This window comes from Nocardia sp. NPDC052316 (genome assembly GCF_044547795.1).
Lineage (GTDB): Bacteria > Actinomycetota > Actinomycetes > Mycobacteriales > Mycobacteriaceae > Nocardia.
Window position 1 is genome coordinate 797,665 of record NZ_JBIUBB010000003.1, and the last position, 53,116, is coordinate 850,780.

Here is a 53,116-nt window from a genome sequence, read left to right on the forward strand (position 1 = left end):
CGACCTCCTCGTCGGGGGAGTGCAGGAGGCGGTGATAGACCTCGACCAGGTCTTGATCACGCTCGGCCTCGGGCACCGGCGCGAGGAACTTCTCCCACTCGGCGGGGTACACGTACCCGGCGGCGCCGTTGTAGTACCAGTCGATTTCCTTGCGGCGCAACAGGAAGATGCCGCGCAGCACCAGCTCGGTCACCCGGTCGGGGTGCGTCTCGGCGTAGGCGAGCGCGAGGGTCGAGCCCCAGGAGCCGCCGAACACCTGCCAGCGCTCGATGCCGAGATGGGTACGCAGTGCCTCGATATCGGCGATCAGGTGCTGAGTGGTGTTGGTCGCCAGGCTCGCCCCGTCGGCGACGTGCGGGGTGGAGCGTCCGCAGCCGCGCTGATCGAGCAGCACGATCCGGTATGCGGCCGGATCGAAGAACCGCCGGTGCACCGGCGAGACAGCGCCGCCGGGACCGCCGTGCAGCAGAACCACCGGCTTGCCCTCGGGGTTGCCGCTGACCTCCCAGTACATCGACTGCCCGTCGCCGACGTCGAGCTTGCCGGAGTCGTGGCAGTCGATCTCGGGGTAGAGCGTCCGCAACTGTGCGCCGCTCATCAGAACGCGAGGCCCGCGGCCAGATCGGGGACGCCGAGCGCCTCGATCGCCTGCTTGTGCACGTCCGGGCAGCTCTTGGTGGTGAGCCGGTCGATGACCGGCTTGTCGGCGAGCACCGCGCCGTTGATGCCGCCGTTGCGCAGCGCCCACTCGTGCACCATCGCGTTGAGGCCGATCTTGCCCAGCGTCGGGCCCTGCACCCGCCAGTTCGACAGCTCGGGCCGGATCATGTCGCAGAGCTGCGCGGCAGCGGCGTCGGAGATCTCCGGGGTGCCCGGCTTGTTCGTGCCCGCGGTGCCGCTCGGCGTGGTGGTCGCCGATGCCGTCGTCGAGCCCGAGCTTCCGGTCGGAGCCGGGTTCGACTCGCTTCCACATGCGGTCAGTGCTGCGGCGGCGAAAACTCCCGCCAGCAGCAGGGTGCTGCGTGAAATCCAACGGCTGTGCGGCATCGGTTCCTCTGCTTCTCATCGCGAATGTCCGCATCGAGTCTGCCATTGTTTCGCCGCTACGGCCCGGACAGCGGTGGCGCGGGCTGCCGAGGAATGGATCGGACTGCGGCCGATGTGGCCGGGCGCGGAGGGACTCCGGCGGGCAGGCGGGTCGGCGGGATGGGTGGCTTCGTCGCGTCGCGGGTCCTGTTGGGTGCTACCGGAACTTCGTGCGCAGCTCGTCGAGCAAGGCTTCGACGAGACGGGCGAAGCGCGGCGTCGAGGTGTCGATCGTGCGCCACGGGTTCAGGGCGATCAACGGCGCGAGCCGCTCGGCCGCGGCGATCTCCGCCTCGGTGATCGGCTCGAACCGGCGCCAGTGCGCGAAGTACTCGGCGCGATGCGGGCTGTGCAGGATGCGATGGGCGAGGAACGGGTGGGTGATCACGGCGTCGCCCCAGTCGAAGAACCGCCCGGCGCCCGGGGTGGTGCCTGCGAACACGTTGTCGGGGTGGACGTCGTTGTGTTCGAGGCTGAGCCTGCCGTAGCCGGCCAGTTCGGCGGCGGCCTCCTCGATGCGGTGGCCGAGGCCGGGGACGCGCGGCTCGAAGTGCCGGTAGATGGTGCCGAGCCGGCTGGGCGGTAGATAGGGGGTGCCGGTGGTGAGCAGCTCGTCGACGTGCGGGGCGAGGGAGTGCTGCAGCTCGACATAGGAGCCGATCAGGCCGGACCATTCCGCGTCGGTGTCGGGGGCGGTGTCGCCGCCGTGCGGGCTCAGCAACCAGCCGTGCTCGGGTTGCACCGCAAGAGGTTCCAGCACGCTGCCGGGGCGCAGCCGGGCGAGCAGTTGGAGCAGTGGGCCCTCATGGGCGAAGGCGCGCGCGTTGGCTTTCGCCCACATCGGGCCCGCCGCGGTAGGAATGCGGACGATCAACGACCAAGCGCGCCGCCGGGTTTCCGTCGGCGCGCCGGTGATGTCGATGTCCCGAGCCTTCAGGACGCCGACGGCCCAATCGATCAGCGCGTCGGCCGGTTGACCGAGCAGCGCGGCTGGCGCGTGCACTGCTCGGCCGGTCATCGTCACTCCATAGAACTAAAAACTGTGCTCGGGGCCCGGGTAGGTGCCCAGGCGTACCTCCTCAGCGTAGGCCGTCGCGGCGGCACGCAGCTCGTCGCCGATATTGCCGAAGCGCTTGACGAACTTGGCGGTCTTGCCGCTGGTGTAGCCCGCCATGTCCTGCCAGACCAGCACCTGCGCGTCGGTCTCCACGCCGGCGCCGATGCCGACGGTGGGAATGGTCAGCTTGCGGCTGGCCTGGGCCGCCAGTTCGGCCGGGACCATCTCCATGACCACGGCGAACGCACCCGCCTCCTGCACCGCGATGGCGTCGGCGATGAGCTGCTCGGCGCCGTCGCCGCGACCCTGCACGCGGAATCCGCCGAGGGTGTTCACGCTCTGCGGGGTGAACCCGATGTGCGCCATCACGGGAATGCCCGCCGAGGTGATCAGCGCGATCTGTTCGGCGACCCGCTCACCGCCCTCGAACTTCACCGCCTGCGCCTGGCCCTCCTTCATGAACCGGGTCGCGGTGGCCAGCGCCTGCTGCGGGGAGGACTCGTAGGTGCCGAAGGGCAGGTCGGCCACCACGAGGGCGTGCGGCGCGCCCCGCACCACGCCACGGACCAGCGGGAGCAGCTCGTCCACGGTGATCGGGACCGTCGTGTCGTAGCCGTAGACCACGTTGGCCGCGGAGTCGCCGACCAAGAGCACGGGGATGCCCGCTTCTTCGAACAGCCTGGCGGTCGAGTAGTCGTATGCGGTGAGCATGGACCAGCGCTCGCCGTTGGCCTTCATCTGCTGCAGGTGGTGCACCCGGGTCTTGCGCATAGCCTTCTTGGGCTCGGTGGGTGCCGCACCGTAGGCAGGGGTTTCCGAATCGGATACGGACATCTTCGTCCCTTTCGTCTGTGTCGCCTCGGGGCCCATCCGGGTCCCCGGGTTGTCTGACGAAATCCAGTGTGCCAGCTGTCACCGGGCCGTATTAAGGTTCTCGACCGATGCGATTGGTCACAGCTGTCGCGCCCCGAGCGGTCAGCGATCCGCGCCCGGCTGCGCGGAACTCCAGGTCAGCGGCGCGATCGAGACACCGTCGCTGTTGATGCCCGCCGAACTGGCCCAGTAACCATCGCCGTCCTGGACGATCTCGGCGGCGTGCGCGGCAATGCGACCCGCGTTATCGGTCGGTGCGAAGTGGAACGGGTCGGGGCTGAAGAACACTTCGGTACTCGTGTAGTGCGGACGAGGGCCGATGAACAGGTACCAGTAGCTACCGTGCCGCATGACGAACGGTGACTCGGTATTGCCCGCCCCCGTCCCGGTGGTCGGATCGGTGTAGGCGATTCCGCTGCGCGTCTGACTCCAGGTCCGCAGGTCGCTGCTGGTGCGGTAGGCGACAACGTGGTTGCCGCCCGTGGGTTCGCTGGTTGCCGTGTAGTACATCACCCACTGATCGCCGACGCGGGTCACCATCGGATCACGCGCTTCATAGCCGTCGGTGAACAGCGGTTCGTCCGCGCGCTGCCAGGTGTAGAGGTCTTGCGAGGTAGCGAGATTTATCGCCGCGCCAGCGCGATCCGCGCCGCCGGTCGCGAAGTACATGTAATACGTGCCCTCGTCGAAGACGATGTGCGGCGCCCACAGGTGCTGGTCCTCACCTGGCTGGGCGCGCAGAACCGATGGTTGCTTCACCCATGGACCGTGCAGGGTCGGCGCGGTCGCGTGCGCGAAAACAACTTCGTTGTCCGGGTCGGCGGGCTTGGTATGGGTGATCCCGAACAGATGCCAGGTGCCGTCGCGGTGGACGAAGGTGTGATCGTTGATGTACCACTGCGCCAGCAGGCCGGTGGGCACCTCGTAAACCTGCACGAACGCCCCTGCGGTGACTCGCTCGGGAGCGGGCGTCGGCTGCGCACCGGACTCGCCGCTCGGCGCCGCCGCCGCGGTGGGCGCGAGCACACTCAACACGAAGACTGCGGTTGCCGCGCGCGCAGCTCGACTACTCGACCATCGATGACCGAACAAGAGCAGACCTTCCGATAGCGCCGAAACGACCCCCGCTGCTATTCGTCACTGGCGGCCCAGCGGATGGAATGGGCCTCGCTCTCGCGGCCGCACGTGCTCTTCCCCACCTCTGACCGGTGCGTTGCGCGCGCCGAGCACGCGAGCTGCCACTATCAGTGAATGGGTTTGGTTCGCAGTGGGCGCGGTGCGTTGGTGGTGGCGGTGCTGGCGTTGGTGGCGGGGTGCACGATCGACGGCCATCCGACCGGGCCGATGCCGACGCCGCCCGCCGCGTTGGCGAAGTTCTACACCCAGAATGTGCAGTGGGGTGGCTGCGCCGGGTTCGGGTCGCCGGATGATCGTTTCGCGCCCAATACGCAGTGCGCCCGGATCAGTGTGCCGATCGATTACGCCGCACCGGACGGACCGACCGCGCAGATCGCGGTCTCGCGGATCAAGGCCACCGGCAAACGCATCGGCTCGCTGCTGATGAACCCCGGCGGTCCGGGGGAGTCCGGCCTGACCATGTCGGCGCTTGGCCACAAGACCCCGCTGGCCGAGCGCTTCGACCGGGTCGGCTTCGATCCGCGCGGGGTCGGCTCGTCGACGCCTGCCATCGTCTGCGAGACCGCGCAAGAGCAGGACGCCGAGCGCGCCGAGCCGCCGAAGGACAACACCCCCGAGGGCATCGCGGCGGCGGAGAACGAGAACCGCGAGTACGCGGACCGCTGCACCGAACGCACCGGCAAGGAGTTCCTCGCCCACGTCGGCACCCGCGAGGTGGTGCAGGATCTGGACGTGCTGCGCGCCGCGCTCGGCGATCCGAAACTCAGCTACCTGGGTTACTCCTACGGCACCAAGATCGGTTCGGCGTACGCCGAGAAGTTCCCGGACCACGTGCGTGCCCTGGTGCTGGACGGCGCCATCGACTCCTCGCAGGACCCGGTGCAGGAGTCGCTGCGGCAGGCGGCGGGCTTCCAGAAGGTGTTCGACGCCTACGCCGCGAACTGCGCGACCAAGGCGGACTGCCCGCTCGGCACCGACAAGGCGCAGGCGGTGCAGCGGTTCCGCGCGCTGGTGAATCCGTTGTGGGACAAGCCGGTATCGACCACCGATCCGCGTGGGCTGAACTACGGTGACGCGCTCACCGGCGTGCGCCAGGCGCTCTACTCCAACGAGCTGTGGCCGGTGCTCACCCTCGGCCTCTCGGAGCTGCGCGACGGCCGCGGCGACACCCTGCTGCAACTGGCCGACATGTACGACGGCCGCCGCGACGACGGCAGCTACAGCAACACCACCGACGCGTTCACCGCGATTCGCTGCGTGGACGATCCGCGCGTCAGCGACCGCGCGATCACCGGCAAGCAGGACACCGAATACCGCAGGGCGGCGCCGTTCCTGGACGACGGGCACGGCACCGGCGCGGCCCCGCTGGACCAGTGCACGGCCTGGCCGGTGCCGAACACCAGTGAGCCGCATCGGATCTCGGTGACCGGGCTGCCGAAGACGGTGGTCGTGTCGACCACCGACGACCCGGCGACGCCGTACCAGGCTGGCGTGGACCTGGCCGACCAGCTCGGCGCCGCCCTGGTTACCTACAAAGGCAGCAGGCACACCATCGCGCTCTCGGGTGGCTCGTCGTGCGTGGACGACGCGGTGATCGACTACCTGATCGACCTCACCGAGCCGGAGGCGGGTCTCACCTGCTGATCGTTCGGGCTGGAGGTCTTTTTCCCGCAACAAGCACAGCACACTCAGCGTGTATGTAACACGGATTTAACGCCGGGTGCTTACTCTCGCGGACATGGATCGCCAGAAGGAATTCGTGCTGCGGACGCTCGAAGAGCGGGATATCCGCTTCGTACGTCTCTGGTTCACCGACGTCTTGGGTTACCTGAAGTCCGTCGCGATTGCTCCCGCCGAGCTCGAGGGCGCGTTCGAGGAGGGTATCGGCTTCGACGGCTCGGCCATCGAAGGCTTCGCCAGGGTGTCGGAGGCCGACATGGTCGCCCGGCCCGATCCGTCCACCTTCCAGGTGCTGCCGTGGGCAACGAGCAAGGGCCACCAGCACTCCGCGCGCATGTTCTGCGACATCACCATGCCCGACGGCTCGCCGTCCTGGGCCGACCCGCGCCACGTGCTGCGCCGCCAGCTGAACAAGGCCGCCGATGTCGGGTTCAGCTGCTACGTGCATCCGGAGATCGAGTTCTTCCTGCTGGAGAACGGCCCGGTGGACGGCTCGCAGCCGATCCCGGCCGACTCCGGCGGGTTCTTCGACCAGGCCGTGCACGATTCGGCGCCGAACTTCCGCCGCCACGCGATCGACGCGCTGGAGTCGATGGGCATCTCGGTGGAGTTCAGCCACCACGAGGGCGCGCCGGGCCAGCAGGAGATCGACCTGCGCTACGCCGACGCGCTGTCCATGGCCGACAACGTGATGACCTTCCGCTACCTGATCAAGGAAGTGGGCATCGACGAGGGCGTGCGCGCGACCTTCATGCCCAAGCCGTTCGCCCAGTACCCGGGCTCGGCGATGCACACGCACATGAGCCTGTTCGAGGGCGAGGCGAACGCCTTCCACGATCCGGACGACCCGATCAACCTGTCGAGCACCGCGCGCGCCTTCATCGCGGGCATCCTGGAGCACGCGCCGGAGATCAGCGCGATCACCAACCAGTGGGTGAACTCCTACAAGCGGCTCATCCACGGCGGCGAAGCGCCGACCGCGGCCTCGTGGGGCCGGTCGAACCGGTCCGCGCTGGTGCGGGTGCCGATGTACACGCCGAACAAGTCCTCCTCGCGCCGGGTCGAGATCCGCAGCCCTGATTCGGCCTGCAATCCCTACCTGACCTTCGCCGTGCTGCTCGCGGCCGGTCTGCGTGGCATCGAGAAGGGCTACACGCTGCCGCCGGAGGCCGAGGACGACGTCTGGTCGCTGACCGTCGCCGAGCGGCGCGCGATGGGCTTCCGTGAGTTGCCCGGCACGCTGGACGAGGCGCTGCAGGCGATGGAGCGCTCCGAGCTGGTCGCCGAGACGCTCGGCGAGCACGTGTTCGACTTCTTCCTGCGCAACAAGCGCCGGGAGTGGGCGGACTACCGCAGCCAGGTGACGCCGTACGAACTCAAGGAATACCTCGGTCTGTAGCTGGGGGCCGCGTTTCCGCAACGTATGCCCGGCGGCGGGCGAGTCGTCGGTCCTGAGCATGTAATTTGAGAGCTATGGTCCGGCCCCCGACTGCCCGCTCCGCTGTCCCCGGCGTCGGTCGGCTCGGGTTGCTCGAGCCCACCGCCGCCGCCTCGCTGCGCGAATTGGGCTGGGACAACGTCGAAGCTATTCCCGTGCTCTGGGCGTTGTCGCGGGCGCCCGACGCCGACTTGGCGCTGAACACCCTGATCAAACTCCGCGAGCGGCTCGAAACCGACTGGGCCGAACTGGATTCGGCGATCCGCACGGACACCGCCCTGCGCGGCAGGCTGTTCGCGCTGCTCGGCTCGTCCAGTGCGTTCGCCGATCATCTGGTGGTCGACCCCGCGGCCTGGCAGGTCTTGCGGCGCAAGGCGCTACCGACGCGCGAGGAGTTGATCGCCGATCTGCTCGACGCGGTGCGCGCGGTGCCGGAGCAGGGGCCGGAGGACGGCCTAGGGACGGAGGCGCTGCTGTTCCGGGCAGGCGAGTCCGGTCCCGAGGTGGTCGCGCTGCTGCGTAAGCGGTATCGCGATCAGCTGATGCTGCTCGCGGCACTCGATCTGGCGGCGACCGTCGAGAACGAACCGGTACTGCCGTACCAGGTGGTCGGCCGTCATCTGACCGCGCTGGCCGACGCCGCGCTCACCGCGGCACTATCGGTGGCGGTGGCGCGGGTCTGCAAGGACGGCCCGGTGCCGGTGCGGCTCGCGGTGATCGCCATGGGCAAGAGCGGCGCGTGCGAGCTGAACTACGTCAGCGATGTCGACGTGGTGTTCGTCGCGGAACCCGCCGACGCCACCGCGACCCGGCTGGCGGCCGAGATGATGAGCGTCGCCAGCGCCGCCTTCTTCGAGGTGGACGCGGCGCTGCGGCCCGAGGGCAAGGCGGGCGCGCTGGTGCGCACGCTGGAGTCGCACATCGCCTACTACAAGCGGTGGGCCCGGACCTGGGAATTCCAGGCGCTGTTGAAGAACCGGCCGATGACCGGTGACCTCGAGCTCGGCGAGCAGTATCGGGCCGCGCTGATGCCGATGGTGTGGACCGCCTCCGAGCGCCCCGACTTCGTCGCCGACGTGCAGGCGATGCGCCGCAGGGTGGAAGACCTGGTGCCCGCCGACATGCGCGAGCGTGAGCTGAAATTGGGCCACGGCAGCCTGCGCGACGTCGAATTCGCCGTCCAGCTCCTGCAATTGGTGCACGGCCGGGTGGACGAGTCCCTGCACGTGCAGGGCACCGTCGAGGCGCTCACCGCGCTGGCCGCGGGCGGTTACGTCGGGCGCGACGATGCCGCGAATCTCACTGCCTCCTACGAGTTCTTGCGTCTGCTCGAACACCGCCTGCAACTGCAGCGGTTGCGGCGCACGCACACCCTGCCCGCCGCCGACGACGAGGAGGGCATGCGCTGGCTGGCCCGCGCCGCGCACATCCGGCCGGACGGCAGGCAGGACGCGGTCGGTGTGCTCGCCAGTGAGATCCGGCGAAACTCCGTGCGGGTGCGGCGATTACACGCCAAGCTGTTCTACCGGCCGCTGCTGGAATCGGTGGTCAAGCTGGAGCCCGACGCGCTGCGGCTCAGCCCCGACGCGGCGATCCGGCAGCTGGCCGCGCTGGGCTACCAGGCGCCCGAGCATGCCCTCGGCCACCTCAAGGCGCTCACCGGCGGGGTCTCGCGCAAGGGCCGGATCCAGGCGTTGCTGCTGCCGACCCTGCTCGAATGGCTCGGTGACACACCGAATCCCGACGCGGGCCTGCTCGCCTACCGGCGGGTGTCCGAGGGGCTCGACGATCAGATCTGGTTCCTGCGCGAGCTGCGCGACGAGGGCGCCATCGCGCAGCGGTTGATGATCGTGCTCGGCTCCTCGGAGTACCTGCCCGATCTGCTGATCAACGCGCCGGACACCATCCGCATGTACGCCGACGGGCCCGGCGGTCCGTTGCTGCTCAGCCCGCAGGCCGAAGACGTCGCGCGCGGCATCATGACCGCCGCCGCCCGCTACGACGACCCGAAACGCGCTGTCGCCGCGGCCCGTTCGTTGCGCAGGCACGAGCTGGCCAGGGTGGCCTCGGCGGATCTGCTCGGGATGCTCGACGTCAAACAGGTGTGCCGGGCGCTGTCCTCGGTGTGGGTCGCGGTGCTGGAAGCCTCACTCAAAGCGGTGATTCGGGCGAGCGAGGCCGAGCGGGGCGGCCCGGCGCCCGCCGATATCGCGGTGATCGGCATGGGCAGGCTCGGCGGCATGGAACTCGGTTACGGGTCCGACGCCGACGTCCTGTTCGTCTGTGATCCCCGGCCGGGTGAGGACGAAGCCAAGGCCGTGAAGTGGGCGATCAACGTCGCCGACAAGGTGCAGCAGCTGCTCGGTGCGCCGAGTACCGACCCGCCGTTGCAGGTGGACGCCGGGCTGCGCCCGGAGGGGCGCAACGGCCCCCTGGTCCGCACGCTGGCCGCCTACGCCGCCTACTACCAGCAATGGGCGCAGCCGTGGGAGGTGCAGGCGCTGCTGCGGGCCCATCAGGTCGCCGGTGATCAGCAGCTCGGCCTGCGCTTCCTGCACGTCATCGACAAGGTGCGCTACCCCAAGGGCGGGGTGTCGACCGAGGCAGTGCGCGAGATCCGCCGGATCAAGGCCAGGATCGACGCCGAACGCCTACCCCGCAACGCCAACCCGGCCACCCACACCAAGCTCGGCCGCGGTGGCCTCGCCGACATCGAGTGGACGGTCCAGCTGATGCAGCTGCGCCACGCCCACGAGGTCATCGGCCTGCACAACACCTCGACGCTGGAGTCGCTCAACGTCATCGAGCAGACCGAACTGCTCGACGCCGCAGATGTCGCGCTGCTGCGAGACGCCTGGCTCACCGCGACCAAGGCGCGCAACGCGCTGGTGCTGGTGCGCGGCAAGCCAGCGGATCAGTTGCCCGGCCCAGGGCGACTGCTGTCCGCGGTCGCCAAGGTGGCGGGGTGGCCGAACGACGACGGCAGCGAGTTCCTCGATCACTACATGCGGGTGACACGGCGGGCGAAAGCGGTGGTGGAGCGCGTCTTCGGCGAGTGAGGGGTGCGGGCTTCCGAGCAGTGGCGGCATCGACCCTGTGGCCGCGCTGTGCCCGAAACGCGCGCTGGGATCGCAGCTCGGCAACTAGACCGCGACGCCGCACTCACTCTCGGGATCCGCACTCGCTCTAGCGGCCCGAAGTCGGTGCGGATCCCGAGAGCCGGTGCGGATCCGAGAGCTAGTGCTTTCGGGGATGGAGCTAGTTCGATTCCTAAGGTGCGGGCTCGATGCGGAGACCCGTTCGCTCGGCTCGGTTTTCGCCCCACTCGTAGAGCGCGGTCAGGGCGGGGACGAGGCTCCAGCCTTCGTCGGTCAGGTCGTATTCGACCTGCGGGGGCACCGTGTCGAAGACGGTGCGGCGGACCAGGCCGTCGGCTTCCAGTTCGCGTAGCTGCTGCACGAGCATCTTCTCGCTGGTGGTCGGCATCGCGCGGCGCAGCGCCCCGTACCGGCGCACGCCCTCCTTGAGATGGGCGAGGATCACCGGCTTCCATTTGCCGCCGATGAGGTCGACCGTCACCTCCACCGCGCAGTGGTAGCGCTTGTCCGGCATCTGCTCGCCTCCGGGTACTCACCAAAAAGTGCGTTCTTGTAACACTGTAATCATCGCGCTTCCATGGACGCGTACGCACTCGCTACCGCAGACATGGAGCTCGAATTCCTATGAAGGTCATCGTTTTCGACCGTTTCAAGCCAGGCGTGACCTTGGCGACCATCAACCCGTACCTGCCCGAGGAGGTCGCCAATGTGTGGCGGCTGTGGAAGGCCGGTATCGTGCGGGAGAATTACGCGCGCGCAGACGAACCCGGCGTGGTGATCGTGTTCGAGGTGGACAGTGTCGAGGAGGCGCAGCGGTATGTCGCCGACTTCCCGCTCACCAAGGCGGGTTACCTGGAGTGGACCTACGTTCCGGTGCAGGCGCCGCTGCCGCTGGAGGCGCTGATGGATCCGAAAGTCGACGTCGCCGAGCCCTACGACCGAACAAAGTAAGGACGCTGCCGTGCGCAATGCCTTCGGCCTCAGCATTCCGCAGACCGTCGCCGACGCCTGCGATCCCCGGCGGATGGCGGTACTGATCTACGACATGCAGGTGGGTATCGTCGGCCAGATTCCCGACGGTGACAAGATCGTGCACGCCTGTGTGCAACTCCGAGATGCCGCGCGCGCCGGTGGTTTTCGTGTGTTCTATACCAGGCACATGTCGCTGCCGATCGCCGCTTCCGGCGTCGCGCAACTGCGGACCGCCATGCAATGGCAGCGGGTGGACGACCCGAACGAGTTGCGCTCCAGCTTCCCGCAGGGTTCGCCGCAGTATCAGCTCATTCCGGAGCTGACACCCGACGCCGACGAGATGGTCTTCGACAAGATCACCATGTCGGCGTTCGCGGCGACACCGCTCGATATCGCGTTGCGCGACTGCGGGATCGACAGCTACGCCGTCGCGGGTATCGCCATGGAGGTCGGGATCGAACCCACGGTTCGGCACAGTCTGGACCTCGGATATCTGCCGATCATGGTCACCGACGCGTGCGGTGCCGGGCATCAGGAGGCGGCCGAAAGGGCTTACGCGACATTGGAGTTCGCGGGCGGCTCGCTTACTACGGACACCGCTGCCCTGATCGAGCTGATGACCCCGCGCTGACTGTCGGCCTGCACCTCGGTGGAGTCGCTCAGTGATCTCGAACGGCGCTCGTAGACCCGGCAATGCGCGAACGGCTTCGGTGGTACCGGCGGCACGATCAGCAGCCGTATCTCCCGAGCAGGTACGGACCGAGGGAATTACGCACTGGTGACCTCTCGGAAGCGGTCGACGAAGGCGCGGATCGCCTGCCGGTCTTCGTCGATCTCAGGGCGGTGGCCGTGCTCAGCTGTCACCCTCACCGTGCTGCCCGCGCGCAAACGCAGCACGTCCAAGCACCAGGGTAGTAAGGGTGCATGCACGCTGCGTCCATTGCAGCTGACGGTGATACGCGAGGTGTAGCCGATCATCGCGACGAGGAGCTCTTCGGCGCTCTCGGTCGTGAGTGGACCTGCGACGCGGAACTCTTCGACGTACATCGGGCCCTCCAGCGTGTCCTTCGCACCCAGTTTATGCGGTCGATCATGAACCGCACGACAACTGCACGGTCGGCACACAGCACCTCCACACGCCCCGCATAGGGTCGGGGCATGCCGAAGTGGTTGGAGCGGATGGTGCTCGGGGTGGGTTGGTGCGCGCTGACGGCGGGAGCCGTCGGGGTCGTGCTGCATTTCGGGGCCTGGCAGCAGCGGTTACTGGTCTTGGTCGCGTCGGGGGCGTCGTACCTGATGGTCGGCGCGCTCGTCGCGCTGGTGTTCTTCCTGATCGCCAGGGGCTGGCGTAGTGCCGGAATAGCCGGGGTGGTGGTGGGAGCGGTGCTGTGGACGCTGGCGCCCGCGTTCCTGCCTGCGGGGCGGGCGGCGAGCGGACCCGAGGTCACGGTGCTGCAATCCAATCTGCTGTTCGGGAAGGCGGACGTCGACGCGGTGGTACGCGCGGTGCGGGACAACCGCGTCGACGTGCTCACCGTGAACGAGCTGACGAACGCCGCCGTCGACCGGCTGGCCGCGGCGGAACTCGGTGCGCTGCTGCCGTATTCGTATCTGCAGCCGACGGCCGACGGTGGCGGCGGCACCGGCATCTACAGTCGATACCCGTTGCGCGACACCAAGAAATACGACGGCTTCATCCTGAACCAGGTGTCGGCGACGATGGACCATCCCGAGCGCGGGCCCATCGCCGTGTTCGCCTTTCACCCGATTCCACCGCCGTTGAACTTCGCGGACTGGCTCGGGGAGATGCGCCGGATCCGCGAAATCCTCGACGCCCAACAGGGACCCGCGATCGTCGGCGCGGACCTCAACGCGACCCGCGATCATGCGGCGTATCGCGAACTGCTGCGCGGCCGCTTCGCCGCCGCGGCCGATCAGGTGGGCGCCGGGCTGCTGCTGACGTTCCCGGACGACCGGCGGTGGGGCCCGATCATCGGCATCGATCACGTCCTGCTCGCCGACGCGACCGCCCAAGAAGTGCGGACGTTCAGCATCCCCGGCTCCGATCACCGCGCCTTGCTGGTGCGCGCTCGGTTGAATTGAGCTCGCGGGCAGCGGCACTGCTGGTCGGGTAACTCTGGGCCGTTCGTTGCCAGGCGCGCGGGGTATTCGCCGATTATCGTGAGAATGCTCGGTGTACCGACAGCTGTACTGCGCCGAGCCCTCGCACGCGTCGGGCGTGCACGGTACTCGGGGAGGCCCGTGAATGATGAGTACACAACGACTGCGGTGCCGTGCGGTCGCCGTGCTCGCGCTGTTCGGCGCGGTACTGGCCGGCTGCGGACAGGGTGTGCAGCTCCCGCCGACCCCGACCACCGCGGCGCCGTCCACCGAAACGGACTGGGAGGTAGCCGGTTCGATGACGGCCACCGGCCCGAACGGCCCACGCAAGGGTGTGCCGGACGCGCCGCTCACCGCGATCAACGGTGACGGCGGCACCTACGACAAGCTCGCGCTCAACTCCCTCGCCGACCTGCGGGAGTTCTGGACCGCGGCGTATCCGGCGAACTTTCCCGGCACCTTCACCCCGGTGTCGGAGTTCTACTCCTGGGACGCGAAGGCCCCTCGGCAGCGGGCGATCCAGTTCTGCGGCGAGAGTACGTATCACGTGGTGAACGCCGCCTATTGCAGCGCCGACCACACCATCGGCTGGGACCGCGGCGTGCTGATGCCCGCGGTGGCGGAGAAGTTCGGCGAGATGGCGGTGGTGATGGTGCTCGCGCACGAATACGGCCACGCCATTCAGCGGCAGGCCAGGCTCGCCGGTCTGCGGACACCGACGCTGGTGCTGGAGCAGCAGGCCGACTGCCTCGCCGGAGTGTTCTTACGCCATGTGGCCGAGGGAGATTCGGCGCACTTCACGTTGAACACCACCGACGGACTCAATGCCGTCCTCGGTGCCACGGTGGCCATCCGAGACCAGGATCCGAGCGATCCCAGCAATGCGCACGGGTCGGCGTTCGAGCGGGTGACGGCCGTGCAGATCGGCTATTCCGATGGCGCGCAGGGATGTAAGACGCTCACCACGCAGCAGATCGCGCAGCGCCGCGGCAAGTTGCCCGTGACGTTCGAGCCGGGCGAGCAGTTCCTGCCGCAGCTTCCGGTGACCGTGCCCTCGTTGCAGAGCGTGAGCCAGGTCCTGGCCAGGATCTTCCCGCTCAGCACGCCGCCGAGGTTCGACTATTCGGGGATTGTGCGCGACTGCTCGAACGCCACTCCTACCGAACCGGTTTCGTACTGTCCGAGCACCAACACGATCGGCACCGCGGTGCCTGCCCTGGCCGGCCACGGTGCGCCGACCAAGGACGGCCTGGATCCGCTCTCGGCGGCGGTGAACGGCGACTACAACGCCTTCGTCATCTTCGTGTCGCGGTATGTCCTTGCGGTGCAACACGATCGCAAGCTCGGCTTGACCGGCCCGGAGACCGCGGGGCTGCGCACCGCCTGCCTGTCCGGTGTGGTGACCACCGCGCTGAGCGAGCCGGGCAGCGACCCGCGGCTGTCCGCCGGTGACCTCGACGAGGCCGTCTCCGAGCTGCTCAGCGAGGGGCGCACCGCCAGCGACGTGAACGGCAAGGTGGTGCCGAGCGGTTATCAACGCGTGGAGGCGTTCCGCACGGGGGTGCTGGAAGGGGAGAAGGCCTGCTTGTCGCGCTACAAGTAAGCGCCACACCGGCAGCGATCGCGGCGCGGCGAGGTGGTCGCCGCCGCGAACTTGCCCGAGCGCGCGAATCTTATTCGCCGGTGACGTGCGCTTTCAGCCAGTCCACCACGTCGCCGAGCACCTTGTCCTTCTCGGGTTCGTTGAAGATCTCGTGGTAGAGGCCGTCGTAGCGGATCACGGTGAGATCCGTCGAGCCCGCGCCCTGCTCGATCAGATCGGTGCTGGACGGGGCGGCGAGCGCGTCCGCGGTGCCGTGCAGCGCCAGTACCGGCACGGTGAGCTTCGGCAGCCGCTCTTTGACGAGGAAGGTGGTGTTCAAGATTTCGGCGGCGGTGCGGGCGGGCAGCTTGCCGCGATACACCAGCGGGTCGTTGTCGTAGGCGCGGACAACCTCGGGGTCGCGGCTGATCTGCGACGAATCCAGGGTGAGCACACCGAGATTCGGGGTCAATCGGGTCAATACCGGGGCGAGGGCGCGTTGGGCGGCGTTGCCCGCCGAGATGTCCAGCGGCGGTGCGGAAACCACGATGCCCGCGACATCGATCGGCCTGCGGGTGGCCAGGTGCAGCACGATGAGGCTGCCCATCGAGTGGCCGATCAGGAAGCGGGGGACGCCGGGGTGTTCGCGGGTCGCGATGTCCAGCATGGCGGCCACGTTGTCGGCGGCGCCGTCCAGCGAGCCGATATTGGCCTTGCCGCCCGCTGACTTGCCGTGGCCGATGTGGTCGAGCGCGTAGACGGCGAACTCGGCGGCGGCGAGGCGCTGACCGACGTGGGTATAGCGGCCGGAGTGCTCGGCGACACCGTGCACGAGGACGATCACGCCGCGTGCGGGGGTGTCGGGGAGCCAGGCGCGCCAGGCGACGCCGCTGCCGGTGCCGTCGAATCGGCCGGTCCGGGTGTGCGGCTGCGGGTCGCCGGGAGTCGTCGGCTGCGCGGTGTTGTCAGCCGTCTGCGGGTCGGTGCCGGCCTGCGGTTCGGCGTCGCCACTGGCCTTCGGCTCGGTCGTCATGCATCGGCTCCTTGGGTCTACGGCGCGGTGGCCGACGGCTGCGCGAACTGCGCGATCAGCCGCCGGTTGAACTCGATGAGTCGAGCGTAGTTGACCAGGGAGAGGCGCTCGTCGGTTCCGTGGATCGATGCGATATCGCGCTCGCCGAGCACGATCGGGGCGAAGTTGCAGCGGGTGCCCGCGAGGTCGTGGTAGTGCCGCGAGTCGGTGGCGCCGGGCACGATGCCGGTGGTGACGACGACGCCGGGGACGATGGCCCGCGCGATGTCGGCGATCATCTCGAACGCAGGACCCGGCGCGGCGTGCACCGTCGGCTCGGACGCCATGCCCTCCGCCTCGATCCGAACACCTTTGTCGCGCACCACCTTCCGGCAATGCGCCAGCACCGACTCGACCGAATCGCCGGGCAGGATGCGGAAATTGACGAAGGCCTCGGCATGCTGGGGCAGCACGTTCGCCTTCACGCCGCCCCGGATCACCGTGGGGGCGGTGGTGGTGCGCACCATCGCCTCGGTCTGCGGCCGCATCGCCATCACCCGGGTGATCAGCGGTGCGGCGATACCGGCCAGGCCGAGCAGCCTGCTGCGTGACGCGGGCATCGCCTGCCGCAGCCTGGCCAGCATGTCGGCGGTCACCGGCGTCATCCGCAACGGCATCGGGTGATCCTGAATGCGGCTCACCGCGCGCGCGATCCGGCCGACCGCGGTCTGCTTGCCCGGCATGGACGAATGCCCGCCGACCTCGCTGACCGACAATTGCACTGTCGCATAACCCTTCTCGCCGAGCATGATGCTGGCGACCGGACGCTCCACTCCCTCGGCGACGCCCTCGGTGATCATGCCGCCTTCGTCGAGCAGCAGGTCGGCCCGCACGCCGGCCCGGCGAAGGTGCTCCGCCATGTGCATCGCGCCGGTGTCGCCGAACACCTCCTCGTCGTGGCCGAAAGCCAGGAATACGGTGTGCCGCGGGCGAACTCCCGCCGCCAGCGCCGACTCGACCGCCTCCAGGATCGCCAGCAGCCTGCTCTTGTCGTCGATCGCGCCACGGCCCCAGATGAATTCGTCATCGACCACGCCCGCGAACGGGGGATGGGTCCAGCGCTGCGGGTCGTCCACCGGCACCACATCCTGGTGCGCGAGCAGGATCGCGCAGACCCGCTCCGGCTCGACGCCGGGCCACCGGTAGAGCCTGCTGTGGCCGAATCGCCGCAGCTCGAGCTCGGCGTGGACCCGCGGAAAAGATTGCTCGAGGTGTGCGGAGAGTTGCGCGAAAGCCGCATCGTCGACGTGGTTCGGATCGTCGGTGGACACGGTGGCGCACCGTATTGCGGCGGCAAGGCGCTCTGCGGTGCGGTGGTCGACGGGGTCCGTCATCGGGCACCGGTGCGGTTCGGCAAATTCATGGACACCGTCGCATTGTTCAGCATGGCGGGGGCGAGCGGGATGGTCTTCTCGTTTCGCCACTTCACGATGCCCTCGGTCACGCCGCCGACGAGGTCCGGCGTGCGGGTCCCGGTCAGCAAGGGGAGCTCGATGCGCGCCTCGGTGACGGTGACCGGGGCGAACGCGGGCGTGTGCGACCAGACGTCGTCGACGACATCGGTGACGCGCACGCCGATCCGGTGGCCCGCCGGGATCGGCCAATCCTGGGCCAGCAGAAGGACTTCGGCGGTGCCGTCGCCGACGGGCGCGATGCCGCGGGTGATGACGGTGGCCTGGTTGTCGGGGGCGATGTCGTAGAGCTCAACGGCGACGGTGGCATCGGCCGGTCCGTCTACCCGCAGGGACGCCGACGGCAGGCCGGACAGGTGCTGGGCCTGGGCCAAAGGTTCGGACACGGACCAGAATTCGCGATCAGGGCCGGGCAGCAGGCCGCGGTCGGTGTAGCCGCCGGGGCGCAGCTCGACCGGTACCCGGGCGGCATCGGCGGGCGGCCACGCGGTTTCGGCGCGCCAGTTACCGTCGAACTGGCCCACCGTGATCCGGGGGCCGGGCACCGGCACCTCGCGGCCCGCGACGTGCTTGTCGAAGAAGGCGAGCAGCTCGGTATCGAAATGCGGTGTGCCGCACTTGTCGTGGCAGGTGCGGTGGCCCCACTGGCCGAACCACGCCTTGTGCGCACCGGGGCCGAGGCCGTTCCACAGGTCGAACACGCGGTACGCGCGGGTGTTGTAGTCGACGAAGCCCTGGCCGAGGAACAGCGGAATCGTATTGCCGCGCAACGGGCCGACCAGATCGCGGTCGCGCCAGAAGGGGGAGTTGCCGTCGTGGTTGGTCATCTCGGCCAGGTACTGCTGGTAGCACTGCACCGGCAGTTGCGCCGCGGCGGCCTGGTATTCGGGTAGATCCTCCGGGCGGGCCGGGGTCGACGCGATCAGCAGGTGCTCCAGCCCCGCGAGATCGGCTGGGCGCACGCCGTTCTCGGTGATCGGCTTGCCCGAGAACTTCCACGAGATGCCCTGCATGTACAGGTACGAGTACGGGTCGACGACCGGCTCGAACGACGCGACCGCCGCCAGGCCCTTCGGCTTCGTCGCCAACCCCATCAACCCGGTCCACCCCTCGTAGGAGACGCCGAACATGCCCACCTTGCCGGTGGACCACGGTTGGTTCGCGGCCCACTCCACCGCGGTCGCGACGTCGGATCGCTCGCCGGGGCCGCCGAAGTCCGGACAGCCGGACGAGCCGCCGAAACCACGCAGATCGACGACGACATAGGTGTAGCCGGCGCGCAGGAACATGTCCGCCTGCAGGTTGTCGGTGGACGGGCCGCCGCGCAGCCGGGGTTCACTCAGATACGCCAGGTGAGCGCGGTACGGGCTGACCGTGAGGACAACCGGGGTGCGCACGTCGTCGGCGATACCCGCCGGACGCAGAATGTCCGCGTGCAACCGAGTGCCGTCCGGCGCATCGATGAACGCCTGCCGCCACTGGAACGGCTCCGAAAGCGGCTCGGCCGCCGCCGTCACCGGCGTGGTCACAGCCAACAGCAGTAACAGCCCACACAGGGCCCGCACCAGGACCGTTCGTTCGCTCACCATAGGACTATCGAGTGTGCCCGGACGACCGTCCAGCCCCTGGAACCGGGGTGGTCTGTCGGTAGGTGTTGCCAGCCCGCCGGGCGGGCGCCATGCCGTGTTCACTCCGGGCCGCCAGCATGGGCGGTATGCCGGAGGCCGCGGATATGCAGGGCAGTGAGCCTGTGGATGTGGCTGCGGTGGGAACTATCTCACTCGCACTGTTCGCGGCGTTGCTGTTCGCGGTGTCGGCGGCGTTGCAGCAGGGGGCGGCACGGCAGGCAGCCACCGAAGCCGGGCACGGCCGGTTTCTGGTGCTCGTGGGGATTGCTCGTCGGTTGGTCACCGATCGGCGGTGGCTGGCGGGGCAGGGTGCGAATGTGGCGGGGTTCGTGGTGCACGCGGTGGCGCTGCGGGTCGGGGCGATCGCGGTGGTGCAGGCGCTGCTGGTGGTGCAACTGCTGTTCGCGTTGCCGTTCGCCGCGGCGCGGCGCAGGCGGGCGCTGCTCGGGCGGGATTGGGCGGGGACCGCTTTCGTGTGTGCGGGGTTGATCCTGCTGGTGGGGCAGAGCGCGCCGGGGCATGCGGCGGTGCGGCCCGAGTTGCTGCCCGGGGTCGGTGCGGGTGTGTTCGCGGGGATCATCGGGTTGGTCGCCGTGTCGCGGCTGACGAACTCGACGCAGTTGCGGTCGGCGTTGGTCGCGGTGGCGGCGGGTTGCTGCTTCTCGACGACGGCGGTGCTGGTGGTGATCGCGACCACGGTGCTGCCTGATCCGAGTTGGGCGCTGCTGGGGATTCCGGTGTCCACCGTCCTCGGCGGGTTGCTCACGCAGGAGGCATATGCCCGAGGATCGCTGCCCACCGCGCTCACCGCTATGACGATCACTGATCCGGTGCTCAGTTACGCGGCAGGTCTGACTCTGTTCGCGGTGACTGTTCAACCGCGGCCGGTGTTATTGGTTCTCGCGGCCGTGCTGGTGATCACCGGGATCGCGTTGCTCGCGAACTCACCCACGTTGCATGACGAACTGGACCCGTCGCTGTCGGATCAGCCGGTGTACGAGCGGGTTCCATAACTTGAAGTTCGGTGTGGCGGTCGGGATCCGGCTCACAACCCTGCTGCGATTCGAGAAGGACGAGCCCGGAACCACGGGACATGGTCGCGGGTCTACTCGGGCTTTGCCGCCGTTGTGTTCCCTCGATCACGGTTTGTGGTCAGGCTGAGCGGGCGGGCGATTCGTAGTCTGCGTACAGGGCGAGCATGCTTGTGACCGTGGCCGACCAAGGGAAGCGTTCGGCCGCCAGGCGGGCGGCGTGTCGGCGCTGCGGGGCGGGGACCGTCAGGAGTTGCCGGACGCCATCGGCCAAGCCTTGCGGCGTGCCGTCGGAGACGATGCCGGAACCGGGGGCGTCGACGAGTTCGCGTGCCGCGCCTGCGTCGGGGACTACGACGGGGGTGCCGCAGGCGAGCGATTCCAGCACCGCGAGCCCGAAAGTCTCAGCGGGGGAGGGGAATACCGCGATGTCGGCGTTGGCGACCATGGTCGCCATGGTGGCGCGGTCGGTGAGGTGGCCGTGGAAGACCACCGGTAGTCCGAGGGCCAGGCGCTCGAGGCGGGGCCGTAGCGGGCCGTCGCCGATGACCGCGAGTTCACAGTGCAGACCGGACTCGACCAGTACCCGCACCGCCTCGATCGCGCGTTCGGCCCGCTTCTCCTTGGACAGCCTGCTCACCAACACCAGGCGTACCGGATCGCCTGCGGCCCAGGGTTTTTCGGTAGGGCGGAAGGTGGTCAGGTCGACGCCGAGCGGGACGCGACGCACATTGGTTGCCCCGATCCGGGCGAACTCCGCCGTCGCGAAACTCGACGTGACCACCACTTTTTCCGCCCGCACACACAGGCGGCGATTGGCCAGGTCGGCGGCCGTGGCCAACGGGAAACCGGGTGGCACACGCGTGCGCAGGATGGCGTCGATACGTTCGTGCGAGAACAGCACCAACGGCACGCCGACACCGCGCGCCCACGGAGCAAGCCAACGCACACTCAGTTTGTCGCTGCACTCCAGCACATCCGGCCGCAACCCATCGAGGATCGCCCGCGTCCGCCGCGCGGTCAGCACGTGATAGCCGCCCGCCCCGAACTTGGGACTGTGCACGGTGATTCGCCGCCCCGACGCCGTCGACTCGTCACCGTCCGCCGGCCCCGGAACCACCAGCACGCGGTCGTGCCCCGCCGCGAGATAACCCCGGCCGATCTCATCGAGGCAGGTGCGCAGTCCTCCGGAGGCGGGGGTGTAGAAGTTGGCGATCTGCACGATGCGCATCAGCTGTCTGCCGCTCTGACCAAGTCGGCGTAGGTGGTTGCGCGAGTGCCCGCGTGCAGGGCGGCGTCGATGGCACGCAACGTGGCGTCACGCAGGCCGGGGCGGTGCAGGTCGTCCGGGTGCAGGGCAAGGCGCACCAGTCCGCCGTTGGCCGCGTTGCGGCGGGCCATGGCGACCAGCATGGTGGCGCCGAAGCGTTCGGACCAGCCGCCGCCGGGGCGGTGTGAGAGGGCGAAACCGCGGTGGCGGCGACCGGTTCGCAGGTCCTTCGCGCCGAAGTGGTCCGTGGTGTGCGAGAAGCCCGCCGCGCGTAGCGCTTGCTCCGCCGCGGGTGCGGCGAGCCAGCCGGGCGGGGTGAAACCCGTTGTCGAAAGCCCGGATTCGGCCATTACCGCCTTGGCCTTCCGCAGCTTGGCTGCCGCCTCATCCGCGGAGAGCGCGGCGAATTCGGCCGCACCGCGCGCCACCGCACGGCCCAGCGCCCGCCGCGGCCACCCACCCTCTGGCCCGGCCCGATGCGACCACCCGTGCACCATGATCTCGTCCCCACCCGCCCGCCGTTCCCGCAGAAAACCCGCGTAATCCGGCCGCTCGGCCAACGCCGCACCCCGCCACGGCCCAGGAATAACCAACAGCGACACCGGAATCCCGAACCCATCGGCATCGGCACACCACCGCGCCGTCTCCGCCGCACTAGCAGGCGCGACGTCATGAACGCTCACCACCAACCGCGCACACACGCACCGCAAACTAACACCGCCCGGTAGCCACCAGCTGAACAGCAAACCGCCGAAACTAGACGGATCAGCACCCCGTCCAACGAGCCACCGCGAAGCACTCACCCGCGATGCACCGCCACCATGCTTTGCTCGGAGAACACCTCGGTCTAGCTGCGCGTCGAGCGGGACACCATGGCGGGGACTTCGCGTTGTGATCTCCGATGCCTGCGCCGCGGCGCGAGCGGATCGGCTCGCGGTGAGTCGTGCGTGGTCTACCGGTGCGGGTGTGTGGTGACCGGCGGTCTCGCTCTGTCCGCCGATCCTCGCGCACTTCCGAGGTTCACCCCTGGCGGTTATATTCCCTATTGGCTATATTGCCCATGTGGCATCAACGTTCGAGGCACTGGCCGAACCGCACCGCCGACAGATCCTGGATCTGCTGCGGGAGCGGGAGCGGCTGGTAGGCGACCTGGTCGCGGAACTGCGGCTGGCGCAGCCGACAGTCTCCAAACATCTGAAGGTGTTGCGCGGCGCGGGACTGGTCGCGGTGCGCCAGGACGCCCAGCGGCGGTGGTACCGGCTGCGGCCCGAGTCCCTGGCCGAGGTCGAGGCATGGCTCGCGCCGTATCGGCGGATGTGGGAAGCCAGTTTCGATGTCCTCGAGCGCCACCTCGACGCGATGCCCGACGATCCCGCCCTGCGGAAAGGATGATGATGACCGGCCCCCGCGCTCAACTGCACACCATCGATGGCGCCCCCACCCTGCGGATGGAACGCAGGTTCGCGCACCCACCCGAGAAGGTGTGGCGCGCGGTGAGTGATCCACGTGAGATGGCAGCGTGGTTCCCGGCGAGCGTCACCGCCGAGGTCCGGCCCGGCGCGGCGATGCGGTTCACCTTCGCCGACGCGCCGGAGACCATCGACAGCACGTCCGAAGGTGAAGTGCTGGAAGTGGATCCGCCGAAGGTTTTCATGTTCCGCTGGAACCGGGACGTGCTGCGCTTCGAACTCCTGCCTGACGGCGAGGGTACGTTGCTGGTCTTCACCCACGTGCTCGGCGGCGGCGCCGAGGGCAGGCGCGGCGCCGCGCGGTCCGCGGTCGGTTGGGACCAGTGCCTGGCCGCCCTCGCCGCCGCCCTGGACGGCACCGCGCCCGACGTGGACGAGGGTCGCCGGCTCGCCGACCTCGAGGACTACATCGCTGCTTTCGGTCTCGACTCAGGCTCCTGCGAGACCACCGCCGACGGGTACGTACTGCGTTTCGTCCGCGACATGATGTGGCAGCCGGTGGAGAAGCTGTGGTCGTTGCTGGTCGAGGACGGCGCGCCCGTCGTTGGCGGGCCCGCGCCGCTGCGCGCGAGCAATCAGCACGTCGAGGCGGGCCCGCGCACTGTGGTCGAGTCGCCCACCGCCATGGCTTACCAGTGGCACCACGGCGGTCGCGCTGTGGGCACGGTCCGTTTCCAGTTCCACGCCGATCCCGACCTCGGCGTCCACGTCGAGCTGACCCAGACCGTCCCGCGGCAACTCGCCTCGGCCCGTGCGGAACTGCTCGCCGCCTGGCACGTTCACCTCGAACTCTTCTTCGCCGCGTCGCAGGGTGAGGTGCGCTGCCCCTGGCCGGTGGGCCGGGTGGCCGAGCTGACCGCCCGCTACGCCGCGGAACTCGACTCGGCGTAAGCGAAATCCTTTCCGTCAGCGGCACGGACGCGGACCGGAGTCGGGCCCGCCGTCCGAACTCGCTGCCGCAGCGAAATGGCTCGTACCAGCGAACAATGGGCCATTCGCTTCGGCTATGAACGTCGCGAAGTATCAGGGGGTACAACAAGATTCACGTGGTGTCTCAGGCGGGGCGGCGTATGATCGGGCCAGTGCGAGCGCCCGGGGGAAGAATGAACGAGCCGGTGACCGCGGACTGGGAGCAGTTCGTGCAAGCACTGGCGCTGTGTCTGTCTGAGCTACCTTCGCGGGCAACGTTGATCATCGCGGCGCCCGGAAATCGGTACGTCCAATTCATGCAGTACGACATCAAATTGTCCGCCGAGCTGGCGGGTGATCATTATCTGGCACAGCCCATTCCGGACGCCGCCGCACAGGAATTACGCGAGCTCGGCTGGAACGAACCGATGCTGCGCCGCGAGGTCGACAACTGGACAAGGACCATGTTCTGGCCGATCTCCCCGCGCAGCCTGGTCGAGTTCGCCCGCTCCGTGGCCATCGGCTTCCGCGATGCGCTCGGTGTGGCGACGCCGGTCGAATTGCGGGCGATGGGGTGGACCGAGGCGTCCGGTGATCTGGATCTCACCGTGCTCGGATCGATGGCCAGGCGCGGTTGGAATTGACGCCGACGCGACGGTAATGGACGCCGCCGAGGCGGGCGTGGCAGAACCCGCACGACGTGGGCACTATCCTGAGTGGCATGGCAGCAGGTAAGCCCACCAAAGAAGCGAAGGCCGCGGCGAAAGCGGCCCGCAAGCAGCAGTCGAAAGAGCGCAGGCAGCAGCTCTGGCAGGCGTTCCAGATGCAGCGCAAGGACGACAAGCTGCTGCTGCCGCTGATGATCGGCGCGCTGCTCGGCATCACCGCTGTCTTCCTGGTCATCGGCCTGATTTTCGGTCTGACCTGGTTCCTCGTCCCGCTCGGCGTGGTACTCGGCGCGCTGGCCGCGTTCATCATCTTCGGCCGGCGGGTGCAGAAGAGCGTCTACGGCAAAGCCGAGGGCCAAGCGGGTGCCGCGGCCTGGGTGCTGGACAACCTGCAGGGCAAGTGGCGGGTGTCCAACGGCATCGCCGCGACCACCCAGCTCGACGCGGTGCACCGGGTGATCGGGCTGCCCGGCGTGGTGCTGGTCGCCGAGGGCTCCCCGCAGCGGGTGAAATCGCTGCTCGCGCAGGAGAAGAAGCGCACCGCCCGGCTGATCGGCGACACCCCGATCTACGACATCGTCATCGGCAACGACGAAGGCCAGGTGCCGCTGAAGGAACTGCAGCGCTACCTGACCAAGCTGCCCCGCAACATCGACACCAAGCGCATGGACCTCATCGAGGGCAGGTTGACCGCCCTCAGCTCGCGCACCGGCCCGGCGCTGCCCAAGGGCCCGATGCCCGCCGGCGCCAAGATGCGCGGCGTCCAGCGCACCATTCGCAGGCGCTGACCTCGTACGCAAAGGCCCGCATCCCAGTCGGATGCGGGCCTTTCGCATGCGTGGACGTTTCATGATCAGGAGGAACTGGTGCTGTTCGCCTCTCGACGGATGCCGGCATCAGTTCCCCTTGATCTTGGTCAAGCCTTGACGAGCCGGGCGATGCGGTCGTCGGCGAGGGCTTGGTAGACCAGCGGGTGCCGAGTACTGCGCGATCTCAGCGCGAGTGGACGAGCGCAGTGCCGGTCGCACGATCGTGCATGCCACGCCCATCGGCGTCGGTGAACAGCGCGGGCACCACGAATACCAGCAGCGCCTGCCTGGCCAGCGCGCGAACGAAACCCACGGTCACCGGCGCGTCGATCCGCACGGTCCGCAACCGCAGGAAGTACTGACCGGGCGTGAACCCGAACATCGTCACGGCGGCGACCCCGATGACGAACCAGACCAGCAGCGTCAGGCTGGACGCCGAACTGCCGCGCACGATCAGCGCCGCGATGCCGAGCGCGATCAACCAATCCACGAACAGCGCGGCGATCCGGCGAGCCATCCCGGACAGCGAACCCGCACCGGACTTCGGCAGCCCGAGGTGTTCGCCGGGGAACTCGGGGTTTGCCTGATCGCCGGAGCCCTCCGAAGGGCCGGAGAGCCACGATCCCGTCATGCGTGCCATGCCCCCACAATATGCGGGACCGACCGGCCGCCCGGCACCGCATAAGGGGAGTTCACGTCAGCGCGTCTCGGCGCGGATGGCAGGATTAGCATGCTGTTCGAGCCCGGGTGGGCCTAGTCACCCGGCCAGCCGTACGTGTAACACTGGCGAAACACGAACTTGACCGCCGGGAAACACCGCGTCCATACCGTCTGGACGCGACGAACCCACGCAATCGACACTCGCTGGGAACCGATCCGTAAGGAGAACAAGTGACGTTCAGCACGGCCGACGAGGTCATCAAATATCTCGCTGACGAAGAAGTCGAGTACGTCGACATCCGGTTCAGCGATCTTCCCGGTGTGCAGCAGCACTTCTCGATCCCGGCGAAGGCCTTCACGACCGACCTCGCCGAGGAAGGGCTAGCGTTCGACGGCTCCTCCGTCCGTGGCTTCCAGTCGATCGACGAGTCGGACATGCTGCTGCTGCCCGACTTCAGCACCGCGCGCCTGGACCCGTTCCGCGCCGCCAAGACGCTGAACCTCAACTTCTTCGTGCACGACCCGTTCACCCGCGAGGCCTACAGCCGCGACCCGCGCAACATCGCGCGTAAGGCCGAGGAGTACCTGCGCTCGACCGGTATCGCCGACACCGCGTACTTCGGCGCCGAGGCCGAGTTCTACATCTTCGACTCGATCCGCTACGGCTCGCAGATGAACAGCTCGTTCTACGAGATCGACTCGATCTCCGGTTCCTGGAACACCGGCGTGAAGACGAACCTGGACGGCTCCCCGAACCTCGGTTACAAGGTTCGCAACAAGGGCGGTTACTTCCCGGTCGCGCCGTACGACCACTACGTCGACCTGCGCGACAAGATCTCGACCAACCTGCAGAACGCGGGCTTCGAGCTCGAGCGTGGCCACCACGAGGTCGGCACCGCCGGTCAGGCCGAGATCAACTACAAGTTCGGCACGCTGCTCGGTGCGGCCGACGACCTGCAGCTGTTCAAGTACATCGTGAAGAACACCGCGTGGCAGGAGGGCAAGTCCGTCACGTTCATGCCGAAGCCGCTCTTCGGTGACAACGGCTCGGGCATGCACGTGCACCAGTCGCTGTGGAAGGACGGCAAGCCGCTGTTCCACGACGAGGCGGGCTACGGCGGCCTCTCGGATCTGGCGCGTCACTACATCGGCGGCATCCTGCACCACGCCCCGTCGCTGCTGGCGTTCACCAACCCGACCGTGAACTCCTACCACCGTCTGGTCCCGGGCTACGAGGCGCCGATCAACCTGGTGTACTCGCAGCGCAACCGGTCCGCCGCCGTGCGTATCCCGGTCACCGGCAACAACCCGAAGGCCAAGCGCATCGAGTTCCGCGCGCCGGACTCCTCGGGCAACCCGTACCTGGCCTTCGCCGCCATGATGATGGCGGGCCTGGACGGCATCAAGAACAAGATCGAGCCGCTGGCCCCGGTCGACAAGGACCTCTACGAGCTCCCGCCGGAGGAGGCCAAGAACATCCCGCAGGCCCCCACCAGCCTGGCCACGGTCATCGACCGCCTCGAGCAGGATCACGACTACCTGACCGAGGGCAACGTCTTCACCGACGACCTGATCGAGACCTGGATCAGCATCAAGCGCGAGCAGGAAATCGCCCCGGTGAACCTGCGCCCGCACCCCTACGAGTTCGAGCTGTACTACGACGTGTAAGTCGTTCGTACGTCGAGTCGTTCGGCAACGGCCCATCCGCGATCCGCGGGTGGGCCGTTGCCCGTTTCCGGGCGGAACCTTATTCGCTTCGGCGACGGGATCGCGGCTAGCGGGGGACGATCGGGTTGAGGTGGTAGCGCTCGATGACATCATCGAGCCAGTCGGGGTGTCCGTAGGTCAATCCATATCGGGTGGCCAGCGCGGTGAAGGACTCGGACGTGGCGGTTGCGTCGGCGATGAGGGCCGCAAGATCGCGGAAATAGGTTTCGAAACCACCCGGAATGATGATCTCGATAATGCGACCGGGCACGTCACTCGCGTTCCACATCGCGTGCATCTCGCCACGCGGCTTGATGATGTACCCGCCGGCATCGAGCACGACCTCGGTGTCGTCGGAGCGAAACCCGATCCGCCCCTCCAACACAATCGAGTACTCGTCCTCCCGGCTGTGCATGTGCGGCGGCGTGATCGTGCCGACGTCGAACGGATGCTCCACGATCGACATCACCCCATTGGTGTGGTGACCGTAAAGCTTGTACGTGGCACCGAAGCCCGGAATATGAACGGTTTCACCCTCGCCGGGCAGCACGGCCACCAACGCGGGAATATCGAGGTTATCCACCCCGCCGACCATACGCATCGGGTCCGACAGGCTTGCTCGCCGAGTCCTGCTGGAACAGTTGAGAATTGGGTACAGCGGGTGCGGTTGTACGCGCAACGGCTCCGACGGCCGGCGACGGCGCGGCACTCGGTCTGCGACCCCTGCGGTAGTCGGTCCGGCGCCGGACATTGCTTCGGCTGGAGCGGGGCATTGAGGTTTCCTACTTCAATTGATAATATCAAGCAATGAGCAGCGAGCCCGAACATCGGATCGGCAAAGGTCCCGCGACGCGGGTCAGTCTGTCATTGCCGGAAGGCACCGCCGAGGCGATCCGCCGCCGGGTCGGCAAACGGGAGTTCTCCTCGTTCGTCACCTCGGCCGTCGAGCGCGAACTTCGTGGGATGTTGCTCGACGAGTACATCGCAGACCACGAACGGCGCAATGGTCCGCTGCCCGAGGCGGAACGGCAACGTGCCAGGGATTTGTTCGACAGCGCACTCGGTGAGTCGGACCAGTGGCACACGGCAAGCTGAATCGACCCGCCCGGCGCTCCACCACGCTGCATCAGGGGACGTTGGTTCTGGACTGCGATGGGTTGTCGCGCCTCGTCGAGGATTCCGTGTCGGTGGTCGCGATCGTCGCCGAAGCGCGTTCGCGCGGAATGGAAGTCGTGATCAGTGCGCTCACCATCATCGAGGCGACGCACCGCAAGACCGACCGAGCACGACTGGCGTGGTTGTTGTCCGCGCTCCGGATCGAACAGGTCGATGATGCGTCGGCGAAGGCGGCTTCGGCGCTGCTGATCGCGACGGGGTTGCATGGACACAAGTACGCGATCGACGCCGTTGTCGCAGAAATGGCTCGGCGGCAGCAGGTTCCGGTGGTCGTGCTCACCAGCGACGCCGATGACATGCGGAAGTTGTGTGGTGGGTCCGTGCGGTTGATCGGGATTTAGGCGGGGCTACGGGACGCGACGACCCATGAGGTAGGTGGCTTCGACGGAGCGGTCGTCGCCGAGGATCATTTGGGCGAACAGGCGTTCTTGGAAGGTGCGGGCGCGGGTGGTGCGGTGGGCGAGGGTGGGGGTGGCGGTCCAGTTGAGGACGAGGAAGTCGGCTTCCTTGCCCGGGCGGAAGTTGCCGATGTGGTCGTCGAGGTGCAGGGCTTCGGCGCCGCCGAGGGTGGCCAGGTAGAAGCCGCGGAGGGCGGACAGGCTGGTGCGTGAGTGGGGAGGTTTAGTCGACTCTTTGAGCATGATCACCTTGTAGGCCTCATTGAGGGTGCGCAGCATCGAATAGCTGGTTCCGGCACCGCAATCGGTGCCGAGTCCCACTCGGACGCCCGCGTCGCGGGCGGCGGCGAAGTCGAAGAGGCCGCTGCCGAGGAACAGGTTGGAGGTGGGGCAGAAGGCGATGGCGGCGCCGGTGTCGGCCAGCCGGGATCGGTCCTGATCGTCTATGTGAATGCAGTGGCCGAAGATGGATCGCGGGCCGAGCATGCCCGCTTGGTCGTACACATCCAGGTACGAGCGGGCATCGGTGAAACGAGCCAGCACGCTCGCAGTCTCCGGGCGACTCTCCGCGGCATGGGTTTGCAACGCCACATCGGGGAAGTCGCGCAGCAGCCGACCGGCCATGGCCAGCTGTTCAGCCGAGGACGACGGCGCGAAGCGTGGGGTGATCGCGTAGGTCAGCCGGTCCGTCCGGTGCCAGCGGGCGATCAACTGCCTGGTCTCGTCCTCGGCCTGCGGCACACCGGCATCGGCGAGGAAGTCGGGCGCGTCGGGTTGCTTGTCCATGAGGACTTTGCCGCACGTCATCCGCATGCCGCGCCGCCGCGCCTGCGCGAAGAACGCGTCCACCGAGGTCGGATGCACGGTGGGGTACACACTGGCGGTGGTGGTCCCGCAGGCCAGCAATGTGTCGAGGAACAGGCCCGCTATCCGGTCGGCATAGTCGGCATCCGCGAACTTGCGCTCGGTCGGAAAAACATACTCCTGCAGCCAATCTTCGAGTCGCGCACCGAAACTCGCGATCATGTCGTACTGGCTGTAATGGATGTGGGTATCCACGAAACCCGGAACGATCAGCTTGCCTCGGTGATCGACGACCGCGCCGCGATGCTGGTCCGGCAACGCCGACCAGTCGCCCACCCAACGCACCCTGCCGTCGATACCGACCGCGAGTGCCCCGTCCTCGAACAACTCCCACGCGTCGGGATCGTCGTCGGCCCCGGGATCCCGGAGAAAGTGCAGCACGGTGCCGCGATAGACGGCAGGCAGATTGTCTTCAGCCATGCCTCGACGCTATCGACCCGCAACCGTCGTAACCAACGCTCTGGTGGCGGTGTGTCGCGGGCTGGAGAGGTGCTGCCCTCACCGCCACCCGGTGTGCGATGCCGTGCACACGGGTTCCGGCGCACGACGCCGGCTGCTGGCCGCACCGCGGCTCGCCGAACTCGCACAGGGCTTGCAGCGCCGTGCGTTCTCGTGCTGCGTGAAATTGCCGGTCGTTCTGTGCTTGGACGGCGAATTCGTACACATCGGCCGACGCGAGTGGTCCCGTTCGGCCATGAAGGTCGTTGTACGCGCGTTGCCGCCTTGCCCCGCGCAGGTCTCGCCGGCGCCTGAGAACTTGCCGGGAGTTTCACCACCGAGCCTCGAACGAAAACAAATTGTCGCGCAATTCGATTCGACATAACCTGCGTCAGGGTCATGGAGTAGTTCAGTTGGTAGAACGCCCACAACGAATGGGACGGTCGCGGGTTCGAACCCCGCCCTCCATGGCCCTTTTCAACCCGAAAATGTCGAGCAATCGCTCCTCATATTGATCATCGACCACCGTAATCACGTGCGGATGGTAGGCGCATCTCGCGCGGAATCCAGCGCGAATCTCGTTGACTGCCAGCTGGGTCCCGCTGAGCGGGGCAGATGCGGCGGGATGCGAGCGAACGCCGATACGCGAGTGAAACACGTTCTACTGTCCCGCGCCATGAAGGTTTCATTTATTTCTTTGATTACCGCCGCCCTGGCGACCTTTGCCGTGACGATGACCGCCGCTCCACCGCTGGCGACCGCCCAGCCCGAGGCGGAGTCGGTGGTCGCCGCCGCACGGATCGATCTGCAGGGTGCGGTGAATGTTCGTGATATCGGCGGATACCGGACCTACGACGGGGAGAAGGTGAAGCCGGGCAAAGCTATTCGGGGCGACTCGCTGGAGAAGCTCACCGCGGCGGATGTGCAGAAGTTGGCGGGCCTGCAGGTGCAGACCGTGATCGATCTGCGTACGCCGGGCGAGGTGCAATTCGCCGGTGCGGACAAGCCGATCCCCGGCGCTCGGCAGGTGGCGCGGCCGATCGACGACACCGGGCTGTTCCAGCAGATGCTGGCGGTGATCCAGACCCGCGATCCGCAGAAGCAGGAGGAGGCGCTCGGCAACGGCAAGGCCGAGCAGATCATGCTGAACATGTACACCACGTTCATCAGCCGCCAGGAGTCCAGGGCCGCGTTCGGGCAGACGATCAAGGACCTGGCCAACACCGACCGGGCCACGCTGTACCACTGCACGGCGGGTAAGGACCGCACCGGCTGGCTGACCTACGTGCTGTTGCGTGCCGTAGGCGTGCCGGAAGGCACTGCGCGGCAAGACTATCTGCTGTCCAACCAGTACCGCGCCGCCGCGGACGCCGCGCTGCGCCAGCAGGTGAAGCAGGCGGGCCTGATGCAGAACCCCGACCTGCTGATCCCGCTGCAGGAAGTCCGGGACGCGTACCTCAACGCCGCGGTCGAGAAGATGCGGCAGGACTACGGCGACCTCGGCAAGTATCTGACCCAGGGGCTCGGCCTGGACGGCGGCACCATCTTGAAACTGCGCAGGAACCTGGTCACCTAGTCGACGAAAGATGTTCGGGCCCATCCACTATCCGTGGGTGGGCCCGAATGTCGTTGTCGGACTACTTTTTCGCCTGCTCGCGCATCGCGGCGGCGAGTTGGTTCGGCATCGTTTCGTGCCGCGTGTAGGACCGGGTGAAGTCGCCGGTGCCGTGCGAGAGCGAGCGCAGATCGATGGCGTACCGACTGAGTTCGAGCTCCGGTACCTCGGCATGGATTCGGGTGCGCCCGGTGCCGTGCGGTTCGGTGCCGAGGACGCGGCCGCGGCGACCGGAGAGGTCGCTCAGCACCGGACCGACATAGTCGTCGGCGACCAGCACCCAGACCTCGGCGATCGGTTCCAGCAGCGCGACACCGGCGCTGGCGGCGGCCTCGCGCAACGCGAGCGCGCCTGCGGTCTGGAATGCGGCATCGGAGGAGTCGACCGAGTGCGCCTTGCCGTCGAAGAGCGTGACCCGCACATCGACCAGCGGATATCCGGCGGCCACCCCGCGCGCCGCCTGTGCGCGCACGCCCTTCTCCACCGACGGAATGAACTGGCGCGGAACAACTCCGCCGACCACCCGGTCCACGAACTCGATGCCGGAACCACCCGGCAGCGGCTCGACCTCGATCTCGCATACCGCGTACTGACCGTGCCCGCCGGACTGCTTCACGTGCCTGCCACGCCCGTTCGCCTTGCCCGCGAACGTTTCTCGCAGTGCGACCCGATGCTCGACCACGTCGACCTGCACGCCGAACCTGGTTCGTAATCGCTCCAGCGCGACATCGCGGTGCGCCTCACCGAGGCACCACAGCACCAGCTGATGGGTGTTCGCATTGTGTTCGAGCCGCACGGCCGGATCCTCGGCGGCCAGCCGGGTCAGACTCTGCGACAGCTTGTCCTCGTCGGCCTTGCTGTGCGCGGTAATCGCGATGGGCAGCAAGGGATCCGGCATCTGCCACGGCTCGATCAACAGCGGTTTGTCGGTACCCGAGAGCGTATCGCCGGTTTCCGCGCGGCTCAGTTTGGTGACGTAGGCGATGTCGCCCGCGATGGCCTGGCCGAGCGGGCGCTGCCCCTTGCCGAACGGTGCGGAGATCGCGCCGACCCGCTCGTCGACGTCGTGGCTCTCGTGGCCGCGCTCCTCCAGGCCGTGGCCGCAGACGTGCACCGTGTCGTCGGCGCGCAGCGTCCCGGAGAATACGCGGACCAGCGACACCCGCCCGACGTACGGGTCGGAGGCGGTGCGGATCACCTCGGCCGCGAGCGCGCCGTTCGGATCGCAGTCGAGTTGGCGCCTGGTGTTGCCGCCGAGCGCGGTGACGGCAGAGACGATGTGTTCCGACGGAGTCGGGAAGCCGCCGGTGATCAGGTCGAGCAGTTCGACGGTGCCCAGCCCCTGCTTGGCGCCCTCCGGGGCGGGCGCGCCGAACAGCACCGGATGAAAACTGCCCCTGGCCACGGCCCGTTCCAGGTCGGTGACGAGCGTCGCGAGGTCGATCTCCGCGCCGCTCAGATACCGTTCCATCAGTGTTTCGTCTTCGCTCTCGGCGATGATGCCCTCGATGAGCCGGTTGCGCGCCTGCGCCAGCATCGCCGACTGCTCGGCTGTCGGCTCGGTCTCCACCCGCTCGCCGGAGGAGTAGTCGACCACGCAGTTCGGCAGCAGCTCGATCAGCCCGGTGACCGGGCGGTGGCCGTCCGCGCTTCGCGGGCCGTACACCGGAAGATGCAGGGGGAGAATGTTTTCCGACGCGCCGCCGCCGAGCACGGTGCGGCAGGTCTCGGTCATCTCGTCGAAGTCGGCCCGCGCGGTGTCCAGGTGGGAGAGCACGATCGCGCGCGGCATGCCGACCGCCGCGCACTCTTCCCACAGCGCGCGGGTCGCACCGCTGACACCTTCGGAGCCCTCGGCGGCCGAGATGACGAACAGTGCCGCGTCGGCCGCGCGCAGGCCCGCTCGCAATTCACCGACGAAATCCGCGTATCCGGGTGTGTCGATCAGGTTGATCTTCATGCCCGACCAGGCCAGCGGCACCACCGACAACTGCACCGAGCGGTGCTGCCGATGCTCGATCTCGTCGTAGTCCGACAGCGACGTGCCGTCCTCGACCCGACCCGCCCGATTCACCATCCCCGTGGTCAACGCCATCGCCTCGACCAATGTGGTCTTCCCGGATCCGCTGTGCCCGGCCAGCACCACATTTCGAATCTGATCCGGCCGCTCGGCCGTAACTACTCTGCCGTTGCCCCCTGCGGCTCCACTCGCCTTGTCCACTGTGCGTCTCGCTTCCTGGCGCCCCGACACCTGCGGTCCTTCGAGCTTCCCACCGGCAGTCGCCGCGCGTCCCCGGATCGGGAGATCCGGTGCCACGGACTGCTCGGTCCGTACCTGGGGCGTTGGCGACTGTGCCTTTGTCGGCAGGCCGCTGCGACGCTGCCGCCACGCCGATGTGAGTTGGCCGGCGGGTGATGCGAGTTGGCGGACGGGGCGGTGTCAGGCGACGTACGGGGGCCGCCACGTCGATGCAGCTTCGCCAACGGGCGGTGCGAGCTCACCGACGGGGGTGATACGAGGGCGCCGCCACGCCGATGCTGCCTCGCCGACGGGCCGATGCGAGTTCGCAGGCAGCCGATGCCGCGGGGAAAGCACTTGCCGCGCTCGGGCCCGCCTGCGCACGATGGCTACGTGCTGATTTCCGACGGTGCCATCGCACTACGGCCGATCACGGTGGCCGATGCCGAGGCGCATCTGGCGGGGGAGGACGACGAGCTGGCGCGCTGGCTCAACGGCGGGCGCGGCACGCTGGAAACCGTTGTGCGGCATTTCGATCGGTGTGTGCGGCGATGGCAGGACAACGCGGCGGCCCGAACGTTCGCGGTGCTGGATGTGGCGAGCGGAACGCTGATCGGGACGCTGGACGTGCATACCAGGCAGCCGTATCTGACCGACCGGCAAGCCAATCTCGCCTACGGGATCTACCCGGATTGGCGCAAACGCGGGTACGCGACCCGGGCAGTCGAACTAGCGTGCCGCTATCTCGCGGAATCCGGGCTCGCCGACGAGGCGGTCATCCGAGTCGACCCGGACAATCACGCGTCGGCGGCGGTGGCTCGGCGTGCGGGATTCGGGTACAGCCACACCAGCGACGACGACGGCCCGGTCGACTGCTATCTGCGGCGCGTCGAGCCCTCAGCGCCCTGATTCGGCGACCGCCACCACGGCCTCGACCTCGACGAGGAACTCCGGGCGGAACAGTCCGGCCACCTGGACGAGGGAGCTGGCCGGGTTGGGCTGGTCGCCGAGCGCGGGCCGCAGGAACTCGTCGCGGACGTCGCGCAGGTCTTGCAGCCCGCTGGTGTCGGTGACGAACCAGGTGAGTTTGACCAGGTCGGTCCAGTCGGCGCCGAGGGCGTGCAGCACGTTTTCCAGGTTGGTCAGCGCCTGCCTGGTCTGGGCGGCCAGGTCGTCGGCGCCGACCAGGTTGCCGTCGGCGTCGACCGCGATCTGGCCGGACACGAAGGCGAGCCCGTTCGATGTGGTCACCGCGTGCGCGTAGCCGAAGCCGGGAGCGACGCCGGGGATGTCGGAGAGCCGTTCGTTGATCTTCGCCACGAGCACAGCTTAGACCGCCGGAACAGCTCGAATCATGTAGTCGTGCTATGACTTACGCGCCTCGAGGAGACGCTCGCACCCATGTCCGCGCAGGCGAGCACCCCCGGTTGGGGGCTTGACCCGCGGGTGTCTCCGGGGTGACAGTGCGCGGATGGTTGTGACACCCGACGTGCCTCGCGCGACGCTGCGCAAGGTCACCCTCCGCCTGGTGCCGTTTCTCGGGCTGCTGTATTTCGTCAACTATCTGGATCGGGTCAATATCGGGTTCGCCGGGCCCAGCGGCATGAAGGCCGATCTCGGGCTCACCGAGACCGCGTTCGGGCTGGCCTCCGGGATCTTCTTCATCGGCTATCTGGTGCTGGAGGTGCCGAGCAATTTGGCGCTGCACAAGTTCGGTGCGCGCCGCTGGATCGCCCGAATCCTGGCCAGTTGGGGTGTCGTCGCGACGGCGATGGCGTTCGTGCCGAACGACACCGTGCTGTACATCCTGCGTTTCGTGCTCGGCGTGGCGGAGGCGGGCTTCTTCCCGGGCATCCTGCTCTACCTCACCTATTGGTTCCCGCAGAACCAGCGCGCGAAGATCGTCGCCCTGTTCATGGTCGCCGTGCCGGTGTCCACCGCGCTCGGCGCCACCGTGTCGAGTCTGATCATCGAACACGGCGACGGCGTGTTCGGCCTCAGCGGCTGGCGGTTCATGTTCCTCGTCGAAGGGCTGCCCGCCATCTTCCTGGCGGTGGCGACCTGGTTCTTCCTCACCGACAGCCCCGCACAGGCCGGTTGGCTCACCAAGGCCGAACGGCAGTGGCTCAGTACCGAACTCGCCGCCGAGCAGGCCGAAGTGGAGAAGGCCGAGCAATGGACGGTGCGCAAGGCGCTCACCGATTCACGAGTGCTCGGCCTCGCCCTCGTCTACGGCGGGATCGTGTACGGGCTCTACGCGCTCGGGTTCTTCCTGCCGACGATCATCAAGGGCTTCGAACAGCAGTACGGCACCAGCTATTCGGTGGTCGAGCGCGGTCTCATCAACGCGGTGCCCTACGTCATCGGCGCTGTGGTCATGGTGTGGTGGAGCAGGCACGGCGACCGGACCGGGGAACGCCCATGGCACGTCGCGTTGCCCGCACTGCTCGGCGGCCTCGCCATTCCGGTGGCGCTGTATCTCGGAAATCCGTTGGCGGCCATGGTCGCGGTGACCGTATGCGCCGTCGGCGTACTCGCCGCACTGCCCACCTTCTGGGCGCTGCCCAGTGCCTTCCTCACCGGTGCGGCAGCGGCAGGCGGTATCGCGTTGATCAACTCGATCGGCAACTTCAGCGGCTTCGCCGCACCGTACATCACTGGCGCGCTACGCGATTGGACCGGAAGCCAACGCGCCGGGCTATGGGTGGTCGGCTTCGCCATGGTCGGCTCGGCAGTGGGTGTGCTGGTGCTGTGGAAACGCACTCGTGCTCGGGCATTGGAGGGATCGCGGTAGGTCGGTTCGCAACCCGTTCTCGAAACGGCCGGACCTCGGTGGACTGTTGGTCTGCGGGAAGCAGTCGGGTGCGCAAAATAGTCACGCGCAGGCGGGGGGACGACTGGGCGACCGCGATGTGGCTTTCGCAGATCCAGTCGGTGGACAGGCGCCAGGTGTTCTCGCGGGCGGGGAACGGGCCGACCACGGGGCGTTTGTTGCCTGCGAAGGCGGTCATGGTGGCGGCAAAGACGGTGACCGGGTCGTTGGGTGCCGGGACCGGGCCGCTGGGTGCCGGGACCGGGCCACAGGGTGCCGTACTAGAGGACCGGCTCGCGTGGTGTTCGGCTCGCGTGGTGTTGCGCCTGGGAACCGGCCCGCGCCCGGCAGGCGGGTGCGGACCGGTCCCGAGTGCGAACGTCGCGATCAGCTGCCGAAGCGTGCGAGAACGGCGGACGCTTCCTGCGAGGCGGTGCCTTCCTTGGCGAGATGCGCCATCTCCGGCGCGATTTCGCGACCGTGGTGCGCCATGGCCTGGGTGTAGAGGCGCCCTGCGCGGTAGGAGGAGCGGACCAGCGGCCCGGCCATCACGCCGGCGAAGCCGATCTCCTCGGCCATCTTGGAGTGCTCCACGAACTCCTCCGGCTTGACCCAGCGGTCGACCGGGTGGTGGCGCGGGGAGGGGCGCAGGTACTGGGTGATGGTGAGGATGTCGCAGCCTGCCTCGTGCAGGTCGCGCATCGCCTGGGTGACCTCTTCCGGGGTCTCGCCCATGCCGAGGATCAGGTTGGACTTGGTGACCAGGCCCGCCTCGCGCGCCGCGGTCAGGACCGAGAGGGAACGCTCGTAGCGGAAGGCGGGGCGGATGCGATTGAAGATGCGCGGCACCGTCTCCAGGTTGTGCGCCAACACCTCCGGGCGCGAGGAGAAGACCTCGGCCAGTTGGTCGGGGTCGGCGTTGAAGTCCGGGATGAGCAGTTCGACGCCGGTGTTCGGGTTGAGCTGCTTGATGGCGCGCACGGTTTCGGCGTAGAGCCAGGCGCCGCCGTCGTCCAGGTCGTCGCGGGCGACGCCGGTGATGGTCGAGTAGCGCAGGCCCATCGCCTGCACGCTCTCGGCGACCCTGCGCGGCTCGTCCCGATCGAGTGCGGCCGGTTTGCCGGTGTCGATCTGGCAGAAGTCGCAGCGCCGGGTGCACTGTTCGCCGCCGATCAGGAAGGTGGCCTCACGGTCTTCCCAGCATTCGAAGATGTTGGGACAGCCCGCCTCCTCACACACCGTGTGCAAGCCCTCGCGTTTCACGAGGCCTTTGAGCTCGGAATACTCCGGGCCCATCTTGGCCTTCGTCCGGATCCATTGAGGTTTGCGCTCGATCGGGGTCTCCGCGTTGCGCGCCTCGATGCGTAGCAGTTTGCGTCCTGCCGGTGCTGAAGCTGAGGTCACCAGATCGACATTACGCCTACCGGATCAGGCGCTCGCGGCCCCACCTGCCGGTGTGACGCGCGCAATATCGTGCGCGGTTACCGGCAGTTCGCCGTTGAGGGCGCGGGCGATGGCGTCGGCGACGAGTGGCTTCGCCTCGGCGACCGTGACCTCGCGGTTCAGCTCGCGCGAGAGCGTGGTGACACCGGCGTCGCGGATGCCGCAGGGGATGATCGCCTGGAAGCCGTCCATGGCGGCGTTGCAGTTGAGCGAGATGCCGTGCAGGGCGACGCCGCGCTGTACGCGCACGCCGATCGCGGCGATCTTGCGTTCGGCGAACACGTCGGTGGCGGGCAGCCAGACCCCGGAACGTCCCTCGATGCGGCCGCAGGTCAGGCCGAGGTCGGTGCAGACGGTGATGAGTGCTTCCTCGAGCCTGCGTACATAGTGGACGACGTCGACCGGTTCAGCGAGCCGCACGATCGGGTAGCCGACCAGCTGGCCCGGTCCGTGCCAGGTGATCTTGCCGCCGCGGTCCACCTCGACCACCGGACTGCCGTCGATCGGCAGATCCTCGGCCTCGGTGCGGCGGCCCGCGGTGTAGACCGAGGGGTGCTCCAGCAGCAGTAGGCGATCGGATCCGATGCCGTCGGCCCGTTGCGCGGCGATGGTGCGCTGCAGCTCCCAGGCGCTGTGGTAGTCGATGAGTCCGAGATCCTCGACCACGATCGGGGTCGTATCGAATCGGGCGGACCACGTGGTGCGCGTGTCGTTCACGAGCTCGACGGTACGCCGGGCGGGTTGTTCTCTTCCAGCTGTGTGCTGTGGACCGTGCCACAGGGGGTGCGAGCTAGCGCGCGTGGACCGGCAGCGTCAGCTGCATGAGGGTGAGGTCCATCCAGCGGCCGAACTTGTGGCCGACTTCGGGGAACTCACCGATCACGCGGAAGCCGAAGCGTTCGTGCAGCTGGATCGACCCGGTGTTGCCCGATTCGATGCCAGCGATGATCGCGTGCACGTGACCTGTCTGCCGTGCCCGCTCGATCAGCTCGGTGAGCAGGGCGGTGGCGATGCCGCGGCGCTGGAACCGTTCGTCGACGTACACCGAGTTCTCCACGGTGAAGCGGTAGCCCGCCTTGGGCCGCCACGGACCGTAGCTCGCGTAACCCGCGACCACACCGTCGATCTCCGCGACGAGGATCGGCAGGCCAGCGGCGGTGCGGTCCTCGAACCAGGCGAGGCGGTCGTCGAGGCCGACCTGCTCCAGATCCCAGATCGCCGTGGAGGTGGCGATATTCGCGTTGTGGATCGCCAGGATGGCGGGCAGGTCGTCGCGGTGCGCGTCGCGGATGCGGGTGGCGGGGCGGGTGTCGAGCTGGTCGGTCATCGATCGTCTCCGGGTTGTCCCACCGTCGCGGCCAGTGCGGCGCCGATGGTGGGGTGCTGGAACTCGTAGCCCGCCTCCTCGAGGGCCGTTGGTATCGCGCGCGGTCCGCGCAGGATCGCCTCCTGTGCGAGCTCGCCGACGAGCGCGCGCAGCGCGAACGCGGGCACCACCAGCGGCGTCGGCCGGTGCAGGGAACGGCCGAGCGCGCGGCTGAACTCCGCGTTGGTCACCGGCGCGGGGCCGACGACGTTGAGTGGACCGGCGAGGGTCTGCGAGCGCAGCGCGAAAACGATCGCGCCGATCTCGTCGGCCATCGAGATCCACGGTGTGTACTGACGGCCGCTGCCGAGCCGCCCGCCGAGACCGAGGAAGTACAGCGGGTGCAGCATGCTGAGCAGCCCGCCGTGCCTGGACAACACGATGGCACTGCGCAACAGCACGGTGCGCACGCCCGCGTCGGCGGCAGGCCGCGTCGCGGCCTCCCAATCCCGGCACAGCGTGGCCAGGAAACCCGAACCGGCGGGCGAGGTTTCGTCGACCACCCGGTCGCCGGTGTCGCCGCCGTAGAAGTGCACGCCGCTGGCGTTGAGCAACGCGGGCACGCCCGCCTTGACGACCGCGGCGGCCAGCACGTCGGTCGGGGTGATCCGGCTGTCGCGCAGCTCCTGTTTGAAGCTGCCGTTCCAGCGGCGGCGCCCTGTGCTCGCGCCACACAGGTTGACCACCGCGTCGGCGCCGCGCAAAGCCCGCTCGTCCAGTTCGGCACGGACCGGATCCCAGGCGAATTCGTCCGGGCCGGCCGCCCGCCTGCGTACCAGGCGGGCGACCTCGTGCCCGTCGCGGCGCAGTGCCGCGACGAGCGCCGTCCCGATCAACCCGGACGAGCCGGCGATCACGACCTTCATGCGTACACGACGGTCAGAGGCCGAGGTCGGCCTCGAACGCCGCTTCCTCGAGCCGGTGCCGGATCGTGGTGAGGAAGCGCCCCGCGTCGGCACCGTCGATGAGGCGGTGGTCGTAGGTGAGCGGCAGGTAGCACATCGAACGGACGCCGATGGACTCGCTGCCGGTGTCGTCCTTCACCACCACCGGGCGCTTGACGATCGCACCCGTGCCGAGCATGGCCGCCTGCGGCGGAACCAAGATCGGGGTGTCGAACAGGGCACCCTGGCTGCCGATGTTGGTGATGGTGAACGTGCCACCGGACAGCTCGTCCGGCTTGAGTCCACCGTTGCGGGCGCGGTTGGCGATGTCGGCGATGGCGCGTGCCAGGCCGGCCAGCGACAGGTCGCTCGCGTTGTGGATCACCGGGGAGAGCAGGCCCTGCTCGGTGTCGACGGCGATGCCGAGGTGCACCGCGGCGTGGTAGGTGACCTCCTTGGAGGAGTCGTCGTAGCTGGCGTTGACGTTCGGGTGCACGCCGAGCGCCTCGACGACGGCCTTGGCGAAGAACGGCAGGAACGTCAGGTTGACGCCCTCGCGCTCCTTGAACGAGGCCTTGGCCTGGGCCCGCAGTGTCGCGATCTTGGTGACGTCGGCCTCGTGCACCTGGGTCAGCTGCGCGGTGGTGCGCAGCGATTCCAGGGTCTTGGTCGCGGTGATCTGCCGGATCCGGTTCGCCTTCTGCACGGTGCCGCGCAGATGAGCCAGCTGCGGGCTGGCGGCCGCGGGGGCGGCCTTCGCCTTGGCCGCGGGGGCGGCCGGAGCCGGGGCCTTCTTGGCCTCCGCGGCGGCGAGCACGTCCTGCTTGCGGATGCGTCCGCCGACACCGGAACCGGTGAGCGAGGACAGGTCGACGCCGTTCTCGTCGGCCAGCTTGCGCACCAGCGGGGTGACGTACGGGGTGGAACCGTTACCGGCGGAGTCCGACTCGGTCGCCGTAGCGGTCGCGGCGGGCGCCTTCGGGGCGGGGGCCTGGGGGGCCGGGGCCTTCGGCGCCGGGGCGGGCGCGGCGGCCTGCTTCGGTTCCGGCTTGGGCTCCGGCTTCGGCTCGGGCTTGGGTTCGGGCTTCGGCTCCGGCTTCGGCGCGGGCTGCTCCGCCTTCGCGGGCGAACCGCTGCCGATCACGCCGAGCTGTCCACCCACAGCGACGACATCGTCTTCCTGCGCGGTGATCTCGAGCAGCTTGCCCGCCACCGGCGAAGGGATTTCGGTGTCGACCTTGTCGGTGGAGACCTCGAGCAACGGCTCGTCGACGGCGACATCGTCGCCGACCGCCTTGAGCCACCGGGTGACGGTGCCCTCGGTGACCGACTCGCCCAGCTCGGGCATCTTGACCGGGGTGCCATCGCCCGACGACGCGGGCGCGGCCTCGGCGGCGGGCGCCTGGGCCGGTTCTTCCTGAGCCTCGGGCTCGGGCTCGGCGGCCGGAGCTTCCTCGGCGGGAGCTTCCTGCGCGGGCGCGGCAGCGGCTTCGGGGGCGGGAGCCGAGCTCGACTCGGACGCCTCGCCGGCTTCGCTGATCACGCCGAGCTCACCACCGACCTCGACCACATCATCTTCTTGGGCGACGATCTTCGACAGCACGCCCGCCTGGGGGGACGGGATCTCCGTGTCGACCTTGTCGGTGGAGACCTCGAGCAGCGGCTCGTCGACCTCGACCGTGTCTCCTTCCTGCTTCAGCCACCGGGTGACCGTTCCCTCGGTGACGCTCTCACCAAGAGCTGGCATCTGGACGGAGAAGGCCATGTCCTCTGACTCCTCTGACTGCTCGACGGGTTTCTACAACAGTTGATCTCTCGGCGGGCCCGGCGCCGCGGGTTGCGGCGCGAGTCCGAAAGCCACCGATCATTGTGCGTGGCACCGGAGATCTGTGTGGTTCTTGTACCGCGATCCATCCTTGCACTCGTCCGCCCGGCGTGTAGCACAAGGGCAGTGAACTTCGTCGGGCTGGCAAGATGGGGAGACCGGCGCGCACTCTGTGCCGGGGTTGGAAAGGAGGTGCGCGTCGTTGGGTTTGCTAGATCGTTTCCGAGGCGGCGCGACCCGGGGTGGTAGCGCAGTACGTGCGGGTTCGGGGGGCGTCGAGGACGCTCGCTATCTCGCCGAGTGGGTGCGTACCCATGTCGGTGTCGAAGGCTATTTGGAGCCGAAAACGACCGTGACCGATGTCACTGTCGTGCTGATCGCCGCAGACGGCGAATGGACGCGGCGGATCGTCGGTGAGCGCGGGGCACGGCGGCTTGCCAAAGATTTGCGGATTCCCGTGTACGAGGTCGGTAAGACTGGATATCCACAACGGATGCGGGATTATGACGCCCGTAAACGCATCGAACGGCAGCGCGCGTTCGAAGCGGATCTGCGGGATCTATAGCTCCTGGCTACCGTCGAGCGACGCCGCATAGCGGTCGATTCGGGCGTGCACGGAATATCGTGGAACCGGTGCGGGGTGCATCCTGTCGGCGGCTCGGGCGGTGCCGTGTGGGCGTCCGCGGCTGTCGGCGGATGCGCGCCGGAGCCCCTGGATCCGTGCGTGGTGCGGGAGGTTGTGCGCCGTCCGACGTCGGCCGGACGGCGCACCGGTGTCACTCTCCGGCGATGTCCTCGATGACGGCGATGAGGGTGCGGACCGGCACCCCGGTGCCACCCTTGCCGATGTAGCCGAACGGTCCGCCCGTGTTGTAGGCCGGGCCCGCGACGTCGAGGTGGGCCCACTGCACGCCCTCCGGCACGAACTCCTTCAGGAACAGCCCGGCCGAGAGCATGCCGCCCCAGCGGTGCGGGGCGACGTTGGCGAGGTCGGCGATCTTGGAGTTGAGGTCGGCGCGCAGCTCGGTGGGCAGCGGCATGGCCCAACCGTTCTCGCCGATCCGCCGGGAGATCTCGGCGACGCGGTCGCGGAAATCGTCGGTGCCCATCACGCCGGGCGTGCGGGTGCCGAGCGCGACCATCTGCGCGCCGGTGAGGGTGGCGACGTCGATCAGGTAGTCGGGCTCGTCCTCGCCGGCCCGGACGATCGCGTCGGCCAGGATGAGGCGGCCCTCGGCGTCGGTGTTGAGCACCTCGACGGTGGTGCCGCCGTACTGGGTGAGCACGTCGCCCGGGCGCTGCGCGGTGGCCGATGGCATGTTCTCGGCCATCGGCACGGTCGCGGTGACCGTCACCGGCAGGCTCAGCCGCGCGGCGAGCAGCGTGGTGGCGACCACCGCGGCGGCGCCCGCCATGTCCGAGGTCATGTTCTCCATGTTCTGCGCGGGCTTGATGGAGATGCCGCCGGTGTCGAAGGTGATGCCCTTGCCGACCAGCGCGACCTTCTTCGGGCCGCCCGCGTAGGTGATCCGGACCAGCCGCGGCGGCCGCGACGAACCCTTGCCCACGCCGAGCACGCCGCCGTAACCGCTTGCGTCCAGCGCGTTTTCGTCGAGCACCTCGACGTCGAGGCCGGCCGCCTTCGCCAACTCCTCCGCGCGGGAAGCGAATTCGGCGGGGTATAGATGGCTGGGTGGGGTGTTCACGAAATCCCGCGCGGTGGCGACGGCTTCGGCGATCAGCTGAGCGCGGAACAGCTCCGCCTCGCCGAATTCCGGTTCGGGCACCAAGAACTCGACGCGGGCCACCGGCCGCTCGTCCGGCTTGGGCGCGGACTTGCCCGACCTGAACGACGTGAACGTGTAGGCGCCGAGGTAGAAACCCTCCGCTGCGGCGCCGATGTCCAGACCCGACAGGGTGGTCGCCACGAGCTCGGTGCCCGACAGCGTGCGCGCGGCAACACCGGCCGAGCGGCGGATCTGCTCGGCGTCGATCTTGTCGGCGGCGCCGAGGCCGACGGCGAGCACACTCGTCACATCCGGCAGCGCGGCCGGGGCGGGAACGCGGGTCAGTTCCTCGGCCTTGCCCTTCGCGCCGACCGCGCCGAGCTGATCCAGCAGTTCCGCACGGACATCGGCGGTGAGCACGTCGCTGAACAGGTCCTCGGGCACGATGGCGGGACCGTTCTCGGACGAAGTGATACCGAGGACCAGGACGTCGGTGTCCACACCGATGGTCTGGGTACGCGCGAGTTCCGGTCCTAGTGAACGATCTGCAACAGCGGTCATGGCGACAGGCTACTGGGCAGTCTGATCGCGATGCCGTCGAGGAGCAGTCCGAGGCCGGTGTCGAGGATGGCGTCCAAGTCCAGGTCCGGGCCTGGTGGGCCGTCGGCGAAAAGCCGGTGCAGCACGGGGCGGACGGCCGGGTCGAGCAACTCGGCGAGATCGGCGGGCATCTCCGTCGGTTCGGCGGCGCGGAGCCGGTCGGCGCGCTCGGAACTGGTCAGCAAAGCGAGGCCCTGGACCAAGCCGGAGAACGCGAGATACATCGCGAGAATCGTGTCGCGGGTCAGGCCCCGCTGGTCGAGGGCGGCGAAGGAACGTTCGAGAATGTCCAGGAGGGCGGGGCCGATCGGCGGGCGTATCCGGGCCAGGATCGGCAGCATCCACGGGTGGCGTTGATACAGCTGCCATTCCTCGTGTGCCTCGTGGGTCAGCCGGGTTCGCCAGTCGCCGGGTTCGGTGTCGGGCTGGTGGATTTCGGCGAGCACCAGTTCGGCCATGCCTGCCAGCAGCGCCTCGCGGTCGGCGAAGTGGCGGTACAGGCCCGCGGTTGCCGCGCCGAGTTCGCTGGCCAATCTGCGCATGGACAGTCCGTCGATGCCCTCGCGGTCGGCCAGGTCGACGGCGGCGCGCACGATGCCGATCGTGGTCAGTTTGGCCGGGCGCGCGGTGCGCGGGGCGGGCGTCACCTCGTTGCGGCGGGCGCGGTAGGCGCGGGCCTGGCACGCGCGGGAGCAGTAGCGGCGTTTGCGGCCGCGGACCGGTTGGGTGAGGGTGCTGCCGCAGATTCCGCAGGCCACCTCGACCTCCATTTCGACACACGAACAGGTGTGACGAAATTCTAGCGATGCCGCTTTGACCTGCCTACCTTGGCGGAAGCACACGGTGTTCACGACGAAAGGGTCAGCGGATGGAAATCACGGTTCGGCGGGCGGGCGAGCAGGATCGCGACGCGGTGATCGCGGCGTACAGCATCGCCAGCCCCGACGAGGTGGTGACGGAGTGGGTGCTCGACGGGTATCCCGTCGACGAGTTCACCCCGCAGTACGTGCCCGGTCTCATCGACCGCGCGTTGCGCGACGACCAGATCTGGCTCGCCGGTACCGAATCGGAGATCTGGGCGGTGTCGATCTGGCAGCGGGTGGATTCGATGGAGCGGTTCGAGGCGGAGGCCGTCGAGGCACGCGCGATGGCCGCGAGTGTGCCCGATGTGCGTCCGCTGCAGCGGGTTGCCGTGCTGAGCGATCTCCTCGCGAGCTCGCATCCCCGGGAGTTTCCGCACTGGTATCTGCAGGTGATCGTCACGGTGCCGCAGCATCGCGGGAAAGGGGCGGGTGGCGCGATCCTCGCCGACCGGACCAAGGCAATTTCCTCGGCCGGCTTGCCCGCTTACCTCGAGGCGAGCACCGAGCGATCCGCCCGGCTCTACACCCGAAATGGGTTCGCGGCGACCGGCACCACCTACGACCTCCCCGAGAACGGACCCACCATCCGTCCGATGTGGTTCCGCGGGTGAGTTGATTCGAGCGTCCCGCTCGACCGGCTCCGTCTGAGGACTCAGACGGAGTCGGGGCGGGAGTGGGGACGGCGGTTGCGGGTGGCGGATAAGCTCGCCGGGTGACCGACTCGAACCTGCTGCAAGGCCCTATCCATGGTGTACACGTCGAGCTGGGGGCGACTTTCGCACCGTTCGGCGGGTGGGAAATGCCCGTCTCCTACGAGGGGACGGTGGCCGAACATCAGTCGGTCCGCACCACGGTCGGACTGTTCGACGTGAGCCATCTCGGCAAGGCGACGGTGCGCGGTGCGGGCGCGGCGGCCTTCGTGAACTCGGCGCTCACCAATGACCTCGGCCGGATCCGGCCGGGCAAGGCGCAGTACACGCTGTGCTGCGCGCCCGACGGTGGCGTGATCGACGACCTGATCGCCTACTACGTGAGCGACGACGAGATCTTCCTCGTCCCCAATGCGGCCAACACCGCGGCGGTGGTCGCGGAGCTGCAGAAGGTGGCGCCCGAGGGTGTCACGGTGACCGATGAGCATCGCGAGTACGGCGTGTTCGCGGTGCAGGGTCCGCGCTCGACCGAGGTGCTCACCGCGCTCGGCCTGCCCACCGACATGGAGTACATGGCCTACGCCGACGCCGAGTGGGATGGTCGCCCGGTTCGCGTGTGCCGCACCGGCTACACCGGTGAGCACGGTTACGAGCTGCTGCCCCGCTGGGCCGACGCCGAGCCGCTGTTCCGTGCCCTGGTCGAGCAGGTCCGCGCGGCCGGCGGCCAGGCCGCAGGCCTCGGCGCGCGTGACACGCTGCGCACCGAGATGGGTTACCCGCTGCACGGACATGAACTGTCCCTGGAGATCTCGCCGGTGCAGGCCCGCACCGGCTGGGCGGTCGGCTGGAAGAAGCCCGAGTTCTGGGGCAAAGCCGCGCTGGAGCAGGAGAAGTCGGCAGGGCCGCGCCGAACCCTGTTGGGGCTCAAGGCACTCGACCGCGGCGTGCTGCGCCAAGGCCAGGCCGTGCTGCGCGACGGTGAGCCGATCGGCGAGACCACCTCCGGCACCTTTTCGCCGACCCTCAAGATCGGCATCGCGCTTGCGCTGCTCGACACCGAGGCGGGCATCGAGCCCGGTGCCGAGGTCGAGGTGGATGTTCGTGGACGTCGGCTGCGGTGCGAGGTCATCCGGCCGCCTTTCGTGGAGACCAACACGAAGTAGGTGTGGGTTGCTTGCCGCGCGGGATTTGTCGCGCGGCTAGTACCGCCAGCGGGCCGGGGCGCCGCGGAACACGGCGTGTCGCGCGAAAAGTCGCGGCGTGGCGGGCTGGTGAGTGCGCAGAATGCGTACTGGCCGGTGTGGTTTCCTGCGGCGAATTCGGGCGCACGGTGCATTTTGGTGCGCGCGTGGCGGGGGTCGCGGGAAGTTCTGCGGTGCGGTGGCCGATCGGGCGCAAAGCTTGAATGCGGCTTGGCTAGGATCAGGCACATGACCGTTGCTGCACAGTTTGCCCGTGTCCCGCATCCCGCGCCCGCTCCGGCGCAGCGGCGACAAGAGGTACTGGCGGCGCCCGGGTTCGGGCGGTTCTTCACCGACCACATGGTCTCGATCGACTACACCGACGGCGAGTGGACCAACGCCCGCGTCGAGCCGTACGGCCCGCTACCCCTTGACCCCGCGACCATGGTCTTCCACTACGGACAGGCCATCTTCGAGGGGCTGAAGGCGTACCGGCACGGCGACGCCAGCGTGGCCTGCTTCCGCATCGACGCCAACGCCGCGCGGTTCCGCCGCTCCGCCCGCCGGATGGCGATGGCCGAACTGCCGGAGGAGCTGTTCATCGAGTCCGTGCGTCAACTGCTCGAGGTGGACCGCGACTGGGTGCCCGCCGCGGGCGGCGAAGACTCGCTGTACCTGCGCCCCTTCATGTTCGCCACCGAAGCCGGGCTCGGCGTGAAGCCCGCCGCCGGCTACAAGTACCTGCTCATGGCCTCCCCGGCCGGTGCCTACTTCCCACGCGGCGTCAAGCCGGTGCGGGTGTGGCTGTCGACCGAATACGTGCGTGCGGCGCCCGGCGGCACCGGCGAGGCCAAGGTGGCAGGCAACTACGCCGCCTCGCTGCTCGCCCAGGCCGAGGCGACGGCGCAGGGTTGCGACCAGGTGGTCTGGCTGGATGCGTGCGAGCGCCGTTACGTCGAGGAGATGGGCACCAACAACCTGTTCTTCGTGTTCGGGTCCGGGTCGGAGGCGCGGCTGGTCACCCCGGAGCTGTCCGGTGCGTTGCTGCCCGGCATCACCCGCGACTCGTTGCTCACCCTCGCCGCCGACTCCGGGTTCCCGGTCGAAGAGCGCAAGGTTTCGGTCGAGGAGTGGCGCAAGGGTGCCGAATCCGGCGAGATCACCGAGGTTTTCGCGTGCGGGACCGCTGCCGTGATCACGCCCGTCGGCTGGGTTCAGTCCGCGGACGGTGAGTTCACCATCGGTGGTGGCGAGCCCGGCGAGGTCACCATGGCGCTGCGCGACACGCTGACCGGTATCCAGCGTGGCACCTTCGCCGACATCCACGGGTGGATGCGCACGATGTAGTCGGCGAGTGGCACACCATCGTGCGGGTTTCTCGCGAATTGCCGCAATGGTGTGCCACTCGATCAGCTCGGGCGTTGGATGCGCGCGGTGGTAGGGCGGGTGATTTCCCGCCCGCGCGCCGGTCGAAATCAGCTGGGCATGAACATGTGCCACTCGTCCAAAGTCTTCGGGCGTAAGACGTAGTTTTTGTCCCGGACAGTGGAGAGCGGAGCGTAGGGCTCCTGCGAATACCAGTGCCCGGGGTAGACGACCGGGTCGCCGGACAATTCGGCCAAATAGCGCAGGCTGCGGAACATTTCGTCGGAGTCGCCGCCGGGGAAGTCGGTGCGGCCGCAGCCGTCGACGAACAGGGTATCGCCGGCGATCAGGCGATCGTCGAACAGAAAGCATTGGCTGCCCGGCGTGTGTCCCGGGGTATGCAGCAGTTCGATCTCGAAGGTGCCGACACTGACTTTGTCGCCGTGCTCGTGTCCGGTCAGTTCGCTCGGTGCGATGCCGGTGACGTTGGCCACCCAGGAGAGCTCTTGTGCGTTGATATGCACTGGGACACTTGTCTTTTCGAGTAACTCGCGGACACCGCCGAGGGTGAATCCGAGCATTGTTCCACCCACATGGTCCGGGTGGTGATGGGTCGCGAGCACGCCGGTCAGCCGTAGCCCGTCACCCTCGGCGATATCGACCAGATCCGCCGCCGCGTAGGCCGGATCGACCACCACACATTCGCCGGTCTCCTGATCACCGATCAGATACGCGAAATTTCTCATCTGCGTCGCAATCGGATCGCCGACGGCGTAGTCCCTCCCCGACAACAGCTGGCGAAAATACAAGCGCTCAGAAGACATACCGCCCACCTTATTGCCCGACCCAGACGATCCGCGCGCCGCAGCCGCAAATTGTTTGCTGCGCCGAACGTGGCGTCCTGCAGAACGACTGGACGAACGCTCAGTTGGGCTTGATAAGGACAGGGAGAGTGTGGTGACCGCCACTCTCGCGACGCCGGAAGCATGTCTGCTGGAGTAGCAGTCCGAGGCCGACGTTCAGGTGCAGACGGAGTGCGGACATGACAGTCGGTGGAATGCCCAGACGAGTCACCGTCAATGGGACGGGGCCGCAGCGATGTGCGCGCCGGGGATAAGCCGTGTTCTTCAGAGGGACAGGGTGGCGGCGGTGAGGCAGACGCTCAGTTCGATGGTGGCGCCCAGGGTGTCGCCGGAGAGGCCACCGAAGCGGCGGACGCTGTGGCGGACGAGGATGGTTGCGGCCGTGAGGGCGATGAGAATGGCGAGGGGGCCTTGCCAGTGGGTCGGGGTGGCGAAGATCGCGGCGGTGAGAGCGGCGGTAAACCACAGGGCGGCGGTCAACGGGTGTTGGGTGCCGGCGACGAGGGCGCCGAAGCTGGTGTCCGGTGCGGCGTCGATGCCCTTGCGGCAAGCGAGGACTACCGCGATGCGGCCGACGGTGACCGCCAGGGCGACGGCGAACCAGCGATCCGCTTCGGCCAGGGCGGCGAACGAAACCGCTTGGACACCAATCGAGAACACGAGAGCTGCGACGCCGAAGGGTCCCGCGCCGCCACTCTTCATGATCTGCCTGGCTCGTTCGGGTGGGCCATAGCTGCCGAGCCCGTCCATCGTGTCGGCGAGTCCGTCCAGGTGCATACCCCGCGTAATCAACGCCAACGCCCCGACCACCAGCAGCCCGGCAAGCATCGGACTAGCCCCCACCCAGCCGAGCACCCACAGCAGCCCGGCCGCCCCTGCACCCAACAGTCCACCGACCAACGGTGCCAACGCAATTGCCCGCCCGGCCGCTACCCGATCGACCGTCTCCGGTCCACGCACCGGTAAGACGGTGAGCCAGGACACCGCTAGTCGTAGCCCGTTCATGCTCGCGAACCTGACAAGCGCGAACTACGGGGTCCGTCCGACGTCGCCCGGTCTGTGAGCGAACCATGCTGTGCCGCAATGGCACGATTGCCGTCGATAGGAACGTCGAAACTGGGGGCCGTCGCCCGCTCGATGGTTGGCGGACGTTGTGCCGAGCCGGCGCGTGGGTTGCCGCTGGACGCGTCGAGCGCAGTGTGCGTCGCCCAGTCGGCAATTGGAAGTCGCAGTGTGACAAGCGCACCTTGGCCGTCGCCGGGTTCAACGCACTCAGTGGACATCGCCCGGACTGCGGTTGTCGGAGGCTGTGCCGCACCGGCGCGATCGTTGCCGTTTGACGCGTAGAGCCCGATCGACGCGCCCATGCTTGGAAGGGGCTGTGCGACAAGGGCATCGAGGCCGTCGCTGGGTTCAGCTAACGTCACCCGTTCTGTGGTGGGAGGACGCTGTGCCGTAAGGAGGCAGTGGCCGCTCCTGGAGGTGTCGATCCCGGTGTACTTCGCCCGGGCTGCGGTCGTCGGAGGTTGTGCCGCACCGATGTGATCGTTGCCGATGGATGCGTAGAGCCCGATCGCGACGCCCGTGCTTGGAAGGCGCTGTGTGACAAGGGCGTTGTGGCTGCCGCCGGGCTCGGCGAACCCGGTCGCGGGCGCTTCGATCAACGACAGCCGGGCACTCATTTCCGCAAATCCGGTGTGGCCGATGGGGTGCCGGTGAGGTCGGCGGCGTCGGTGGGTGCGGTGAGTCCGGGGGCGTCGGCGGTGTCGGCGGGGATGGTGAGGTCGGTGTTGTCGGCGGTGTCGGTGTCGGCGGTGCTGACGCCTGCCTCGGCGAAGGTGGACATCTCGGCGAGGGTGGCGACGGCGGCGCGGAGGAGGGGGAGGGCGGTGAGGGCGCCGGATGCTTCGCCGAGTCGCATGTCGAGGTCGAGGAGCGGGTCCAGGCGGAGGCGCTGCAAGGCCAGGTTGTGTGCGGGCTCGGTGGAGCGGTGGCCGGCCAGCCACCAGGCCGAAGCGCCTGCGGCGAGGTCTTCGGCGACCAGGGCGGCGGCGGTGACGACCACGCCGTCGAGGATGACAGGTGTGCGGCGCGTCGCTGCTTGCGCCAGGAACGCGGCCATGGCGGCGAAATCGGCGCCCGCGGCGACCCGAAGCAACTCGACCGGGTCTTTGGCGACCGGGCGGGCTCGGCGCATGGCGTCGCGAATCGCGGCGACCTTGCGCGCCCAGCCCGCGTCGTCGACTCCGGTGCCGCGGCCGACGGCGGCGACGGGTTCGGTGTCGGTGAGCGTCGCGATGAGAGCGGTGGCGGGTGTGGTGTTGCCGATGCCCATGTCGCCTGCGATGAGCACGTCGGCGCCCGCGTCGATCTCCTCGTCGGCGATCGCCTTACCGGCGGCGAGTGCGGCCGCCACCTCGGCGAGCGTGAGCGCGTCCGCGCGGTCGATGGCACCGCTGGAGCGACGCACCTTGTGCCTGGCGACGAGCGAATCGGTCTCGGCGTCCACAGAGATGTCCGCCACGCGCACGGTGGCGCCCCCGACGACGGCGAGTGCGTTCACGGCCGCTCCGCCGCTCAAAAAGTTCGCCACCATCTGCGCGGTGACCTCGCTCGGATACGCCGAAACCCCGTGCCGCGCAACGCCGTGATCGCCGGCGAACACCACCACCCTGGCCCGCTCGAACTGCTTCGGCGGGCACACGCCCTGACACGCCGCCACCCAGTTGCCGAGCTCCTCGAGCCGTCCGAGCGACCCACCGGGTTTGGTCAACTGCGCCTGCCGCCGCTCGGCCGCCGCCCGAACCTCTGCGTCAGGAGGCGTCACCGGTCCAAATCCGTGTGTCACTGTCGAGCCTTTCCGGTAAGGACGGTCAATACACCCATACGTCGCTCAATCTTGCCCGGCGCGGGCATTGCCGCACACATCAGCCGTCCCCAACCCAGCGCTCGCGACCGCAGGCCGTGCACCGCGTTGCCGCCGAGGTCAGACAACCCGCCCCAACCCATCGGTGCCAGCGCTCGCGACCGCGGGCCGTGCACCGCGTTGCCGCCGAGGTCAGACAACCCGCCCCAACCCATCGGTGCCAGCGCTCGCGACCGCGGGCCGTGCACCGCGTTGCCGCCGT

General features: G+C 68.3%; 51 protein-coding genes and 1 tRNA gene (1 of these 52 cut by a window edge). 23 read left to right on the forward strand and 29 right to left on the reverse strand.

The window, feature by feature from the left end; genetic code table 11:
* From pip to ACIHA7_RS16455, 5 genes are all read right to left on the reverse strand, one after another.
* Window positions 1-598: the 5' portion of a prolyl aminopeptidase gene (gene pip / locus ACIHA7_RS16435; RefSeq protein ID WP_397290093.1), read on the reverse strand. Its footprint begins 380 nt before the window's first position; 598 of the gene's 978 nt are visible here — the first part of the coding sequence; its start codon is at window positions 596-598; its stop codon lies off the left edge, out of view.
* Window positions 598-1,047: a hypothetical protein gene (locus ACIHA7_RS16440; protein WP_397290095.1), complete on the reverse strand. Its 450-nt coding sequence runs from the start codon at window positions 1,045-1,047 to the stop codon at window positions 598-600. Before ACIHA7_RS16440 ends, pip begins: the two co-directional genes overlap by 1 nt.
* Before the next feature lie 196 nt (window positions 1,048-1,243).
* Complete coding sequence (locus ACIHA7_RS16445; RefSeq protein WP_397290097.1) at window positions 1,244-2,104, reverse strand: phosphotransferase; 861 nt, start codon at window positions 2,102-2,104, stop codon at window positions 1,244-1,246.
* Window positions 2,105-2,119: 15 nt separating this feature from the next.
* Complete coding sequence (panB, locus tag ACIHA7_RS16450; RefSeq protein ID WP_107655056.1) at window positions 2,120-2,977, reverse strand: 3-methyl-2-oxobutanoate hydroxymethyltransferase; 858 nt, start codon at window positions 2,975-2,977, stop codon at window positions 2,120-2,122.
* A 141-nt stretch (window positions 2,978-3,118) separates the two neighbouring features.
* Window positions 3,119-4,042, reverse strand: a complete 924-nt coding sequence (locus ACIHA7_RS16455; protein ID WP_397290799.1) for a glycosyl hydrolase family 32 — start codon at window positions 4,040-4,042, stop codon at window positions 3,119-3,121.
* Window positions 4,043-4,267: 225 nt separating this feature from the next.
* On the opposite strand from ACIHA7_RS16455, the gene ACIHA7_RS16460 reads away from it, so the two are divergent.
* The 3 genes from ACIHA7_RS16460 (at window position 4,268) to ACIHA7_RS16470 (ending at window position 10,330) form a co-directional block, all read left to right on the forward strand.
* Window positions 4,268-5,797, forward strand: a complete 1,530-nt coding sequence (locus tag ACIHA7_RS16460) for an alpha/beta hydrolase (protein WP_397290100.1) — start codon at window positions 4,268-4,270, stop codon at window positions 5,795-5,797.
* A 94-nt stretch (window positions 5,798-5,891) separates the two neighbouring features.
* Window positions 5,892-7,232: a glutamine synthetase family protein gene (locus tag ACIHA7_RS16465; protein WP_107655058.1), complete on the forward strand. Its 1,341-nt coding sequence runs from the start codon at window positions 5,892-5,894 to the stop codon at window positions 7,230-7,232.
* 74 nt (window positions 7,233-7,306) lie between these two features.
* Window positions 7,307-10,330, forward strand: a complete 3,024-nt coding sequence (locus tag ACIHA7_RS16470; RefSeq protein ID WP_397290102.1) for a bifunctional [glutamine synthetase] adenylyltransferase/[glutamine synthetase]-adenylyl-L-tyrosine phosphorylase — start codon at window positions 7,307-7,309, stop codon at window positions 10,328-10,330.
* A 211-nt stretch (window positions 10,331-10,541) separates the two neighbouring features.
* On the opposite strand, the gene ACIHA7_RS16475 is transcribed toward ACIHA7_RS16470, so the two are convergent.
* Window positions 10,542-10,883, reverse strand: coding sequence for a winged helix-turn-helix transcriptional regulator (locus ACIHA7_RS16475; protein ID WP_397290104.1), 342 nt, complete (start codon window positions 10,881-10,883; stop codon window positions 10,542-10,544).
* Between the two features lie 110 nt (window positions 10,884-10,993).
* Here ACIHA7_RS16475 and ACIHA7_RS16480 point away from each other — a divergent pair, with 110 nt between their 5' ends.
* Window positions 10,994-11,320 (forward strand): hypothetical protein, encoded by a 327-nt coding sequence (locus tag ACIHA7_RS16480; RefSeq protein ID WP_397137629.1) that lies wholly within the window; start codon window positions 10,994-10,996, stop codon window positions 11,318-11,320.
* A gap of 10 nt (window positions 11,321-11,330) precedes the next feature.
* Entirely contained in the window at window positions 11,331-11,972 is a 642-nt protein-coding gene (locus ACIHA7_RS16485; protein ID WP_397290106.1) for a cysteine hydrolase, read from the forward strand.
* 137 nt (window positions 11,973-12,109) lie between these two features.
* Here ACIHA7_RS16485 and ACIHA7_RS16490 read toward each other — a convergent pair whose 3' ends face one another.
* Window positions 12,110-12,388, reverse strand: a complete 279-nt coding sequence (locus ACIHA7_RS16490; protein WP_397290108.1) for a hypothetical protein — start codon at window positions 12,386-12,388, stop codon at window positions 12,110-12,112.
* Window positions 12,389-12,499: 111 nt separating this feature from the next.
* On the opposite strand from ACIHA7_RS16490, the gene ACIHA7_RS16495 reads away from it, so the two are divergent.
* On the forward strand, window positions 12,500-13,444 hold the full coding sequence (locus ACIHA7_RS16495) for an endonuclease/exonuclease/phosphatase family protein (protein ID WP_397290110.1): 945 nt from the start codon (window positions 12,500-12,502) through the stop codon (window positions 13,442-13,444).
* A gap of 166 nt (window positions 13,445-13,610) precedes the next feature.
* On the forward strand, window positions 13,611-15,065 hold the full coding sequence (locus ACIHA7_RS16500; RefSeq protein ID WP_397290112.1) for a metallopeptidase: 1,455 nt from the start codon (window positions 13,611-13,613) through the stop codon (window positions 15,063-15,065).
* Between the two features lie 70 nt (window positions 15,066-15,135).
* On the opposite strand, the gene ACIHA7_RS16505 is transcribed toward ACIHA7_RS16500, so the two are convergent.
* From ACIHA7_RS16505 to ACIHA7_RS16515, 3 genes are read right to left on the reverse strand one after another with little or no spacing between them, the layout of a single operon-like run.
* Window positions 15,136-16,077, reverse strand: coding sequence for a lysophospholipase (locus ACIHA7_RS16505; RefSeq protein ID WP_397290114.1), 942 nt, complete (start codon window positions 16,075-16,077; stop codon window positions 15,136-15,138).
* A gap of 17 nt (window positions 16,078-16,094) precedes the next feature.
* Window positions 16,095-17,387, reverse strand: a complete 1,293-nt coding sequence (locus tag ACIHA7_RS16510) for a M20/M25/M40 family metallo-hydrolase (RefSeq protein WP_397290116.1) — start codon at window positions 17,385-17,387, stop codon at window positions 16,095-16,097.
* Between the two features lie 59 nt (window positions 17,388-17,446).
* Complete coding sequence (locus ACIHA7_RS16515) at window positions 17,447-19,117, reverse strand: CocE/NonD family hydrolase (RefSeq protein WP_397290118.1); 1,671 nt, start codon at window positions 19,115-19,117, stop codon at window positions 17,447-17,449.
* A 176-nt stretch (window positions 19,118-19,293) separates the two neighbouring features.
* Between ACIHA7_RS16515 and ACIHA7_RS16520 the strand changes: the two genes are divergently transcribed.
* Complete coding sequence (locus tag ACIHA7_RS16520) at window positions 19,294-20,169, forward strand: DMT family transporter (RefSeq protein ID WP_397290120.1); 876 nt, start codon at window positions 19,294-19,296, stop codon at window positions 20,167-20,169.
* 139 nt (window positions 20,170-20,308) lie between these two features.
* Here the strand turns inward: ACIHA7_RS16520 and ACIHA7_RS16525 are convergent, their stop codons facing one another.
* Entirely contained in the window at window positions 20,309-21,418 is a 1,110-nt protein-coding gene (locus ACIHA7_RS16525) for a glycosyltransferase (RefSeq protein ID WP_397290122.1), read from the reverse strand.
* Window positions 21,418-22,140: a DUF2334 domain-containing protein gene (locus tag ACIHA7_RS16530; protein WP_397290124.1), complete on the reverse strand. Its 723-nt coding sequence runs from the start codon at window positions 22,138-22,140 to the stop codon at window positions 21,418-21,420. The genes ACIHA7_RS16525 and ACIHA7_RS16530 overlap by 1 nt, the downstream gene beginning before the upstream one ends.
* A gap of 379 nt (window positions 22,141-22,519) precedes the next feature.
* Here ACIHA7_RS16530 and ACIHA7_RS16535 point away from each other — a divergent pair, with 379 nt between their 5' ends.
* From ACIHA7_RS16535 to ACIHA7_RS16550, 4 genes are all read left to right on the forward strand, one after another.
* Window positions 22,520-22,849 (forward strand): ArsR/SmtB family transcription factor, encoded by a 330-nt coding sequence (locus tag ACIHA7_RS16535; protein ID WP_397290126.1) that lies wholly within the window; start codon window positions 22,520-22,522, stop codon window positions 22,847-22,849.
* A 2-nt stretch (window positions 22,850-22,851) separates the two neighbouring features.
* Window positions 22,852-23,817, forward strand: coding sequence for an SRPBCC domain-containing protein (locus tag ACIHA7_RS16540; RefSeq protein WP_397290129.1), 966 nt, complete (start codon window positions 22,852-22,854; stop codon window positions 23,815-23,817).
* 212 nt (window positions 23,818-24,029) lie between these two features.
* Entirely contained in the window at window positions 24,030-24,479 is a 450-nt protein-coding gene (locus ACIHA7_RS16545) for a TY-Chap domain-containing protein (protein ID WP_397290131.1), read from the forward strand.
* A 77-nt stretch (window positions 24,480-24,556) separates the two neighbouring features.
* Entirely contained in the window at window positions 24,557-25,291 is a 735-nt protein-coding gene (locus ACIHA7_RS16550) for a DUF4191 domain-containing protein (protein ID WP_135235807.1), read from the forward strand.
* Between the two features lie 205 nt (window positions 25,292-25,496).
* Here the strand turns inward: ACIHA7_RS16550 and ACIHA7_RS16555 are convergent, their stop codons facing one another.
* On the reverse strand, window positions 25,497-25,952 hold the full coding sequence (locus ACIHA7_RS16555; RefSeq protein WP_397290134.1) for an RDD family protein: 456 nt from the start codon (window positions 25,950-25,952) through the stop codon (window positions 25,497-25,499).
* A gap of 251 nt (window positions 25,953-26,203) precedes the next feature.
* Between ACIHA7_RS16555 and glnA the strand changes: the two genes are divergently transcribed.
* On the forward strand, window positions 26,204-27,640 hold the full coding sequence (gene glnA / locus ACIHA7_RS16560; RefSeq protein WP_107655077.1) for a type I glutamate--ammonia ligase: 1,437 nt from the start codon (window positions 26,204-26,206) through the stop codon (window positions 27,638-27,640).
* 106 nt (window positions 27,641-27,746) lie between these two features.
* Here the strand turns inward: glnA and ACIHA7_RS16565 are convergent, their stop codons facing one another.
* On the reverse strand, window positions 27,747-28,262 hold the full coding sequence (locus ACIHA7_RS16565; protein WP_397290136.1) for a cupin domain-containing protein: 516 nt from the start codon (window positions 28,260-28,262) through the stop codon (window positions 27,747-27,749).
* Between the two features lie 224 nt (window positions 28,263-28,486).
* On the opposite strand from ACIHA7_RS16565, the gene ACIHA7_RS16570 reads away from it, so the two are divergent.
* Both ACIHA7_RS16570 and ACIHA7_RS16575 read left to right on the forward strand, forming a co-directional pair.
* Complete coding sequence (locus tag ACIHA7_RS16570) at window positions 28,487-28,774, forward strand: hypothetical protein (protein ID WP_397290138.1); 288 nt, start codon at window positions 28,487-28,489, stop codon at window positions 28,772-28,774.
* Complete coding sequence (locus ACIHA7_RS16575; RefSeq protein ID WP_397290140.1) at window positions 28,756-29,196, forward strand: DNA-binding protein; 441 nt, start codon at window positions 28,756-28,758, stop codon at window positions 29,194-29,196. Before ACIHA7_RS16570 ends, ACIHA7_RS16575 begins: the two co-directional genes overlap by 19 nt.
* Before the next feature lie 6 nt (window positions 29,197-29,202).
* On the opposite strand, the gene guaD is transcribed toward ACIHA7_RS16575, so the two are convergent.
* Window positions 29,203-30,537: a guanine deaminase gene (guaD, locus tag ACIHA7_RS16580; protein WP_397290142.1), complete on the reverse strand. Its 1,335-nt coding sequence runs from the start codon at window positions 30,535-30,537 to the stop codon at window positions 29,203-29,205.
* 416 nt (window positions 30,538-30,953) lie between these two features.
* Between guaD and ACIHA7_RS16585 the strand changes: the two genes are divergently transcribed.
* Both ACIHA7_RS16585 and ACIHA7_RS16590 read left to right on the forward strand, forming a co-directional pair.
* A tRNA-Arg gene (locus ACIHA7_RS16585) sits at window positions 30,954-31,026 on the forward strand.
* A gap of 205 nt (window positions 31,027-31,231) precedes the next feature.
* Entirely contained in the window at window positions 31,232-32,131 is a 900-nt protein-coding gene (locus ACIHA7_RS16590) for a tyrosine-protein phosphatase (protein ID WP_397290144.1), read from the forward strand.
* 61 nt (window positions 32,132-32,192) lie between these two features.
* Here the strand turns inward: ACIHA7_RS16590 and ACIHA7_RS16595 are convergent, their stop codons facing one another.
* A complete protein-coding gene (locus tag ACIHA7_RS16595) occupies window positions 32,193-34,391 on the reverse strand; it encodes an elongation factor G-like protein EF-G2 (RefSeq protein ID WP_397290146.1) in 2,199 nt (732 codons plus the stop codon).
* Between the two features lie 411 nt (window positions 34,392-34,802).
* Here ACIHA7_RS16595 and ACIHA7_RS16600 point away from each other — a divergent pair, with 411 nt between their 5' ends.
* The gene (locus tag ACIHA7_RS16600; protein WP_397290148.1) at window positions 34,803-35,318 is read left to right on the forward strand and encodes a GNAT family N-acetyltransferase; all 516 of its coding nucleotides are present in this window, start codon (window positions 34,803-34,805) and stop codon (window positions 35,316-35,318) included.
* Here the strand turns inward: ACIHA7_RS16600 and ACIHA7_RS16605 are convergent.
* On the reverse strand, window positions 35,307-35,729 hold the full coding sequence (locus tag ACIHA7_RS16605) for a RidA family protein (RefSeq protein WP_397290150.1): 423 nt from the start codon (window positions 35,727-35,729) through the stop codon (window positions 35,307-35,309). The genes ACIHA7_RS16600 and ACIHA7_RS16605 overlap by 12 nt on opposite strands.
* Before the next feature lie 151 nt (window positions 35,730-35,880).
* Here ACIHA7_RS16605 and ACIHA7_RS16610 point away from each other — a divergent pair, with 151 nt between their 5' ends.
* The gene (locus tag ACIHA7_RS16610) at window positions 35,881-37,203 is read left to right on the forward strand and encodes an MFS transporter (protein ID WP_397290152.1); all 1,323 of its coding nucleotides are present in this window, start codon (window positions 35,881-35,883) and stop codon (window positions 37,201-37,203) included.
* Between the two features lie 405 nt (window positions 37,204-37,608).
* Here the strand turns inward: ACIHA7_RS16610 and lipA are convergent, their stop codons facing one another.
* The 5 genes from lipA to sucB all read right to left on the reverse strand — a co-directional run bounded on the left by lipA (window position 37,609) and on the right by sucB (window position 42,679).
* The gene (gene lipA, locus ACIHA7_RS16615) at window positions 37,609-38,625 is read right to left on the reverse strand and encodes a lipoyl synthase (protein ID WP_397290154.1); all 1,017 of its coding nucleotides are present in this window, start codon (window positions 38,623-38,625) and stop codon (window positions 37,609-37,611) included.
* A gap of 24 nt (window positions 38,626-38,649) precedes the next feature.
* Complete coding sequence (gene lipB / locus ACIHA7_RS16620) at window positions 38,650-39,381, reverse strand: lipoyl(octanoyl) transferase LipB (protein WP_397290156.1); 732 nt, start codon at window positions 39,379-39,381, stop codon at window positions 38,650-38,652.
* Window positions 39,382-39,454: 73 nt separating this feature from the next.
* The gene (locus ACIHA7_RS16625; RefSeq protein ID WP_397290158.1) at window positions 39,455-39,991 is read right to left on the reverse strand and encodes a GNAT family N-acetyltransferase; all 537 of its coding nucleotides are present in this window, start codon (window positions 39,989-39,991) and stop codon (window positions 39,455-39,457) included.
* On the reverse strand, window positions 39,988-40,896 hold the full coding sequence (locus tag ACIHA7_RS16630) for a TIGR01777 family oxidoreductase (protein WP_397290160.1): 909 nt from the start codon (window positions 40,894-40,896) through the stop codon (window positions 39,988-39,990). Before ACIHA7_RS16630 ends, ACIHA7_RS16625 begins: the two co-directional genes overlap by 4 nt.
* A 13-nt stretch (window positions 40,897-40,909) precedes the next feature.
* The gene (sucB, locus tag ACIHA7_RS16635) at window positions 40,910-42,679 is read right to left on the reverse strand and encodes a 2-oxoglutarate dehydrogenase, E2 component, dihydrolipoamide succinyltransferase (protein WP_397290162.1); all 1,770 of its coding nucleotides are present in this window, start codon (window positions 42,677-42,679) and stop codon (window positions 40,910-40,912) included.
* A gap of 262 nt (window positions 42,680-42,941) precedes the next feature.
* Here sucB and ACIHA7_RS16640 point away from each other — a divergent pair, with 262 nt between their 5' ends.
* A complete protein-coding gene (locus tag ACIHA7_RS16640; protein WP_397290164.1) occupies window positions 42,942-43,304 on the forward strand; it encodes an oxidoreductase in 363 nt (120 codons plus the stop codon).
* 211 nt (window positions 43,305-43,515) lie between these two features.
* On the opposite strand, the gene ACIHA7_RS16645 is transcribed toward ACIHA7_RS16640, so the two are convergent.
* Window positions 43,516-45,027 (reverse strand): leucyl aminopeptidase, encoded by a 1,512-nt coding sequence (locus ACIHA7_RS16645; protein ID WP_397290166.1) that lies wholly within the window; start codon window positions 45,025-45,027, stop codon window positions 43,516-43,518.
* Window positions 45,024-45,836: a TetR/AcrR family transcriptional regulator gene (locus ACIHA7_RS16650; protein WP_397290168.1), complete on the reverse strand. Its 813-nt coding sequence runs from the start codon at window positions 45,834-45,836 to the stop codon at window positions 45,024-45,026. The genes ACIHA7_RS16645 and ACIHA7_RS16650 overlap by 4 nt, the downstream gene beginning before the upstream one ends.
* A 98-nt stretch (window positions 45,837-45,934) precedes the next feature.
* Here ACIHA7_RS16650 and ACIHA7_RS16655 point away from each other — a divergent pair, with 98 nt between their 5' ends.
* The 3 genes from ACIHA7_RS16655 (at window position 45,935) to ACIHA7_RS16665 (ending at window position 49,107) form a co-directional block, all read left to right on the forward strand.
* Window positions 45,935-46,540 (forward strand): GNAT family N-acetyltransferase, encoded by a 606-nt coding sequence (locus ACIHA7_RS16655; RefSeq protein ID WP_397290170.1) that lies wholly within the window; start codon window positions 45,935-45,937, stop codon window positions 46,538-46,540.
* A gap of 101 nt (window positions 46,541-46,641) precedes the next feature.
* A complete protein-coding gene (gcvT, locus tag ACIHA7_RS16660) occupies window positions 46,642-47,742 on the forward strand; it encodes a glycine cleavage system aminomethyltransferase GcvT (RefSeq protein ID WP_397290172.1) in 1,101 nt (366 codons plus the stop codon).
* 267 nt (window positions 47,743-48,009) lie between these two features.
* Window positions 48,010-49,107, forward strand: a complete 1,098-nt coding sequence (locus tag ACIHA7_RS16665; protein WP_397290174.1) for a branched-chain amino acid aminotransferase — start codon at window positions 48,010-48,012, stop codon at window positions 49,105-49,107.
* Between the two features lie 128 nt (window positions 49,108-49,235).
* Here ACIHA7_RS16665 and ACIHA7_RS16670 read toward each other — a convergent pair whose 3' ends face one another.
* From ACIHA7_RS16670 to ACIHA7_RS16690, 5 genes are all read right to left on the reverse strand, one after another.
* Window positions 49,236-49,949, reverse strand: coding sequence for an MBL fold metallo-hydrolase (locus ACIHA7_RS16670; RefSeq protein WP_397290176.1), 714 nt, complete (start codon window positions 49,947-49,949; stop codon window positions 49,236-49,238).
* A gap of 303 nt (window positions 49,950-50,252) precedes the next feature.
* Complete coding sequence (locus ACIHA7_RS16675; protein ID WP_397290178.1) at window positions 50,253-50,993, reverse strand: adenosylcobinamide-GDP ribazoletransferase; 741 nt, start codon at window positions 50,991-50,993, stop codon at window positions 50,253-50,255.
* Window positions 50,990-51,670: a hypothetical protein gene (locus ACIHA7_RS16680; RefSeq protein WP_397290180.1), complete on the reverse strand. Its 681-nt coding sequence runs from the start codon at window positions 51,668-51,670 to the stop codon at window positions 50,990-50,992. Before ACIHA7_RS16680 ends, ACIHA7_RS16675 begins: the two co-directional genes overlap by 4 nt.
* A complete protein-coding gene (gene cobT, locus ACIHA7_RS16685) occupies window positions 51,667-52,836 on the reverse strand; it encodes a nicotinate-nucleotide--dimethylbenzimidazole phosphoribosyltransferase (RefSeq protein ID WP_397290182.1) in 1,170 nt (389 codons plus the stop codon). Before cobT ends, ACIHA7_RS16680 begins: the two co-directional genes overlap by 4 nt.
* A partial coding sequence (locus ACIHA7_RS16690) for a hypothetical protein (RefSeq protein WP_397290184.1) occupies window positions 52,833-53,116 on the reverse strand: 284 nt, incomplete at its 5' end. The genes cobT and ACIHA7_RS16690, both read right to left, overlap by 4 nt.

What these genes read in the sequence shown, in the direction of transcription:
- ACIHA7_RS16440 (WP_397290095.1), bottom strand. Translation starts at nt 1,047, where the DNA reads ATGCCGCACAGCCGTTGGATTTCACGCAGCACCCTGCTGCTGGCGGGA.
- ACIHA7_RS16445 (WP_397290097.1), bottom strand. Translation starts at nt 2,104, where the DNA reads ATGACCGGCCGAGCAGTGCACGCGCCAGCCGCGCTGCTCGGTCAACCG.
- panB (WP_107655056.1), bottom strand. Translation starts at nt 2,977, where the DNA reads ATGTCCGTATCCGATTCGGAAACCCCTGCCTACGGTGCGGCACCCACC.
- ACIHA7_RS16460 (WP_397290100.1), top strand. Translation starts at nt 4,268, where the DNA reads ATGGGTTTGGTTCGCAGTGGGCGCGGTGCGTTGGTGGTGGCGGTGCTG.
- ACIHA7_RS16465 (WP_107655058.1), top strand. Translation starts at nt 5,892, where the DNA reads ATGGATCGCCAGAAGGAATTCGTGCTGCGGACGCTCGAAGAGCGGGAT.
- ACIHA7_RS16470 (WP_397290102.1), top strand. Translation starts at nt 7,307, where the DNA reads ATGGTCCGGCCCCCGACTGCCCGCTCCGCTGTCCCCGGCGTCGGTCGG.
- ACIHA7_RS16475 (WP_397290104.1), bottom strand. Translation starts at nt 10,883, where the DNA reads ATGCCGGACAAGCGCTACCACTGCGCGGTGGAGGTGACGGTCGACCTC.
- ACIHA7_RS16480 (WP_397137629.1), top strand. Translation starts at nt 10,994, where the DNA reads ATGAAGGTCATCGTTTTCGACCGTTTCAAGCCAGGCGTGACCTTGGCG.
- ACIHA7_RS16490 (WP_397290108.1), bottom strand. Translation starts at nt 12,388, where the DNA reads ATGTACGTCGAAGAGTTCCGCGTCGCAGGTCCACTCACGACCGAGAGC.
- ACIHA7_RS16495 (WP_397290110.1), top strand. Translation starts at nt 12,500, where the DNA reads ATGCCGAAGTGGTTGGAGCGGATGGTGCTCGGGGTGGGTTGGTGCGCG.
- ACIHA7_RS16500 (WP_397290112.1), top strand. Translation starts at nt 13,611, where the DNA reads ATGAGTACACAACGACTGCGGTGCCGTGCGGTCGCCGTGCTCGCGCTG.
- ACIHA7_RS16505 (WP_397290114.1), bottom strand. Translation starts at nt 16,077, where the DNA reads ATGACGACCGAGCCGAAGGCCAGTGGCGACGCCGAACCGCAGGCCGGC.
- ACIHA7_RS16515 (WP_397290118.1), bottom strand. Translation starts at nt 19,117, where the DNA reads ATGGTGAGCGAACGAACGGTCCTGGTGCGGGCCCTGTGTGGGCTGTTA.
- ACIHA7_RS16525 (WP_397290122.1), bottom strand. Translation starts at nt 21,418, where the DNA reads ATGCGCATCGTGCAGATCGCCAACTTCTACACCCCCGCCTCCGGAGGA.
- ACIHA7_RS16540 (WP_397290129.1), top strand. Translation starts at nt 22,852, where the DNA reads ATGACCGGCCCCCGCGCTCAACTGCACACCATCGATGGCGCCCCCACC.
- ACIHA7_RS16545 (WP_397290131.1), top strand. Translation starts at nt 24,030, where the DNA reads ATGAACGAGCCGGTGACCGCGGACTGGGAGCAGTTCGTGCAAGCACTG.
- ACIHA7_RS16550 (WP_135235807.1), top strand. Translation starts at nt 24,557, where the DNA reads ATGGCAGCAGGTAAGCCCACCAAAGAAGCGAAGGCCGCGGCGAAAGCG.
- ACIHA7_RS16555 (WP_397290134.1), bottom strand. Translation starts at nt 25,952, where the DNA reads ATGGCACGCATGACGGGATCGTGGCTCTCCGGCCCTTCGGAGGGCTCC.
- ACIHA7_RS16570 (WP_397290138.1), top strand. Translation starts at nt 28,487, where the DNA reads ATGAGCAGCGAGCCCGAACATCGGATCGGCAAAGGTCCCGCGACGCGG.
- guaD (WP_397290142.1), bottom strand. Translation starts at nt 30,537, where the DNA reads ATGGCTGAAGACAATCTGCCTGCCGTCTATCGCGGCACCGTGCTGCAC.
- ACIHA7_RS16590 (WP_397290144.1), top strand. Translation starts at nt 31,232, where the DNA reads ATGAAGGTTTCATTTATTTCTTTGATTACCGCCGCCCTGGCGACCTTT.
- ACIHA7_RS16610 (WP_397290152.1), top strand. Translation starts at nt 35,881, where the DNA reads ATGGTTGTGACACCCGACGTGCCTCGCGCGACGCTGCGCAAGGTCACC.
- ACIHA7_RS16625 (WP_397290158.1), bottom strand. Translation starts at nt 39,991, where the DNA reads ATGACCGACCAGCTCGACACCCGCCCCGCCACCCGCATCCGCGACGCG.
- ACIHA7_RS16630 (WP_397290160.1), bottom strand. Translation starts at nt 40,896, where the DNA reads ATGAAGGTCGTGATCGCCGGCTCGTCCGGGTTGATCGGGACGGCGCTC.
- sucB (WP_397290162.1), bottom strand. Translation starts at nt 42,679, where the DNA reads ATGGCCTTCTCCGTCCAGATGCCAGCTCTTGGTGAGAGCGTCACCGAG.
- ACIHA7_RS16645 (WP_397290166.1), bottom strand. Translation starts at nt 45,027, where the DNA reads ATGACCGCTGTTGCAGATCGTTCACTAGGACCGGAACTCGCGCGTACC.
- ACIHA7_RS16650 (WP_397290168.1), bottom strand. Translation starts at nt 45,836, where the DNA reads ATGGAGGTCGAGGTGGCCTGCGGAATCTGCGGCAGCACCCTCACCCAA.
- ACIHA7_RS16655 (WP_397290170.1), top strand. Translation starts at nt 45,935, where the DNA reads ATGGAAATCACGGTTCGGCGGGCGGGCGAGCAGGATCGCGACGCGGTG.
- ACIHA7_RS16665 (WP_397290174.1), top strand. Translation starts at nt 48,010, where the DNA reads ATGACCGTTGCTGCACAGTTTGCCCGTGTCCCGCATCCCGCGCCCGCT.
- ACIHA7_RS16670 (WP_397290176.1), bottom strand. Translation starts at nt 49,949, where the DNA reads ATGTCTTCTGAGCGCTTGTATTTTCGCCAGCTGTTGTCGGGGAGGGAC.
- ACIHA7_RS16675 (WP_397290178.1), bottom strand. Translation starts at nt 50,993, where the DNA reads ATGAACGGGCTACGACTAGCGGTGTCCTGGCTCACCGTCTTACCGGTG.
- ACIHA7_RS16680 (WP_397290180.1), bottom strand. Translation starts at nt 51,670, where the DNA reads ATGAGTGCCCGGCTGTCGTTGATCGAAGCGCCCGCGACCGGGTTCGCC.